Origin of the sequence: Pseudomonas sp. CFBP 8758, from assembly GCF_014841725.1 — a bacterium.
In the GTDB taxonomy this organism is placed as follows: Bacteria; Pseudomonadota; Gammaproteobacteria; order Pseudomonadales; family Pseudomonadaceae; genus Aquipseudomonas; species Aquipseudomonas baltica.
Genome location: NZ_JACYUK010000012.1, coordinates 1 through 57,671 on the forward strand (window position 1 = coordinate 1; position 57,671 = coordinate 57,671).

45 protein-coding genes, 1 tRNA gene and 3 pseudogenes (1 of these 49 running past the window's edge) are annotated in these 57,671 nt (G+C 62.9%); 20 read left to right on the forward strand and 29 right to left on the reverse strand.

Features of this window, described 5'->3' with window-relative positions:
• Positions 1-130: 130 nt before the first annotated feature.
• Positions 131-1,558: an aldehyde dehydrogenase family protein gene (locus IFT75_RS20395; protein WP_192056496.1), complete on the forward strand. Its 1,428-nt coding sequence runs from the start codon at positions 131-133 to the stop codon at positions 1,556-1,558.
• Positions 1,559-1,673: 115 nt separating this feature from the next.
• Here the strand turns inward: IFT75_RS20395 and IFT75_RS20400 are convergent, their stop codons facing one another.
• From IFT75_RS20400 to IFT75_RS20410, 3 genes are all read right to left on the reverse strand, one after another.
• The gene (locus tag IFT75_RS20400) at positions 1,674-3,347 is read right to left on the reverse strand and encodes a GMC family oxidoreductase N-terminal domain-containing protein (protein WP_192056498.1); all 1,674 of its coding nucleotides are present in this window, start codon (positions 3,345-3,347) and stop codon (positions 1,674-1,676) included.
• Positions 3,348-3,360: 13 nt separating this feature from the next.
• Positions 3,361-4,398 carry an ABC transporter substrate-binding protein gene (locus IFT75_RS20405; protein ID WP_192056500.1) on the reverse strand — a complete coding sequence of 346 codons (1,038 nt, stop codon included), beginning with the start codon at positions 4,396-4,398 and terminating at the stop codon, positions 3,361-3,363.
• A gap of 283 nt (positions 4,399-4,681) precedes the next feature.
• Positions 4,682-5,596 carry a LysR substrate-binding domain-containing protein gene (locus IFT75_RS20410; protein WP_192056502.1) on the reverse strand — a complete coding sequence of 305 codons (915 nt, stop codon included), beginning with the start codon at positions 5,594-5,596 and terminating at the stop codon, positions 4,682-4,684.
• A 107-nt stretch (positions 5,597-5,703) separates the two neighbouring features.
• Between IFT75_RS20410 and IFT75_RS20415 the strand changes: the two genes are divergently transcribed.
• Both IFT75_RS20415 and IFT75_RS20420 read left to right on the forward strand, forming a co-directional pair.
• Positions 5,704-6,783, forward strand: a complete 1,080-nt coding sequence (locus IFT75_RS20415; RefSeq protein WP_122480614.1) for a tartrate dehydrogenase — start codon at positions 5,704-5,706, stop codon at positions 6,781-6,783.
• Between the two features lie 277 nt (positions 6,784-7,060).
• Entirely contained in the window at positions 7,061-7,987 is a 927-nt protein-coding gene (locus tag IFT75_RS20420) for a 2-hydroxyacid dehydrogenase (RefSeq protein ID WP_192056557.1), read from the forward strand.
• 120 nt (positions 7,988-8,107) lie between these two features.
• On the opposite strand, the gene ptsP is transcribed toward IFT75_RS20420, so the two are convergent.
• Positions 8,108-10,387, reverse strand: coding sequence for a phosphoenolpyruvate--protein phosphotransferase (ptsP, locus tag IFT75_RS20425; RefSeq protein ID WP_043191774.1), 2,280 nt, complete (start codon positions 10,385-10,387; stop codon positions 8,108-8,110).
• Between the two features lie 22 nt (positions 10,388-10,409).
• Positions 10,410-10,889 (reverse strand): RNA pyrophosphohydrolase, encoded by a 480-nt coding sequence (locus tag IFT75_RS20430; protein ID WP_043191776.1) that lies wholly within the window; start codon positions 10,887-10,889, stop codon positions 10,410-10,412.
• Positions 10,890-11,029: 140 nt separating this feature from the next.
• Here IFT75_RS20430 and IFT75_RS20435 point away from each other — a divergent pair, with 140 nt between their 5' ends.
• On the forward strand, positions 11,030-11,683 hold the full coding sequence (locus IFT75_RS20435) for a histidinol-phosphatase (RefSeq protein ID WP_192056504.1): 654 nt from the start codon (positions 11,030-11,032) through the stop codon (positions 11,681-11,683).
• Positions 11,684-11,842: 159 nt separating this feature from the next.
• Here IFT75_RS20435 and IFT75_RS20440 read toward each other — a convergent pair whose 3' ends face one another.
• Both IFT75_RS20440 and ilvA read right to left on the reverse strand, forming a co-directional pair.
• Positions 11,843-12,289, reverse strand: coding sequence for a DUF2269 family protein (locus IFT75_RS20440; protein WP_192056506.1), 447 nt, complete (start codon positions 12,287-12,289; stop codon positions 11,843-11,845).
• 171 nt (positions 12,290-12,460) lie between these two features.
• Positions 12,461-13,975, reverse strand: coding sequence for a threonine ammonia-lyase, biosynthetic (gene ilvA, locus IFT75_RS20445; protein WP_192056507.1), 1,515 nt, complete (start codon positions 13,973-13,975; stop codon positions 12,461-12,463).
• Between the two features lie 137 nt (positions 13,976-14,112).
• On the opposite strand from ilvA, the gene rpiA reads away from it, so the two are divergent.
• The 7 genes from rpiA (at position 14,113) to IFT75_RS20480 (ending at position 21,775) form a co-directional block, all read left to right on the forward strand.
• Positions 14,113-14,790 (forward strand): ribose-5-phosphate isomerase RpiA, encoded by a 678-nt coding sequence (rpiA, locus tag IFT75_RS20450; protein ID WP_192056508.1) that lies wholly within the window; start codon positions 14,113-14,115, stop codon positions 14,788-14,790.
• Positions 14,791-15,257: 467 nt separating this feature from the next.
• Positions 15,258-16,508: an SfnB family sulfur acquisition oxidoreductase gene (locus tag IFT75_RS20455; protein ID WP_192056510.1), complete on the forward strand. Its 1,251-nt coding sequence runs from the start codon at positions 15,258-15,260 to the stop codon at positions 16,506-16,508.
• A 20-nt stretch (positions 16,509-16,528) separates the two neighbouring features.
• On the forward strand, positions 16,529-17,734 hold the full coding sequence (locus IFT75_RS20460; RefSeq protein WP_192056513.1) for an SfnB family sulfur acquisition oxidoreductase: 1,206 nt from the start codon (positions 16,529-16,531) through the stop codon (positions 17,732-17,734).
• Positions 17,734-19,092 carry an LLM class flavin-dependent oxidoreductase gene (locus tag IFT75_RS20465; protein ID WP_192056514.1) on the forward strand — a complete coding sequence of 453 codons (1,359 nt, stop codon included), beginning with the start codon at positions 17,734-17,736 and terminating at the stop codon, positions 19,090-19,092. The genes IFT75_RS20460 and IFT75_RS20465 overlap by 1 nt, the downstream gene beginning before the upstream one ends.
• Before the next feature lie 118 nt (positions 19,093-19,210).
• The gene (locus IFT75_RS20470; RefSeq protein ID WP_192056515.1) at positions 19,211-20,008 is read left to right on the forward strand and encodes a MetQ/NlpA family ABC transporter substrate-binding protein; all 798 of its coding nucleotides are present in this window, start codon (positions 19,211-19,213) and stop codon (positions 20,006-20,008) included.
• A 2-nt stretch (positions 20,009-20,010) separates the two neighbouring features.
• Entirely contained in the window at positions 20,011-21,141 is a 1,131-nt protein-coding gene (locus tag IFT75_RS20475; RefSeq protein ID WP_192056520.1) for a methionine ABC transporter ATP-binding protein, read from the forward strand.
• On the forward strand, positions 21,131-21,775 hold the full coding sequence (locus IFT75_RS20480) for a methionine ABC transporter permease (protein WP_122480625.1): 645 nt from the start codon (positions 21,131-21,133) through the stop codon (positions 21,773-21,775). The genes IFT75_RS20475 and IFT75_RS20480 overlap by 11 nt, the downstream gene beginning before the upstream one ends.
• Positions 21,776-21,959: 184 nt before the next feature.
• Here the strand turns inward: IFT75_RS20480 and IFT75_RS20485 are convergent, their stop codons facing one another.
• The 12 genes from IFT75_RS20485 to dibA form a co-directional block, all read right to left on the reverse strand.
• Positions 21,960-25,019 carry an efflux RND transporter permease subunit gene (locus tag IFT75_RS20485; RefSeq protein ID WP_192056521.1) on the reverse strand — a complete coding sequence of 1,020 codons (3,060 nt, stop codon included), beginning with the start codon at positions 25,017-25,019 and terminating at the stop codon, positions 21,960-21,962.
• Positions 25,016-26,086: an efflux RND transporter periplasmic adaptor subunit gene (locus IFT75_RS20490; protein ID WP_192056522.1), complete on the reverse strand. Its 1,071-nt coding sequence runs from the start codon at positions 26,084-26,086 to the stop codon at positions 25,016-25,018. Before IFT75_RS20490 ends, IFT75_RS20485 begins: the two co-directional genes overlap by 4 nt.
• Positions 26,083-27,162 carry an efflux RND transporter periplasmic adaptor subunit gene (locus tag IFT75_RS20495; RefSeq protein ID WP_122480628.1) on the reverse strand — a complete coding sequence of 360 codons (1,080 nt, stop codon included), beginning with the start codon at positions 27,160-27,162 and terminating at the stop codon, positions 26,083-26,085. Before IFT75_RS20495 ends, IFT75_RS20490 begins: the two co-directional genes overlap by 4 nt.
• 156 nt (positions 27,163-27,318) lie before the next feature.
• Entirely contained in the window at positions 27,319-28,101 is a 783-nt protein-coding gene (locus IFT75_RS20500; protein WP_122480629.1) for a MetQ/NlpA family ABC transporter substrate-binding protein, read from the reverse strand.
• Positions 28,102-28,201: 100 nt separating this feature from the next.
• A complete protein-coding gene (locus IFT75_RS20505; protein ID WP_122480630.1) occupies positions 28,202-29,149 on the reverse strand; it encodes a sigma 54-interacting transcriptional regulator in 948 nt (315 codons plus the stop codon).
• A gap of 53 nt (positions 29,150-29,202) precedes the next feature.
• Positions 29,203-29,784 carry an alpha/beta hydrolase gene (locus tag IFT75_RS20510; RefSeq protein WP_192056523.1) on the reverse strand — a complete coding sequence of 194 codons (582 nt, stop codon included), beginning with the start codon at positions 29,782-29,784 and terminating at the stop codon, positions 29,203-29,205.
• A 302-nt stretch (positions 29,785-30,086) separates the two neighbouring features.
• Positions 30,087-31,076: a sulfate/molybdate ABC transporter ATP-binding protein gene (locus IFT75_RS20515; protein WP_122480632.1), complete on the reverse strand. Its 990-nt coding sequence runs from the start codon at positions 31,074-31,076 to the stop codon at positions 30,087-30,089.
• 3 nt (positions 31,077-31,079) lie between these two features.
• Positions 31,080-31,946, reverse strand: a complete 867-nt coding sequence (cysW, locus tag IFT75_RS20520; protein WP_122480633.1) for a sulfate ABC transporter permease subunit CysW — start codon at positions 31,944-31,946, stop codon at positions 31,080-31,082.
• 14 nt (positions 31,947-31,960) lie between these two features.
• Positions 31,961-32,779, reverse strand: coding sequence for a sulfate ABC transporter permease subunit CysT (gene cysT, locus IFT75_RS20525; RefSeq protein ID WP_056844570.1), 819 nt, complete (start codon positions 32,777-32,779; stop codon positions 31,961-31,963).
• Between the two features lie 128 nt (positions 32,780-32,907).
• Positions 32,908-33,918 (reverse strand): sulfate ABC transporter substrate-binding protein, encoded by a 1,011-nt coding sequence (locus tag IFT75_RS20530; protein ID WP_192056525.1) that lies wholly within the window; start codon positions 33,916-33,918, stop codon positions 32,908-32,910.
• Positions 33,919-33,976: 58 nt separating this feature from the next.
• On the reverse strand, positions 33,977-34,159 hold the full coding sequence (oscA, locus tag IFT75_RS20535) for a sulfur starvation response protein OscA (protein WP_043191814.1): 183 nt from the start codon (positions 34,157-34,159) through the stop codon (positions 33,977-33,979).
• A 117-nt stretch (positions 34,160-34,276) separates the two neighbouring features.
• The gene (gene dibA, locus IFT75_RS20540; protein WP_192056526.1) at positions 34,277-36,142 is read right to left on the reverse strand and encodes a phosphodiesterase DibA; all 1,866 of its coding nucleotides are present in this window, start codon (positions 36,140-36,142) and stop codon (positions 34,277-34,279) included.
• Positions 36,143-36,288: 146 nt separating this feature from the next.
• Between dibA and desA the strand changes: the two genes are divergently transcribed.
• The 3 genes from desA (at position 36,289) to IFT75_RS20555 (ending at position 39,299) form a co-directional block, all read left to right on the forward strand.
• The gene (gene desA, locus IFT75_RS20545; RefSeq protein ID WP_122480636.1) at positions 36,289-37,473 is read left to right on the forward strand and encodes a delta-9 fatty acid desaturase DesA; all 1,185 of its coding nucleotides are present in this window, start codon (positions 36,289-36,291) and stop codon (positions 37,471-37,473) included.
• Positions 37,474-37,634: 161 nt separating this feature from the next.
• Entirely contained in the window at positions 37,635-38,624 is a 990-nt protein-coding gene (locus tag IFT75_RS20550; RefSeq protein WP_240998864.1) for a GGDEF domain-containing protein, read from the forward strand.
• 279 nt (positions 38,625-38,903) lie between these two features.
• Positions 38,904-39,299: a hypothetical protein gene (locus IFT75_RS20555; protein ID WP_192056528.1), complete on the forward strand. Its 396-nt coding sequence runs from the start codon at positions 38,904-38,906 to the stop codon at positions 39,297-39,299.
• 78 nt (positions 39,300-39,377) lie between these two features.
• On the opposite strand, the gene IFT75_RS20560 is transcribed toward IFT75_RS20555, so the two are convergent.
• The 3 genes from IFT75_RS20560 to gabD form a co-directional block, all read right to left on the reverse strand.
• Positions 39,378-40,595 (reverse strand): HDOD domain-containing protein, encoded by a 1,218-nt coding sequence (locus tag IFT75_RS20560; RefSeq protein ID WP_192056530.1) that lies wholly within the window; start codon positions 40,593-40,595, stop codon positions 39,378-39,380.
• Positions 40,596-40,782: 187 nt separating this feature from the next.
• Positions 40,783-42,063 (reverse strand): 4-aminobutyrate--2-oxoglutarate transaminase, encoded by a 1,281-nt coding sequence (gene gabT / locus IFT75_RS20565; protein ID WP_122714248.1) that lies wholly within the window; start codon positions 42,061-42,063, stop codon positions 40,783-40,785.
• Positions 42,064-42,187: 124 nt separating this feature from the next.
• Positions 42,188-43,630, reverse strand: a complete 1,443-nt coding sequence (gene gabD / locus IFT75_RS20570) for an NADP-dependent succinate-semialdehyde dehydrogenase (RefSeq protein ID WP_122795954.1) — start codon at positions 43,628-43,630, stop codon at positions 42,188-42,190.
• Positions 43,631-43,938: 308 nt separating this feature from the next.
• Between gabD and IFT75_RS20575 the strand changes: the two genes are divergently transcribed.
• From IFT75_RS20575 to IFT75_RS20595, 6 genes and pseudogenes are all read left to right on the forward strand, one after another.
• Positions 43,939-44,015, forward strand: a tRNA-Arg gene (locus IFT75_RS20575).
• A gap of 392 nt (positions 44,016-44,407) precedes the next feature.
• A pseudogene (locus tag IFT75_RS21705) lies at positions 44,408-45,457 on the forward strand (methyl-accepting chemotaxis protein); the annotation flags it as partial.
• Between the two features lie 255 nt (positions 45,458-45,712).
• A pseudogene (locus IFT75_RS21710) lies at positions 45,713-46,312 on the forward strand (methyl-accepting chemotaxis protein); the annotation flags it as partial.
• Between the two features lie 221 nt (positions 46,313-46,533).
• Positions 46,534-47,163: a LysE family translocator gene (locus IFT75_RS20585; RefSeq protein ID WP_192056538.1), complete on the forward strand. Its 630-nt coding sequence runs from the start codon at positions 46,534-46,536 to the stop codon at positions 47,161-47,163.
• 111 nt (positions 47,164-47,274) lie between these two features.
• Positions 47,275-48,162 carry a bestrophin family protein gene (locus tag IFT75_RS20590; protein WP_122714236.1) on the forward strand — a complete coding sequence of 296 codons (888 nt, stop codon included), beginning with the start codon at positions 47,275-47,277 and terminating at the stop codon, positions 48,160-48,162.
• Positions 48,163-48,240: 78 nt separating this feature from the next.
• A complete protein-coding gene (locus tag IFT75_RS20595) occupies positions 48,241-49,236 on the forward strand; it encodes a zinc-binding alcohol dehydrogenase family protein (RefSeq protein ID WP_122714235.1) in 996 nt (331 codons plus the stop codon).
• 47 nt (positions 49,237-49,283) lie between these two features.
• Here the strand turns inward: IFT75_RS20595 and IFT75_RS20600 are convergent, their stop codons facing one another.
• The 7 genes and pseudogenes from IFT75_RS20600 to IFT75_RS20630 form a co-directional block, all read right to left on the reverse strand.
• Positions 49,284-50,723, reverse strand: a complete 1,440-nt coding sequence (locus IFT75_RS20600) for an efflux transporter outer membrane subunit (protein WP_192056540.1) — start codon at positions 50,721-50,723, stop codon at positions 49,284-49,286.
• A pseudogene (locus tag IFT75_RS20605) lies at positions 50,720-51,679 on the reverse strand (efflux RND transporter periplasmic adaptor subunit); the annotation flags it as partial. The pseudogene IFT75_RS20605 and the gene IFT75_RS20600, both read right to left, overlap by 4 nt.
• Entirely contained in the window at positions 51,607-51,816 is a 210-nt protein-coding gene (locus IFT75_RS20610; RefSeq protein WP_043191852.1) for a DUF1656 domain-containing protein, read from the reverse strand. The pseudogene IFT75_RS20605 and the gene IFT75_RS20610, both read right to left, overlap by 73 nt.
• On the reverse strand, positions 51,813-53,903 hold the full coding sequence (locus IFT75_RS20615) for an FUSC family protein (protein ID WP_192056543.1): 2,091 nt from the start codon (positions 53,901-53,903) through the stop codon (positions 51,813-51,815). Before IFT75_RS20615 ends, IFT75_RS20610 begins: the two co-directional genes overlap by 4 nt.
• On the reverse strand, positions 53,900-54,352 hold the full coding sequence (locus tag IFT75_RS20620; RefSeq protein ID WP_192056559.1) for a MarR family winged helix-turn-helix transcriptional regulator: 453 nt from the start codon (positions 54,350-54,352) through the stop codon (positions 53,900-53,902). Before IFT75_RS20620 ends, IFT75_RS20615 begins: the two co-directional genes overlap by 4 nt.
• A gap of 212 nt (positions 54,353-54,564) precedes the next feature.
• Positions 54,565-55,941 carry an HlyD family type I secretion periplasmic adaptor subunit gene (locus IFT75_RS20625; protein ID WP_122480648.1) on the reverse strand — a complete coding sequence of 459 codons (1,377 nt, stop codon included), beginning with the start codon at positions 55,939-55,941 and terminating at the stop codon, positions 54,565-54,567.
• Positions 55,931-57,671: the 3' portion of a type I secretion system permease/ATPase gene (locus IFT75_RS20630; RefSeq protein WP_122480649.1), read on the reverse strand. The gene runs 413 nt beyond the window's last position; only the last 1,741 of its 2,154 coding nucleotides appear in the window; the start codon falls outside the window, past its right edge; the stop codon is at positions 55,931-55,933. The genes IFT75_RS20625 and IFT75_RS20630 overlap by 11 nt, the downstream gene beginning before the upstream one ends.

A 57,671-nucleotide genomic window follows, 5' to 3' on the forward strand; every position in this document is an offset into this window, starting at 1 on the left:
TGCGGCGCAAGCCGCGTCGGCGGCATATGCGGTACGCCTGACCGACCGCAGCGAACCCGGACGCGGCTTGCGCCGCTGCTACAGGAACGCAGGCGCATCGGCCTTTTTTATCACTGATGGAGAGCGAATTTTGGACAACGCGTTGAAGTTCTATATAGACGGCCGGTGGGTCGAGCCTTCAGGCGCGCGGCGTCTGGCGGTGATCAATCCGGCCAGCGAGCAGGCGTTTACCGAAATCGCCCTGGGTGAACAGGCCGACGTCGATGCGGCGGTCGCGGCGGCGCGACGCGCCTTTACCGACTTTGCGTTTACCACTCCGGCCGAGCGCAAGGCGCTGCTCGGACGGATCCTCGAGTCGTTCATGGCCCGCTACGACGATATTGCCGCTGCCATCATGCAGGAGGTCGGCGCACCGCGAGCCTTGGCCCATGACTGGCAGGCCGGCATCGGCAAGCGTCACCTGGAGCAGATGCTGCGCACCTTGGACAGCTTCGAGTTCCGCACCCGGCGCGGCACCACGCTGATCAACCAGGAGCCAGTCGGCGTGGTGGCCTTGATCACGCCCTGGAACTGGCCGATCAATCAGATCGCCTGCAAGGTGGCACCGGCACTGGCCGCCGGCTGCACCTTGGTGCTCAAGCCCAGCGAGATCGCGCCGATCAACGCCATCATTTTTGCCGAAGTGCTGCACAGCGCCGGAGTGCCGGCGGGCGTGTTCAACCTGATCAATGGTGACGGGCCTGGCGTGGGCGCAGCGCTGGCCAGTCACCCCGACGTGGACATGGTGTCGTTCACCGGCTCCACCCGGGCCGGCGTGGAGGTGGCGCGGCTGGCCGCACCGACGGTCAAGCGGGTGCACCAGGAACTGGGCGGCAAGTCGGCCAATATCCTGCTCGACGATGTAGACCTGCACGCAGCGGTGACGGCAGGGGTCAACGGGTGCTTCGGCAACAGTGGCCAGTCCTGCAACGCGCCCACGCGGATGCTGGTGCCTGCCGCGCTGCACGACCAGGCAGTGGCGATCGCTCGCGTGGCGGCATCGGCCCATCGAGTCGGCGCGCCCGACGACCCGTCCACGACCCTGGGCCCGGTGATCAGTGACCGGCAATACCAGGCGATCCAGCGGATGATCGCCATCGGTATCGAGGAAGGCGCGCAGTTGGTGTGTGGCGGTCTGGGTCGGCCGGCCGGGTTGGACCTCGGGTATTACGTGCAGCCAACGATCTTCGCCGGGGTGGATGCACAGATGACGATTGCCCGCGAAGAGATCTTCGGCCCGGTGCTGGTGATCCAGCCCTATACCGATGAGCAGGACGCGGTACGTATGGCCAACGACAGTGTGTTCGGCCTGGCCGCGTACGTGCAGTCGGCCAGCCTTGCGCGGGCACGCCAGGTGGCTCTGCAGATGCGCGCCGGCAGCGTCTACATCAACTATCCCAGCTGGGACGCAGCGGCGCCGTTCGGTGGCTACAAGCAATCGGGCAATGGCCGCGAATATGCCGAATGGGGGTTGGAGGCGTTTCTAGAGGTGAAGGGTATCGTGGGTTGGGGTACCTGACACACCACAGCGCGCCCTTCGCGGCCGATGACCGCTCCTACCGTTGACCGGCCACCCGTAGGAGCGGTCATTGGCCGCGAACCAGGCGCCGCGGTCTGCCTGGAGGAACGCGGCCTCAACCCGCCTTGATCAGATCGGCGATACGCTCGGCCATCATGATGGTCGGCACATTGGTGTTGGCGCATGGAATCGACGGCATCAACGACGCATCGCACACCCGCAATCCCGTTACCCCGATCACCCGCCCGTTACTCGAGGTCACCGCCTGGGGATCCTCCGCGCGGCCCATGCGGCATGTGCCTGACGGATGCCAGGTGCCGCCCACATTGGCGCGCACGAACGCCGTCAGTGCCTTGTCGTCGGCCAGCAACTTTTCCAGGGTCACACCTTGGGTCACCAGGGTTCGCACCAACAGCCCGCGCAAGGGGCCGGCGATGTCCAGCAGCACGCTCAACAGCCCACGCTGCAGGGCATTGAAACGGCCAGGCATCGCCACCTTGGCCACCCGCGGCGAGTAGCTGGATGGAAACACCACACTGCGCAGACCGCCCAGCCCCGGTGCCGACAGCGTCTCGGCACCCATGCGCAGGGCCTGCTTCAACCGCTGCAGGTCACGGGCTTCGGACAGCATCGAGAAACTGACCTCGGGCTCCTGCAACGGATCCAGCGACGTCACCTGCACCCGCCCTCGCGAGTAGGACTTGTTGACCCAGAAAAACATCGTGCCCAGCCGGTAGCCCACCGAGTGCCAGCCGGAACGCGACAGGATCGCACCGTGCATGTCACCCGGCACCGTGCCCGGCAACCCGGATGAAAAGCGCACGATGGCCTGCTCGTGATGCTCGTCGACGTGAGGTGTTCGTCCCTGCGCCGTCAGCAGCGCCGACACGGCAATCGACGGATGCTCCATGAGATTGCCACCCACGCCCGGCCGGTCGGCCACCAGCGGCACGCCCAGATCGAGCAATTGGTCCAGCGGGCCAACGCCACTGCGGATCAACAACGCAGGGCTGTGAATCGCCCCGGCGCAGACGATCACCTCCCCGGCAAACACTTCCTCGGCCACGCCGGCCTGGCCCAGCAGACGCGCGCCCACCGCCTGGGTGCCGCGGAACAGCACGCGGTCCACCACACACTCGGTGCGCAGGGTCAGGTTGGGGCGGGCACGCACCTCGTCGGTGAGATAGCACACCGACACCGGAATCCGTTCACCCTGCTCGCTGACACCGATGGCACCCACGTAGACGCCATCCTGCCACTGCCCATTCTGGTCCGGGCGGGTGGGCAGGCCACGAGTCGCCAATACGCCCATGACCGCTTTCACGAAGGGCGACAGAAAGGCCGGCGCCGTACGCCGGATCCGTATCGGTCCGTCGCTGCCATGCAGCGGCCCGCTGAAATCGCAGTCGGTTTCGAGTTTGCGAAAGTACGGCAGGCAGTTTTCCCAGCTCCAGCCTTCGGCACCGAGCCGCCCCCACTCGTCGTAGTCATCCGGCGCCCCGCGGTTGGTCATCAGCGCATTGATCGCCGATCCGCCGCCGAGCAGGCGCGCCTGCTCATAGCGACGGCTGCCCTGGGTGGACATGCGGGCGGTCAGGCGCTGCCAGATGTTGCGCCCATCCAGATAGGCACGTCCGGGGTAGCGACTGGCGATGGCCGCGGGCATCTTGCCCGGCGCAATGTCACGCCCGGCTTCCACCAGGCACACCTGCTTGCTGGGGTCTTCGGACAGCCGCGCGGCGAGCACGCACCCCGCGCTGCCGCCGCCGAGAATCAGATAGTCGATCACGCTTGCGGCCGCCTTACTGGACGAATTTCAACCAGCGGTCCTTGGCGGCAATACCTTCAGCCGACGACCACCACTCTTCGGACATCAGCGCCTGCTTGGCGGCGTTCTCCGGCGAGCTTGGGAGTTCCTTGCCCCGTTCGGCGCTGAGCTTGCCAGTAGCGAACGCGGCGGGGTTGCCAGGGCCGTAATCGATGTACTTGGGCAGGTCGGCCTGCAGATCGGGCGACACTGCGGTGTCGACGAACTTGACCGCCTGGGCCAGGTTCGGCGCGTTCTTGAGAATGCACAGCTGGGTGTTCTGCAAGATGCCGTCGTTGTAGGTGAAGTCGACATCGGCGTTGTCTTTCTTCACCGCGCCTACGCGGCCATTCCAGATCATCAGCATGTCCACTTCACCGTCGTTGAGCAGCTGCGCCGATTGCCCGCCCGAACTCCACCACACGGCGATGTCCGGCTTGATCTGGGCTAGGCGCTTGTAGGCGCGGTCGACGTCCAGCGGGTAGAGCTTGTCGCGCGGCACGCCGTCGGAAATCAGCGCCGCTTCCAGGGTGCCCATGGGGTCGTTGCGCAATGCGCGGGTGCCGGGGAAGTCCTTGACGTTCCAGAAGTCGGCCCAGCTTTGCGGTACTTTCTTCAGGCTCTTGGTGTTGTAGCCCAGTACCGAGGAATAGAACTCGTAGGCCACCGAGTAAGGCGTGCGATAGGCCTCGGGCATGCCCTTGACGTTAGGCATTTTCGCCAGGTCCAGCGGCTCGATCAGGCCTTCGCGGCCGCCACGGATACAGTTCGAAGGCGGGGTGTCGATCACGTCCCATACCGGCTTGCCGGTTTCGCCCTGGGCCTTGACCATGGGCCAGGCGTCCGGAACGCTGTCCTGCTTGATGGTGATGCCAAGCAACTTGGCGGCGGGGTCGAGGATGGCCTTGGTCTGCGCCTCCTGATACACGCCACCTTGGGACACGAAGGTAATCTGCTCGGCCTGGGCGCTGGTGGAACACGCCATGGCCACGTACAACAGGGATAGGACAGAACCGAAAGACAAGGTTTTCATGGCAAATCATCCTGGGGGTAGATTAATTCGGCAGCGACAAAAACCTCGACGGGTAGCCCATGTTTGCACCGGTTCTGTATTTTTGTTTGACCGAGCGGGACCGCTGGAAGGTACAAGAGGCGAAGCCTGCGCGACAATGCACCATTAGTCAGTACCACCATGATTTCAGGTTATCTATACCCACCCCGGCACGCTTACCCTGTAGCAGCAGCGCGAGCCGCGTCACCAACGCCGCGGTACATCTGCCCCACCGCGTCGAGGCCGGACGCGGCTCGCGCCGCTGCTACAGGTCACCGACCGCAAACGGCAATCGTTGGCTCAGCGCCTCGCGCAGGTAATGCACGAATGCCGTGATGCGCTGGGGCGTATGGCGCCGTTGCTGGTACATCGCAAACACGTCGGCCTGCGGTGCCTGATGATCGGTCAGCAGCGCCTGCAGCCGGCCACTCTGCAGATGGGCCTGCACGTCCCAGCGCGACCTCAGGATCAAACCGTGGCCGTCCAGCGCCCACCCCAGCGCCACCTCGCCATCATTGCTCGACAGCGTCCCGGTCACCTTGTGCGCGTAGTCCTGGCCATCCTTGCGGAAGCGCCAGATGGCGTAATCGCTGCCGAACTGACGCAGCACGATGCAGTTGTGGGCGGCCAGATCGGCCACCCGGAGGGGTGCAGGCATGTTCTCAAGGTATCCCGGTGCTGCACACAGCACGCGCGGATTCTCCAGCAGGCGCACGGCGATGAGCCGCGAATCGGGCGGCTCGCCCATGAACACGCCGAGGTCGAACTGATCATCGAGCAGGCTCATGGGCTGGCTGCTCAGTTCCAGGGATACTTCCAGCTCGGGATGCAGGCGCGCGAATGCCGAGACTACCTGAGCCAGATGCCTGCGACCGAAGCCCAGGGTGGCGTTGATCCGCAGTCGCCCGTGCAGGGTCGGTTGACGCGTGCCCAGCGCGCTTTCCAGTTCATCGAGCTGACGCAGGATCGGCCGCCCGCCCTCCAGATACAGCACACCTTCGGGCGTCAGCGACAAGCGTCGCGTGGTGCGTTGCAGCAACTGCACGCCCAGGCGCTGTTCCAGTTGGCTCAGCCGTTTGCTCACCGCTGGCAGCGACAGGCCAAGATGCCGGGCTACATCGGTCAGGCTGGCGCGGGTGGCCACCTGCTGAAAGAAGCTCAGGTCATCGATCATGCTCATGGATTGTTTACCTGAATCTAAGAATGGCTTAACCACCAGGCCAATTATTAATCCGCACACTCTGATTACACTGAGTCGGCAAGTTCATCAACCCGTGGAGTGGCACCATGAGCAAGTCCAATTACAAGATTGCAGTGATTCCCGGTGACGGCATCGGCAAGGAAGTCATGCCCGAAGGGGTCCGTGTGCTGGATACCGTGGCGGCCCGCTACGACCTGAACTTGCAGTGGGACTGGTTCGACTTCGCCAGCGCCGATTACTACCTGGCTCACGGCAAGATGATGCCGGACGACTGGTTCGAAACGCTCAAGGGCTACGACGCCATCTACTTCGGCGCCGTGGGCTGGCCCGACGTGGTGCCCGACCATGTGTCGCTGTGGGATTCGCTGTTGCAGTTCCGCCGCGAGTTCGACCAGTACGTCAACCTGCGCCCTTGCCGGCTGATGCCTGGGGTGAAGGCACCGCTGGCCAACCGTAAGCCTGGTGACATCGATTTCTGGGTCGTGCGCGAGAACACCGAAGGCGAATATTCCAGCGTGGGCGGCAAGATGTTTCCCGGCACCGACCGCGAGATCGTCCTGCAGGAAACGGTGATGACCCGGGTCGGCGTCGACCGCATTCTCAAGTTTGCCTACGAGCTGGCGCAGAGCCGACCCAAGAAGCACCTGACCTCGGCGACCAAGTCCAATGGCATTGCCATCACCATGCCGTACTGGGACGAGCGCGTGGTCGAGATGGGCAAGAAGTACCCGGAAGTGAACGTCGACAAGTACCACATCGACATTCTTACGGCCAACTTCGTGCTGCATCCGGACTGGTTCGACGTGGTGGTGGCGAGCAACCTGTTCGGCGACATCCTCTCCGACCTTGGCCCGGCCTGTACTGGCACCATCGGCATCGCGCCGTCGGCCAACATCAACCCGGAACGCAACTTCCCCAGCCTGTTCGAACCGGTACACGGCTCGGCGCCGGACATCGCCGGCAAGGGCGTGGCCAACCCCATCGGGCAGATCTGGTGCGGCGCCATGATGCTCGAACACCTGGGCCATCCTGAGGCTGGCGCGGCGGTTCTGGCGGCCATTGAAAAGGTCCTGGCCATGGGCCCGGAACACGCACCACTGACCGCCGACATCGGCGGCACCGGCACCACCCGCGCCCTGGGCGAAGCCATCGCTGCCGCCTGTTGAGGCCGCGGCACCCCTGACACACCGCACCGCGCCTTTCGCGGCCACGGACCGCTCCTACATGGATCGCGCAGCTCGTAGGAGCGGTCATCGGCCGCGAACCAGACGCCGCGGTACCCCTGACACACCGCACCGGCCCGTTCGCGGGCAGAGCCCTGCTTCCACACAGCACCGCTGCTACGGTCAACTTGTTCTGTTTCACCCGCTCGATTCGGAAGAATGTTGCGTAGCGATCTGTCATCGTTGGTGTAAACCCCGATGGTCCATGAGAACCCACCTTATGACGCTGCTGTTCAAAGTCCCCGACGAGCGTGCGTCGGCCTGGAAGGCACTGTTCGCCCAGCATGCAGCGGATATTCCCCTGCGCTTCTGGCCGGACATCGGCGACCCGGCGCAGGTACGCTATTTCGCCGCCTGGCAGCCGCCAGCGGACCTGTATGACCGATTCCCCCAACTGCAGGTGGTTTTCGCCACGTCGGCGGGGGTGGATCAGTTCGACCTTGCGCACGTTCCCGAAGCGGTCAGCGTGGTACGCATGCTCGACCCCGGCATTGCCCAGGGCATCATCGAGTACGCCGGCTTTGCCGTGCTTGCCCTGCATCGCCAGATGCCGACCTATCTGCAGCAACAGCGCGAGGGCAAGTGGGCGATCCATCCGCTGCTGGAGGCCGGCAAGCGCCGCGTCGGTGTGATGGGCCTGGGCAATCTGGGCCAGGCGGCATTGAATGCGCTGCGGCCGTTCGGCTTTGCCTTGAGTGGCTGGTCGCGCACGCTCAAGACACTGCCCGGCGTGCACTGCTATGGCGGCCGCGAGCAATTGCCGGACTTTCTCGGCAGCTGTGACATCCTGCTGTGCCTGTTGCCCTTGACCGCCGACACCGCTGGCATTCTCGATGCGCAGACTTTCGCCGCGCTGCCGGCCGGCGCCAGCCTGATCAATCTGGGCCGCGGCGGCCATCTGGTGGAAAGCGACCTGCTGGCCGCGCTGGATTCAGGCCATCTGGCCCATGCGATCGTCGATGTGCTGGAAGAAGAGCCGCCGCGCAGCGATCACCCCTTCCTCAGCCACCCGAAAATCTGGCTCACGCCACATATCGGCGCCATGACCGATCCGCATTCGGCATTCCAGGTGCTACTGGACAACATCCGCCGGCATCAACGGGGTGAACCTATGGCAGGTCTGGTGGAGCCTGGGACAGGCTACTAGTGGCAAGCGTAGGGATACAGAATCTACTGTAGGAGCGGCCTTCGGCCGCGAAACGAGCACTGCGGTGCTTCATTTGATCTGCAGGGATGCCATTGCCGCCTTCACCGCTTGCAGCACGCCTCAGTGCTTCTTCGGCGTGCTCGGATTGATCATCCGCGACAGGCCCAGGTTCTTCAGGGCCAGTTGCAGCGAGCTGTGGATAACTTGCGGGTTGTCAATCTTGCTCAACTGCGCCAGCAGCTCCTTGGCCTTGCTCAGGTTCACCTGGCGCAGCATCCACTTCACCTTGGGCAGGTTGGTGGCGTTCATCGACAGGCTGTCGAACCCCATGGCCATCAACAAGATCGCCGCCGCCGGATCGCCCGCCATCTCGCCGCAGATACTCACCGGCTTGCCTTCGGCATGCGCCTCGGTGACCACGTGCTGCAAGGCCTGCAGCACAGCCGGGTGCAGGTAGTCGTAGAGATCGGCCACGCGCGGGTTGTTGCGGTCCACGGCCAGCAGGTACTGGGTCAGGTCGTTGGAGCCGACCGAGAGGAAATCGACCTGCCGCGCCAGTTCCTTGGTCAGGTACACCGCTGCGGGAATCTCGATCATCACCCCCACCGGCGGCATCGGAACGTCGGTGCCTTCGTCGCGCACCTCGCCCCAGGCCCGGTGGATCAGGTGCAGGGCTTCTTCCAGCTCATGGGTGCCGGAGATCATCGGCAGCAGGATACGCAGGTTGTTCAGGCCCTCGCTGGCCTTGAGCATGGCGCGGGTCTGCACCAGGAAGATTTCCGGGTGGTCGAGGGTGACGCGGATCCCGCGCCAGCCCAGAAACGGGTTTTCCTCCTTGATGGGGAAGTACGACAGCGACTTGTCACCACCGATGTCCAGGCTGCGCATGGTCACCGGCAGGGGGTGGAAGGCCGCCAGCTGCTCACGGTAGATCGCCAGTTGTTCCTTCTCGCTGGGAAAGCGCTGGTTGATCATGAATGGCACTTCGGTGCGGTACAGCCCCACACCCTCGGCGCCGCGTTGCTGGGCACGGGCCACATCGGCCAGCAGGCCGGTGTTGACCCAAAGCGGCATGCGGTGGCCGTCCAGGGTCACGCAGGGCAGCTCGCGCAAGGCATCTAGGCCCAGCGCCAGTTGCCGCTCTTCCTCGACCACATCGGCAAATTGCTTGCTGAGAATGTCGCTGGGGTTGGTGTAGACCTCGCCATGGTAGCCATCGACGATCATCTTGATGCCGTCGACCTTGGAATACGGCAGGTCGACCAGGCCCATGACCGTGGGGATGCCCATGGCGCGCGCCAGAATGGCGACGTGGGAGTTGCCCGAGCCCAATACCGACACCAGGCCCACCAGCTTGCCTTCCGGCACCTCGCCGAGCATTGCCGGCGACAGTTCTTCGCTGATCAGGATGGTGTTATCGGGGTAGACTAGGGTTTGCTGACGCGCTTCCTGCAGGTAGGCCAGCAGGCGCCGCCCCAGGTCCTTGACGTCCGAGGCGCGCTCGCGCAGATACGCGTCGTCCATCAATTCGAAGCGGTTGACGTGCTCGGTGACGACGTGGCGCAGCGCACCCTGGGCCCACTGCCCGGTCTTGATCACGTTGGTCACTTCGCTGCCCAGCGAAGCGTCGTCGAGCATCATCAGGTAGACGTCGAACAGGGCCCGCTCTTCGGGGCGCAGCTGCGTGGCCAGTTTCGCCGACAGGGTGCGCATGTCGTTGCGCACGCCTTCCAGGGCGTTCTGGAACAACGCCAGCTCGGCATCGATGTCGCTGACGCTCTTGTCGGGCACCACGTCCAGATCGGCCGGCGGCAGCATCACCACCGCGGTCCCGACCGCCGCGCCGGGCGAGCCGGGCACGCCGACGAAGCGCGCTTCCTGGATACCCTTGCCCTGGCGCCCCAGGCCGCGGATCGAACCGGTGGCTTCGGCGTGGGCGATGACGCCCGCCAGTTGCGCGCTCATGGTGACCAGGAAGGCTTCTTCGCCTTCGTCGAACTGACGCCGCTCCTTTTGCTGGATCACCAGCACCCCCACCACACGCCGGTGGTGGATGATCGGCGTGCCGAGGAACGAGGCGTAGCGTTCTTCGCCGGTTTCGGCGAAGTAGCGATAACGCGGGTGGCCGGCGGCATTTTCCAGGTTGAGCGGTTCTTCACGCGTGCCCACCAGGCCCACCAGGCCTTCGTTGGGGGCCATGCTGACCTTGCCGATGGAACGCTTGTTGAGGCCTTCGGTGGCCATGAGGACGAAGCGGTTGGTTTCCAGATCCAGCAGGTACACCGAGCAGACCTGGCTGCCCATGGCTTCCTTGACGCGTTGCACGATGATCCCCAGCGCCGACTTGAGATCCTTGGCGGAGTTGACTTCCTGGACGATCTTGCGCAGCGTATTGAGCATGGCTCGGGGTCGAACTCCGTCGTCAGTCGCGCGAGAGAAGGCGCGGGGCTAGCTCTTTGAGCGCGCGTCTGTAGACCTCGCGCTTGAATGTCACCACCTGGCCCAGCGGATACCAATAGCTGACCCAGCGCCAGCCATCGAACTCGGGCTTGCCGGTCAGGTCCATGCGCACACGCTGTTCGTTGGACACCAGGCGCAGCAGAAACCACTTCTGTTTCTGGCCGATGCACAACGGTTGGCTGTGCGTACGCACCAGGCGTTGGGGTAGACGATAACGCAACCAGCCGCGGGTGCAGGCAAGTATTTCAACATCCTGGCGTTCCAGCCCGACTTCTTCATTCAGCTCGCGGTACAAGGCCTCTTCCGGCGTTTCCTGAGGGTTGATACCCCCTTGCGGGAATTGCCAGGCGTCCTGATTGATACGCCGAGCCCATAGCACCTGACCGGCGTCATTGGTAAGAATGATGCCAACGTTAGGGCGAAAACCATCGGGGTCGATCACGGCAACAACCTCGTAAACGCATGTTCTGGCATTGTTCCACAAAGCCTGTGAAGGCAGCAACGACGCCGCGTAGCTTATGTGCACGCATGTGAAAAGTCCGTATTCTGTGGGCCTTTTCCTTACTTCATGCGAGTCATTTCATGCGCCTGGCCCTCTTCGACCTCGACAACACGCTGCTCGGCGGCGACAGCGACCATGCCTGGGGCGACTATCTGTGCACACGCGGCATTCTCGATGCCGACACGTACAAGGCACGCAACGATGAGTTCTACGAGGATTACCTGGCCGGCCGCCTGGACCTGAATGCGTACCTGGATTTCACCCTGGAGATCCTCGCGGCGACCGACGTGGCGCAACTGGATGAATGGCATCGCGAATTCATGCGCGATTGCATCGAGCCCATCATGCTGCCCAAGGCCGCGGCCTTGCTGCAACAGCATCGCGATGCGGGTGACAAGCTGGTGATCATCACTGCTACCAACCGCTTCGTCACCGGACCGATCGCTGCGCGGCTTGGGGTGGAGACCTTGCTGGCAACCGAAGTCGAAATGGTTGACGGCCGCTACACCGGGCACAGCTTCGACGTGCCTTGCTTCAAGGAAGGCAAGGTGACGCGTTTGAATCGCTGGATGGAGGAAAACGGCTACGACTTGCAGGACAGTTATTTCTACAGTGACTCGATGAATGACCTGCCTCTTCTGGAGCAGGTCACCCACCCGGTGGTGGTGGACCCGGACCCACGCCTGCATGAAGAAGCCAAACGCCGCGGCTGGAAAGAACTCTCGCTGCGCTGATAGCTGCTAACTGTGGGAGGGGGCTCTGCCCGCGAAGAATGCGCTGCGGTTTGTCTGATACACCGCGGCGCTCTTTTCGCGGGCAGAGCCCGCTCCCACAGGGATCGGGACCAACCGTAGGAGCGGTCATCGGCCGCGAAGAATGCGCTGCGGTTTGCCTCAGGCAGGCTTGGTCATCATCAAGCCGATGATCGACAGCAACACCACTACGGCCACCGCTGCGATGATCAACACATTGCGGCGCTTGGCCGCGATTACGCCTTCGTTCAACCCAGTCGCGAAGCGCAGGCGGTTCACCCGGTTGATCAGCAGCAACCAGACCCCACCGCCGATCACATACAGCACCGCAGCGGTGAGAATCCAGGTTTGCCCCAAAGGCCAACCGACCCTGTGGACCAGCCACCATCCCGTGACGGGAAAGCTCACCAGGCTCAGGGCCATGACCAGCCAGGCATACACCCAGGGCCGTTGCAGGGTGCTGGCGAACGGTAGCCGGTCGCCGCCCTTCCAGCTGCGCCAGGCTCGGTAGATGACGGCCGCCACACTGCCCAGCAGCACAACAGTGGCAGCGACGTGGAATATTTTCAGAACCGCCAGGCTTTCCATGACGCGTGATCCCCGTGGGCCATTACGATGCATCATCGACAAGCGTAGCAGCCATCGAGTTCAGCGCAGCGAGACCTACCCCTGTAACAACTGGCACACCCCATTGCCCCTGTGGGAGCGGGCTCTGCCCGCGAATGGCACACCGCGGACCCAAGCCAGTGCACCGCATCACTAACCCAGGAACAACTTGTACGCCGGATTATCCGTTTCATCCCAGAACGGGTAGCCGATCTCGGCCAGCGCGCCGGCTACCAGATGGCGTTCATCCTCGGGCACCTGCAACCCAGCCACCACACGCCCATCGGCGGCGCCATGGTTGCGGTAGTGGAACATCGAGATGTTCCAGCGCCCGCCCAGCTTGTCGAGAAAGTTGAACAGTGCCCCCGGACGCTCGGGGAACTCGAAGCGCAGCACCATCTCGTCACTGACCCTGGCCGCATGGCCACCGACCATATGGCGAATGTGCAGCTTTGCCAGCTCGTTGTCGGTCAGGTCCAGCACCGGGAAGCCATGCGCCTCGAGAGTCTGCAGCAGCACCGCGCGCGGGTCCCGCTCGGGATGGGTCTGCACCCCGACGAAAATGTGCGCTTCATGGCCGGTGTGGTAGCGGTAGTTGAACTCGGTGATCTGGCGTTTGCCGATGGCCTCGCAGAACGCCTTGAAGCTGCCCGGACGCTCGGGGATGGTCACCGCGATGATGGCCTCACGGCCCTCGCCCAGCTCGGCTCGCTCGGCCACGTGGCGCAACCGATCGAAGTTGACGTTGGCGCCCGAATCGATCGCCACCAGGGTCTGCCCCGACACGCCTCGGGCCTCGACGTACTTCTTGATCCCGGCGACCCCGAGCGCGCCCGCAGGCTCGGTGATGGAACGGGTGTCGTCGTAGATGTCCTTGATCGCCGCGCAGATCTCGTCGGTGCTGACGGTGATCACCTCGTCCACGTGGTCCTTGCAGATCTCGAAGGTGTAGTGACCGATCTGCGCCACCGCCACGCCATCGGCGAACAGCCCGACCTGCGGCAGCACCACGCGCTCCCCAGCGTGCATGGCCTGCTGCAGGCAGTTGGAATCGTCCGGCTCGACGCCGATGATCTTGATGCCCGGCCGCAGGTATTTGACGTACGCGGCAATGCCGGCGATCAACCCGCCGCCGCCCACCGGTACGAAGATCGCATCGAGATCGCCCGGATGCTGGCGCAGGATTTCCATGGCCACGGTGCCCTGCCCGGCAATGGTGTAGGGGTCGTCGTAGGGATGGATGTACACCATGCCCTGCTCGTCCACCAGCTTGAGCGAGTGGGCCAGGGCTTCGGCAAACGAATCGCCATGCAGCACCACGATGCCGCCGCGCGAGCGCACACCTGCGATCTTGATTTCGGGGGTGGTGTTGGGCATCACGATGGTGGCCTTGATGCCCAGCTCGCGCGCCGCCAGCGCCAGGCCCTGGGCATGATTGCCGGCCGACGCGGTGACCACGCCGCATGCTGCTTCCTGCGCGGTGAGCTGCGACAGCTTGTTGTAAGCGCCGCGAATCTTGAACGAGAACACCGGCTGCAGGTCTTCGCGCTTGAGCAGAATCTTGTTGTTCAGACGCTCGGACAGCTGCCCGGCGGGCTGCAAAGGGGTTTCCACCGCGACGTCGTAGACGCGCGAGGTGAGGATCATCTTTACGTACTGTTCGAGCATGGCAGACATCACTGACGATAACGGGCGGGGCCGATGAGTCTAAGCCAACGACCACCGCAAAACCAAGGTTTTGCCCTTATAATGCGTGGCTTCGGGGCCGCAACCACTAGAGCCCCAACTGCCGCTGCGGAGCTTGCATGACCCAGGACCAACTCAAACAGGCCGTCGCCCAGGCTGCCGTGGATTTCATTCTGCCCAAGCTGGGCGAAAAGAGCGTTGTCGGTGTCGGCACCGGTTCCACCGCCAATTGCTTCATCGATGCGCTGGCCCAGCACAAGAGCGCCTTCGACGGCGCCGTGGCCAGCTCCGAGGCGACCGCTGCACGGCTCAAGGGCCATGGCATCCCGGTGTACGAACTCAACGGCGTCGGTGACCTGGAGTTCTATGTCGACGGCGCCGATGAAAGCGACGAGCACCTGAACCTGATCAAGGGCGGCGGCGCTGCGCTGACCCGCGAGAAGATCGTCGCTGCCGTGGCCACCACCTTCATCTGCATCGCCGATGGCAGCAAGCTGGTGCCGGTGCTGGGCGAGTTTCCACTGCCGGTGGAAGTCATTCCCATGGCCCGCAGCCACGTCGCGCGCCAGCTGGTGAAGCTGGGCGGCGACCCGGTCTATCGCGAAGGCGTGGTGACCGACAACGGCAACATCATCATCGATGTGTACAACATGCAGATCACCGACCCGGTGGCGCTGGAAACGCAGATCAATGCCATCGTCGGCGTGGTCACCAACGGCCTGTTCGCCGCTCGCCCAGCCGATGTGCTGCTGCTGGGCACTGCCGAAGGCGTAAAGACCCTCACCCGCTTCGCCTGACCTTCTATTGTGGGAGCGGGACGGGCGGCGAGCCCTCTGCCCGCGAAAAACACACTGCGGTGTACCTAATACACCGCAGCGCCCCCTTCGCGGCCACGGCCCGCTCCTACGGGAACCACCACATGCCCCCCCGTAGGAGCGGTCATCGGCCGCGAAAAATACACTGCGGTGTGCCTGATACACCGCAGCGCCCCCTTCGCGGCCACGGACCGCTCCTACGGGAATCACCGGATGCCCCCCGTAGGAGCGGTCATCGGCCGCGAAAAACACACTGCGGTGTACCTGGTATAACGCAGAAGCTGCTCCCGCAAGGGTCACTATACGGCTCCAAGGAAAAACCCATCTATCCATATTCCCAATCGTTAGTTCATTTAAATTTAACAAACGATTAGGGTATATACACCGGACCACCGGACCTGCGTACACCCAAGCAAGGCGACATACGCCGTGCATGACGTGAGGACGGTATGGTCACCCACTCGATTTCCCGCGAACACTCCCAAACCTTGCCGGCCGACGACGGCCCGGCGCTCGTGCCCGCGCATATACTGCGCAATGACCTCGACGCGCTCGACGCCGCGCAAACCCTCGCCGCCAGCGCCCGCACCCATGCCGCCCGGCGCGACCAGCACCGCGAGCTGCCCTGGCAACTGATCGAGCAGTTCACCGCGAGCGGCCTGGGCAGTATCACCGTGCCACGTGCCTTCGGCGGCCCGGACGTCAGTTTCGAAACCCTGGCCGAGGTGTTCCGTCTGATCAGCGCCGCCGATCCGGCCCTGGGGCAGATTCCGCAAAACCATTTCGGCATCCTGCAGATGCTTCGCGGCACCGCCACCGCGCACCAGCAGCAGACGCTGTTCAGCGCCGTGCTGCAAGGCGCGCGCATCGGCAATGGCGGCCCCGAACGCGGCACCCGCAACACCCTGGAGATCAAGACTCGCATCGTCCGCGACGGAGACGACTGGCAGATCAGCGGACAGAAGTTCTACTCCACCGGCGCACTGTTCGCCCACTGGGTGGCGGTCAAGGCCGTGGATGAGCACCAGCGCCTGGTAATGGCCTTCGTGCGGCGCGGCACCCCCGGCCTGCAAATCATCGACGACTGGTCCGGCTTCGGCCAGCGCACCACCGCCAGCGGCACTGTGGTGCTGGAACACGTGCAGGTGCCCAAGACCCATGTCGTGGAGATCTGGCGCCAGGCGCAGCAACCGAACATTCAGGGCGCCGTATCGCAATTGATGCAAGCGGCCATCGACGCCGGCATTGCCGCTGCGGCCATCGACGACACCATCGCCTTCGTCCGCGAGAAATCCCGCCCGTGGATCGACGCCGGGGTCGAGCGCGCCAGCGACGACCCTTTCGTGATCGCCGATATCGGTCGCCTGAAGCTGGAACTGCACGCGGCCCAGGCACTGCTGCGCAAGGCCGCGCGCGTGCTCGACCAGACTCGCCACGCGCCCGTGGACGCCACCTTGGCAGGCCAGGCGTCGATCGCCGTGGCCGAGGCCAAGGTGATCACCACCGAAATCGCCCTGCACGCCAGCGAAAAGCTCTTCGAGCTGGCCGGCAGCCGCGCCAGCCTCGCCGAGTTCAACCTCGACCGTCACTGGCGCAATGCCCGCGTGCACACCCTGCACGATCCCGTGCGCTGGAAATACCACGCTATCGGCGCCTACCACTTGAACGGCAGCCTGCCTGCGCGCCATTCCTGGATTTGACCAGACCGCTGGAGATCAGCATGAGCTCATTGCCCCACCCCCTCGACGGCGTCGCATTGATCGCCAACGACCAACAGGCCCTGGACGTTGCCCGCCAACTGGCTCCCCTGTTGCAACGCGACAGCGCCCTGCGCGACCGCGAACGGCTGCTGCCCCATGGCGAACTGACGCTGTTCTCTCGCTCTGGCCTGGGCGGCATCAGCGTGCCCAAGGCATTCGGCGGAGCGGCTGTGTCCAACGTCACCCTGGCCCAGGTCATTGCCTTGCTGGCCGCCGCCGACGGCTCGCTGGGCCAGATCCCACAGAATCATTTCTATGCCCTGGAAGTGCTGCGCATCAACGGCAGCGCGGCGCAGCAAAAGCGCCTGTACGCCGACGTGCTGGCAGGCCAGCGGCTGGGTAACGCCCTGGCGGAACTGGGCACGCGAACCGCCCATGACCGCACCACGCGCCTGACCCGCGACGGCGACGGTTTGCGCATCAATGGTCGCAAGTTCTACGCCACCGGCGCGCTGTATGCCCAGTGCATTCCTACCTCGGTGGTCGATGAACAGGGCGTGCAACAACTGGCTTTCGTACCCGCCGACAGTGCCGGTGTACAGGTCATCGACGATTGGAGCGGCTTCGGCCAGCGCACCACGGGCAGCGGCTCGGTGGTGTTCGACAATGTCTGGGTCAGCGCCGACGCCATCGTGCCGTTTCAAAGCGCGTTCGAACGGCCCACCACGGTCGGCCCGTTCGCGCAGATCCTGCATGCCGCGATCGACACCGGCATTGCCCGCGGTGCGTTCGAGGACGCCTTGCAGTTCGTCCGCACCCACACTCGGCCATGGATCGACGCCACCAGCGACAAAGCCGTGGAAGACCCGCTGTCACTCAAGAGCTTCGGTCATCTGGCAGTCCGTCTGCATGCCGCCGAAGCCCTGCTCGAGCGTGCCGGCGAGGTGCTCGACAAGGCGCAGGCCGAGCCCAGCGCGGAAAACGTCGGCGCCGCCTCGATTGCCGTGGCCGAGGCTCGGGCGCTGAGCACCGAAATCTCCCTGGCCGCCGGCAGCACCCTGTTCGAGCTGGCGGGCAGCCAGGCCACGCTGGCCGAGCACGGCCTCGACCGGCATTGGCGCAACGCCCGCGTACACACCCTGCACGACCCGGTGCGCTGGAAGTACCACGCCATCGGCAACTACTACCTCAACGACCAGCTGCCACCACGCCGGGGGACGATCTGATGAGCAAGAAACAGATCCTGCTCAACGCCTTCAACATGAACTGCGTGGGCCACATCAACCACGGCCTCTGGACCCATCCGCGCGATACCTCCAGCCAGTACAAGACGCTGGAATACTGGACCGAACTGGCCCAGTTGCTGGAGCGCGGCCTGTTCGACGGCCTGTTCATCGCCGACATCGTCGGGGTCTACGACATCTATCAGGACTCGGTCGACGTGACGCTCAAGGAGTCGATCCAGCTGCCGGTCAACGACCCGTTGCTGCTGGTCTCGGCCATGGCCGCGGTTACCCGCCACCTGGGTTTCGGCCTGACCGCCAACCTCACCTACGAGGCGCCGTACCTGTTCGCCCGGCGCCTGTCCACGCTCGATCACCTGACCCGTGGCCGGGTGGGCTGGAACATCGTCACCGGGTACCTGGACAGCGCCGCCAAGGCCATGGGCCTGACCCACCAGGTGGAGCACGACCGTCGCTACGATCAGGCCGAGGAATACCTGCAGGTGCTGTACAAACTCTGGGAAGGCAGCTGGGAAGACGATGCCGTGATCGAGGACCGCGAACGGCGCATCTACGCCCAGCCGGAAAAGGTCCACAAGGTAGAGCATGAAGGCGAGTTCTACCGCGTCCAGGGTTACCACCTGTGCGAACCCTCACCGCAGCGCACGCCGCTATTGTTCCAGGCGGGCAGTTCGGCACGCGGCCTGCAGTTCGCCGGTCAGCACGCCGAGTGCGTGTTCATCAGCGGGCAGAACAAGCAGGCCACCCGCGAGCAGGTGGACAAGGTCCGCAACGCCGCCCGCGCAGCCGGTCGCGACCCGCAGGCGGTGAAAGTCTTCATGGGCCTGACGGTCATCGTCGCCGCCACCGAGGCGCAGGCCCGGGCCAAGCATGACGAATACCGCAGCTACGCCAGCGCCGAGGCCGGTGTCGCCCACTTCGCCGCCTCCACGGCAATCGACTTCGCCCGCTACGAACTCGACGAGCCCATTGAGTACGTCAAGGGCAATGCCATCGAGTCGGCCACCAAGACCTTGCAGAACAACGACTGGACCCGGCGCAAGCTGCTCGATCAGCACGCCTTGGGCGGGCGCTACATCACCTTGGTCGGTGACCCGGAACAGGTCGCCGACGACCTTGAAGCCTGGATCGCCGAGACCGGCCTGGACGGTTTCAACCTGACCCGCACGGTGACCCCGGAAAGCTACGCCGACTTCATCGACCTGGTGATTCCCGTGCTGCAGGCACGCGGTTCGTACAAGACCGCCTATGCCCAGGGCACGCTGCGCGAAAAGGTCTTCGGCCAGGGCCCGGGGCTGCCTGAAGGGCATGCTGGCTTCAGTTACAAGCGCGGTGCCTGATCGGACCTCATCGCGGGCAGCCCGCTTCCACAATCAACGAGCGCACGCTCATGTGGGAGCGGGTTCTACCCGCGAAGAGGCCACCCCAAACAACACAAGAAATCACTGGAAACCCAACATGCTCAAACCCACCTTGCTCCTCGCCCTCGCCCTCACCCTCCTCGCCGGCCTGGCCCATGCCGCCGATGACAAGCCGCTGATCGTCGGTACCACCGCCGCGTTCGCCATCCCCCTGGAAAGCGCCGTGGAGGAAGCCAAGAAACAGGGCCTGCCCGTCAAGCTGGTGGAATTCACCGACTGGATCGCACCCAACGTCAGCCTGGCCGCCGGCGACATCGACGTGAACTACTTCCAGCACATGCCGTTCCTGGAAAACGCCAATACCCAGGCTGGCACCGATCTGGTGCCGTATGCGCCGGGCATCATCAACAACGTCGGCCTGTATGCCAAACGCTACAAAAGCTTCGACGAACTGCCAAAGGGCGCGACCGTCGCCATTGCCAATGACCCGATCAACAGCGGCCGAGGCCTGCAACTGCTGGCCAAGGCTGGCTTGATCACCCTCAAGCCGGGGGTTGGCTACAAGGCCACCGAAGAGGACATTCTCACCAACCCCAAAAACCTGAAGATTCTCCAGGTCGAGGCGGTGCAGTTGGTGCGCGCCTACGATGACGCCGATCTGGTGCAGGGCTACCCGGCCTACATTCGCCTGTCCAAAACCTTCGATGCAGGCTCGGCGCTGCTGTTCGACGGCCTCGACCATCCCGAGTACGTGATCCAGTTCGTGATCAAGCCCGAGCGCAAGGACGATCCGCGCCTGGCCAAGTTCATCGATATCTACCAGCATTCGCCGGTGGTGCGCGCCTCGCTCGACAAGGTCAACGGCAAACTCTACCAAGTCGGCTGGAAGGAGTGAGCATGCCCACCACCAATGTGCAACGCAGGCTGGCCGCTACCGCCGGCCTTGCCCGGCCTGCCGAGCCGCTGGAACTGCATCCACAACTGGCCAATGCGCTGGTGCGTTTCATCGGCGTCGGCAAGACCTATGAGGGCGCCCAGGGCCCCGTGCAGGCGCTGCAGGGCATCGACCTGAACATCGAGCGTGGCGAAGTGTTCGGCATCATCGGCCGCAGCGGCGCTGGCAAGTCGTCGCTGATCCGCACCATCAACCGGCTTGAGCAGCCCAGCAGCGGGCGCGTGCTGGTCGATCAGGTGGACATCGGCGAGTTCGACGAGGACCGCCTGGTGGCCCTGCGACGGCGCATCGGCATGATCTTTCAGCACTTCAACCTGATGTCGGCGAAAACCGTGTGGCAGAACGTCGAGTTGCCGCTCAAGGTCGCCGGTGTGCCCCAGGCCGAGCGCTGGCGCAAGGTCGGTGAACTGCTCGAACTGGTTGGCCTGCAAGGCAAGCGCGACGCCTATCCGGCGCAGTTGTCCGGCGGGCAGAAGCAGCGTGTCGGCATCGCCCGGGCGCTGGTGCACGACCCGCAGATTCTGCTCTGCGACGAAGCCACCTCGGCGCTGGACCCGGAGACTACCGAGTCGATCCTCGCCCTGTTGCGCGATATCAACCAGCGGCTGGGGCTGACGATCATCCTGATCACCCACGAAATGGCCGTTATCCGCGCCATCTGCGACCGCGTGGTGGTGCTCGAAGGCGGCCAGGTGGTTGAGCAGGGCCCGGTGTGGCAGGTGTTCGGCAACCCTCAGCATGAGGTCAGTCGGACCTTGCTGGCCCCGCTGCAACACGGCCTGCCCGAGGAACTGCGCGCCCGTCTGCGCAGCACGCCTGCAACGCCTGGCGCAGCGCTGGTATTGCGACTGCGCGTGACCGGGGCACAGGCCGGCGAGGCGGACCTGTCGTCGTTGTTCAACCTGCTGGGTGGCCAGGTCAGCCTGCTGCAGGGCGGTATCGAACGGATTCAAGGTCGCGCACTGGGCAATCTGGTCGTGGCGGTAAGCAATTCGCCCCACGACCGCGAGCATCTGCTGCAACGCGCCGGGCAATGGGCACAACGGGTAGAGGAGCTGGGCTATGTGGTTTGATCGTCTGTTGCAGGGCGCCCTGGACACCTTGCTGATGGTGGGCGTTTCCTCGTTGATCGCGCTGCCCGTGGGCGTGGTGATGGCCGTGGTGCTGGTCACCAGCGACCGTGGCGGTATCTACCAGGCGCCCGCGCTGAACCGCGTGCTGGGCGCGTTCGTCAACCTGTTCAGGTCGGTGCCGTTTCTCATTCTGATGGTGGCGCTGATCCCGTTTACCCGGTTGATCGTCGGTACCACCTATGGCGTGTGGGCGGCCGTGGTGCCGTTGACCATCGCAGCGACGCCGTTCTTTGCACGGATTGCCGAGGTCAGCCTGCGCGAGGTCGACCATGGCCTGGTCGAAGCCGCGCAAGCCATGGGCTGCCGACGCTGGCACATCGTCTGGCACGTGCTGCTGCCCGAAGCGCGACCGGGCATCGTGGCCGGCTTTACCATCACCGTGGTGACCATGATCAATTCATCGGCGATGGCTGGTGCGATCGGTGCCGGCGGGCTGGGCGACATCGCCTACCGCTATGGCTACCAGCGATTCGACAGCCAGATCATGCTCACGGTCATCGTGTTGCTGGTGGCCCTGGTGACCCTGATCCAGTTCGGCGGCGACCGATTGGCGCGGGTGCTCAACAAGCGCTAGTCGCGGAACCGAGATGCGCCCTTCGCGGCCGCTGACCGCTCCTACGGGGGGTTCGTGGCGGGCCTTCGCGGCCAACGACCGCTCCTACAGGGGATAATGTCCTGCGTAGGAGCGGTCCGTGGCCGCGAACGCCACGCTGCGGTATCTCAGACGGAGCACCCTACTTTCTTTTGCCCAACCTGAATCAAGCCTCCTTCCCCTCGCGCTCGTCTTCCTTGATCCGGTACCAGGCCACATACAGCGCCGGCAGGAACAACAGGGTGAGCAAGGTCGCCACCACGATCCCGCCGATCATCGCGTACGCCATCGGGCCCCAGAACACCTCGCGGGCAATCGGGATCATGCCCAGACTGGCGGCTGCCGCCGTGAGCAGGATCGGCCGGCGGCGATGCTCGGTTGCTTCCAGCACGGCATCCCACGGCTTGTAGCCATCGCGCTCGTAGGCGTCGATCTGGGTCACCAGAATCACCGAGTTGCGGATGATGATGCCGATCAGCGCCAGTATCCCGAGAATCGCCACGAAGCCCATGGGCGTTCCGGTCGGCACCAGCGCCAACACCACACCGATGATGCCCAGCGGCGCCACACTGGCCACCAGGAACATCTTCTGCACACTGTGCAGCTGGATCATCAGGAAGGTCGCCATGAGGAACAGCATCAACGGCACCACCTTGGCGATGGGTCCCTGCGCCTTGCCGCTTTCCTCGACCGTACCACCGGTGGCCACCTTGTAACCCACCGGCAGGCCTTCGGCGAATTTCTCGATCTCGGGCTTCAGCTGGGCCACCAGATCGGTCGGCTGGATATCGTCGCTGACCGCCGCCTTCAAGGTGATGGTCGGCAAGCGATCACGCCGCCACACCAGCGGCTGCTCCAGCTCGTAGCGCACGGTGGCGAAGGCCAGCAGCGGAATCGAGGTGCCGCTGGGCGTGACGATCTGCAGGTTCTGCAAGGTTTCCGGCGAACCGCGCTCGGCGTCGTTGGCACGGCCGACCACGTTGACCAGATAGATATCGTCATTGACCTGGGTCACCGCCGAGCCGCTGACGATGGTGTTCATCAGCTTGGCCACGTCTTCGGACGACAAGCCCAACTGCCGCGCCTTGTCCTGGGCGATGTCGATGCGCAGCACTTTGCCCGGCTCGTTCCAGTCGTAGATCATCTCGCCGACGTGCGCGTTCTGGTCCAGCAAGGTTGCCAACTCGATGGCGTGCTTGCGCACCTGGTCGATGTCCTTGCCGCTGACCCGATACTGGATCGGCCGGCCCACCGGCGGCCCCATTTCCAACGCCTGGACGTAGGTGCCGATGCCGACGAAGTCTTCGCGCAGGCGCTTCTTCAAACGCTCGGTCAGCGCGCCACGCTGCTCAAGGCCTTTGCTGACGATCACCAACTGGGCGTAGTAAGGGTTCTCCAACTGCTGGTCCAGCGGCAGATAGAAACGGATCGCGCCCTGACCGATGTAAGTGCTCCAGCGCGCGATGTCCGGATCATCCTTGAGCGTAGCCTCGAGGCGGTCGACTGCCTTGCGCGTTTCGTTGATCGAAGCGTTTTGCGGCAGGTTCAGGTCCACCAGGATTTCCGGGCGGTCGGACGAAGGAAAGAACTGGTTCTGCACGAAACGCATGCAGAACAGCGCCGCAGCGAACAGCAGCAACGTGCCGATGATCGTCAGCCAACGATGACGCATGCAGCCCAGCAGCCCACTGTGGAACCAGCGCGCGACACGCCCCGGCTGCTCCGGCTTGGGTTTGACGTTCTTGCTCAGGATGTGCACGCCGATGACCGGTGCGAACAGCACCGCCACCACCCAGGACACCAGCATGGCCACCGCGATAACGGCAAACAGGGTGAAGGTGTACTCACCGGCCGAGCTGGCGTTCAAGCCGATCGGTACGAAGCCGGCCACTGTGACCAAAGTGCCCGTGAGCATCGGGAATGCGGTAGAGGTGTAAGCGAAGGTAGCCGCCTCCTCCTTGCTGTCGCCCGCTTCCAGGCGAGTGACCATCATTTCCACGGTGATCATTGCATCGTCCACCAGCAGGCCCAGGGCGATGATCAACGCCCCCAGGGAAATACGCTGCATGGTGATGCCGCTGTACTCCATGAACACGAAGACCATGGCCAGCACCAGCGGAATCGAGCAGGCCACCACCAGGCCAGCGCGCACGCCCAGGCTGATGAAGCTGACGATCAGCACGATGACCACAGCCTCGAACAACGCGCTGGTGAACCCGCCGACGGCCTTCTCGACCACCTCGGCCTGGTCCGAAACCTTGTGCACGCCCACGCCCACCGGCAACTGCGCGGTCAACGCGTTCATGCGCGCATGCAGCGCGGTACCGAATTCCTGAATGTTGCCGCCGTCTTTCATGGCGATGGCCAGGCCGATGGCGGGCTGGCCGTTGTAGCGGAACATCGGCGCGGCCGGGTCTTTGTAGCCACGTTCGATGTCGGCGATATCGGTCAGCCGGTAGAAGCGGTCGTTGAGCCTGAGGTTGACCGTTTCCAGGTCTTTTTCCGACTTGAACTGGCCCGAGGTGCGCACCGAGATGCGTTCCGGCCCAGCCTCGATCACGCCCGCCGGCGTCACCGCATTCTGTGCCTGCAGCGCGCCGACCACCTGTTGCTGGTCCAGGCCCAGCGCGGCCAGTTTGCGCGTGGAAAAATTCAGGTAGATCACTTCGTCCTGCTGGCCCACCAACTGAACCTTGCCCAGGTTGTCGACCTGACGGATCTCGGCGCGCACCTGCTCCACGTAGTCGCGCAGCTGCCGCATGCTCAGGCCGTCGGCAGTGAAGGCGTAGATCGAACCGAACACGTCACCGAATTCATCGTTGAACGAAGGCCCCTGCAGGCCCTGGGGGAAGGTGCCGCGAATATCGTCGACCTTCTTGCGCACCTGATACCAGATCTCTGGAATCGCCTTGGCATTGGTGGTGTCGCGCAGGTACACGAACACCGTCGACTCGCCAGGCCGCGTGTAGCTTTTCACGTAGTCCAGGGAGTCCAGCTCTTCGAGCTTCTTTTCGATGCGGTCGGTGACCTGCTTGAGCGTTTCATCCTGGGTCGCGCCCGGCCAGCGGCTCTGGATGACCATGGTCTTGATGGCGAACGCCGGGTCTTCTTCACGGCCCAGGTTGAAATAGGAAAACACGCCCATCAGCAGGCCGACGAACATCAGGTACCAGACGAAGGACTGGTGCTTGAGCGCCCAGTCGGACAGGTTGAAACTTCCCTTCATTGCCGGCTCGCCTCGTCCAGTTTGATTTTCTGCCCGGGTTTCAGGCTGTTGACGCCAGCGCTGACCACGCGCTCACCCGCCTGCACACCGCTGCCCAGCACTACAACGCCACGGTCGCGGCTGAGCACGGTGACCGGGCGCGGGTTGACGGTCTTGTTCTGGACGTCCACCAGCCACACCTGGGTCTTGCCATCGACTTCCTGCACTGCGGTCTCCGGCAATTCCAGGCGCTGCGCGATGCTTGAACTCAAGGTCACGCTGATCGCCGTGCCCAGGCGCAGGCCGGCGGGGCTTTCGCGCAGGGTCAGGCGTGCGCGCCGGGTGCGCGTGGCACTGTCGGGCCGCGGCTCCAGCTCACGCAGGGTGCCAGTGGTGGCAACGCTCGGGTCGAGCTGGGACTGCACACGAAACTCCACGCCCTCGGGCAGGGTTTCGGCCAGCCCGTCGGGCAGGTCGATGACCGCCTCCTTGATATCGGGACGGGCCAATACCACCACCTCTTCACCGGCGCTCACCACTTGCCCGACTTCCACTTTCCATTGATTGACCACGGCGGCGTGGTCGGCGCGCAGCTCGCTATAGCCCAGTTGATCCCTGGCTTGGCTGACGGCGGCCTTGGCCTGGTCGAGCGAGGCCTGGGCGGTCTTCAGGTCGGTCTGGGCGATGTCCAGGCCAGCCTGCGCACCGACGCCACGGTCGAACAACTCCTGCTGGCGGCGAGCATTGGCCTGGGCATTGATGAACTGCGCCTGCACGCGGGCCAGATCACCCTGGCTCGAGCGCAACTGGTTCTGCTGGTCGGTCGGATCGAGGGTGGCCAGCAGCTGGTTCTTCTCCACCTGGCTGCCGACATCCACCGCACGCCGGGCGATACGCCCCGATACGCGAAAGCCCAACGTGCTTTCGTAGCGCGCCTGGATATTGCCCGCGAAGCGACCCAGGCTCTGCTGGTCCAGGCCCTTGACCTCGACCGACAGCACCGGGCGGATCGGCTCGGGAGCTTGCTCTTCCTTCGAACAGCCTGCCAGCAACAGCACGGCCGCAGACAACGCGATCACCGCCTTCATGGCTGGCGCTCCTCGGCAATTTCCACCTGCATGTCCGGGTGCAGCAACTGCCCGCCGGCGACGACCACGCGGTCGCCGTTCTTCAAGCCATCGGCGATCACCACCTTGCCGGTCAGGTAACGGCCCACGTCGACCTTGCGCAGATTGACCTTGTCGCCTTCCCCCACCACCCACACGGCAGGCTCGGCGATGTCCTTGGTCAACGCCGACCAGGGCAGCTCGACGCTGGTCTTGCCCGGACCGTTGAGCGATGCGTTGACCACCGAGCCGAGGTCCATGCCCTTGGGCAGGCCTTGCAGGGCGATCTTCACGCGCACAGTACCGGTCTGCGCGGACACCGCTGGGGTGACTTCGCGCACCGTGCCGGTGGTCTTGATCGCCGGCTCGTCGAGCAGGCTGACGGTGATCGGCTGCTGGCCGGCCGGTTGGGCAAACAGCGACTCGTACACGTCGAATACCGCATCGCGGTCGCCATCGCGGGCCAGGCCGAAGATCGGCGCAGTGGCCTGTACCACCTGGCCAACCTCGGCCTGGCGGGCAGTGATCACGCCTGGGGCGTCGGCCACCAGGTCGGTGTAGCTCAGTTGTTCACGGGCATTGGCCAACTGGGCGCTCGCCGCCGCCAACGAACTCTGCGCACCGCGCAGCGCCGCCTGGGCCGAGTCGTATTCACTCTGGCTGGTGTAGCCCTTGGGCAGCAGCTTCTGCTGGCGCACGAAGGCCGCCGATGTCTGTTTCACACGTGCCTGTTCGGCGGCCACTGCAGCCTTGGCCGAATCGACGTTGGTCTGCAGGTCCTTGGGGTCCAGGCGCGCCAGCACCTGCCGTGCGCTGACATGATCGCCCACGTCCACCAACCGCTGGATGATCTTGCCACCGACGCGGAACGACAACTGGGTCTGGATGCGCGCCTGCACATCGCCGGTGAGATTGACCGCAGCGGCGAACTCGCCGCTCTGTACATTCTCCACGCGCACGCGCGGATGCGTCGGCTCGATGGGCTTGTCTTCACCACACCCCGCCAGCGCAACCAACAAAAGGGAAACCCCTACAACCTTCCAACGAGGACCAGCCATGCAGGCTCCTTTGCGTGCGCTGTGATGCCAGGTGTGTATGCGACTGTGGCCGTGATGCGAGGTTCATTTGCCGGGAATGGCCCTGCCCGGACAAAGCAAAACGCCGACACTGTACAAGCTGTCGGCGCTCAGGTGAACCGTTGTCACACTCGGGAATCAGAACGCCGGCAATACCGCGCCGCTGTACTTCTTCTCGATGAAGGCTTTGACTTCGGGGCTGGTCAGCGCCTTGGCCAGTTTCTGCATGGCCGGGCTGTCCTTGTTGTCCGGACGGGCCACCAGGAAATTCACGTAAGGCGAATCCGATCCTTCGATCACCAAGGCATCCTTGGCCGGGTTCAGGCCGGCTTCAAGTGCGTAGTTGGTGTTGATCATGTCCAGGTCGACCTGGTCCAGCACGCGCGGCAGCATGGCCGATTCCAGCTCCTTGAACTTGAGGTTCTTGGGGTTGCTGGCGATGTCCTTGGGGGTGGCCAGGGCGTTGCTCGGGTCCTTCAGGGTGATCAGGCCGGCTTTCTGCAGCAGGATCAACGCACGGCCGCTGTTGCTACCCTCGTTGGGGATGGCGACGGTCGCGCCGTCCTTGAGCTCGCTCAGCGACTTGACCTTCTTCGAGTAACCGCCGAAGGGCTCGACGTGCACGCCGATCACGGTGACCAGGTTGGTGCCCTTGCCCTTGTTGAAGCTTTCCAGGTACGGCAGGGTCTGGAAGTAGTTGGCGTCCAGACGCTTTTCGTTCACCTGTACGTTGGGTTGCACGTAGTCGGTGAACACCTTGATGTCCAGCTCGACGCCTTCCTTGGCCAGGGTCGGCTTGATCAGCTCGAGGATCTCGGCGTGGGGAACCGGCGTGGCGGCGATCACGAGTTTTTCTGCCGCGTTGGCCAGGCCGAAAGACAGGGAGGCCGCCAGAGCGGTGAACAGCAAAGCCTTTTTCATGCTAAGTCCTTGAAATTGGGTGGCGGCGGCAGCAATCGGCCAGCCTTGCGCGGACAATACCGGGAATTAATATTCCTACAAATACCTTTTAGTTTGCTGCTTATGCCTTTTTACGCAAGCGCTCGACGCTGCGGTTCAGCAGTGCTGCCAAAGCAACCGGCTCGGCGTGCTCGGCGGCCTGCGTCAACAGCTGCTCGATATGCACGAGCAGGTCCGTGTTCGCGGCCGCTGGCAGATTGAGATGCTCGGGCAGGATCTCGTCGCCGCGACTGACCAGCAAGGCAAAATGGATGACGTTTTCCAGCTCGCGGGTATTGCCGGGCCAATCGTGGCGCTCCAGCGCTCGCTGCGCATCGGCGCTGATCAGCGGCACCGCCAGGTTCAGACGGTGGCTGTAGATGCCCAGGAAATACTCGGCCAGGGCGAGGATATCGCCGGTCCGCTCGCGCAACGGCGGCAAGGTCAGGCGGCCTTCGCCCAGATAGGCGTGCAACCGTTCGTTGAATTTCCCCGCGGCCACGGCCTGGCCCAGATCGATGCTCGACGCCGCCACCAGGCGCACGTCCACGGGATTGGGCTGGGCCGCGCCGACGCGGGTCACTTCACGGGTTTCCAACGCCGCGAGCAGCTTGGTCTGGATCGCCAGCGGCAGGTCGGCGATCTCGTCCAGGTACAGCGTGCCGCCGTTGGCCGAGCCGAACCATCCGGCCCGGCTGCTGGCCGTGCCGCTGTGGGCGCCTGCGCTGTAGCCGAACAGCTCGGCATCGGCGTAGGTCGGGCTGATCGCGCCGCAATTGACCGAGACGAAAAGGCCGCCACGATCACTGCCGCGATGAATGTGGCGGGCAAGCAGTTCCTTGCCGGTGCCGCTTTCACCCTGAATCAGCACCGGCAGTGCCTTGGGCGCGAGCCGCTCGAGCTCCTCGCGCAAGCGTCGCGAGCGCGGATCGACGAACACCAGCGCCTTGGCGCGGATGCTCAGCGGGCTCTTGTCGGCGTCGGGAAAGGTCAGCAGCGGCTGGCCGAAGGTGTCGTTGTATGCGGTCATGGGCAAGGCTCCCACCGGCCTGGCTGCAGGCGGCGTACTCGGTTGTCGGGCATTCAGGCGCGCAGCTGGATGTGCTGGTCCATGCGACTCTGCAGGCGATAGAGGTAGGCAAACCCCTGTTCCCAGCGTCGATGCCCGGACTTGACGTTGATATGCCCGGCACCGGCCAGAATGCCGGCTTCGGCGCCCCAGTCGCGGGCCAGTTGCAAGGCTCGCGGAGCACTGGCCGCAGGGTCGTTGTCCGAGCCCACCACTTGGCTGGGGAATGGCAGCAGATGTTTGGGGATAGGTGCGAAGTTGCGCAGGGCCGGCGAGCAGGCCGGGCGCTCTACGTCTGCGGGCGCCACCAATAGGGCTCCGCGAACCTTGCGCAACGAGACCAGCGAGGCGGCGACCGACCAGTGGGCGACGGTCACGCATCCCAGGCTGTGAGCAATGAGAATCACCGGATCGGCGCTGGCATTCACCGCGCGGTCCAGCGCCGCGACCCAGTCTTCACGCCGTGGCGTGAGCCAGTCGTCCTGCTCGACCCGCGCGCTGTTGGGCAGGGTTTGTTGCCAATGGCTTTGCCAATGGTCGTCGGACGAGCCCTGCCAGCCTGGCACGATCAGATAGCGGATCGACTCATTGCGCATGGGATGCGCCTCCTGCAAACGTTGCGTTGGAGGCCAGTATAGGGAAAGGAGTTATATCCGTTAAGGAATAAGAAGCTATTTATTAATAACCAAAATAAAGGTCAGTCAGCCCCGTAGCAGCGCCGCAAGCCGCGTCGGCGGCACGCGCGGTCTGCCTGCTGCCACCGCATAACCCCGGACGCGGCTTGCGCCGCTGCTACAAGGTGCGCGTGATTTTCTGTAGCAGCGGCGCAAGCCGCGTCGGCGGCACGTACAGTCTGCCTGCTGCACCGCATCGACCCCGGACGCGGCTTGCGCCGCTGCTACAGACCTGACGCCTTCTGCCAGACCTTGGGCTTGAAGAACAACGTCTCGCCCCGCGCCAGGCCACTCAGGCTGTCATGGTCCTTGACCACTTCGGCCTCGATCAGCTCGCTCTGCCCCTCGACCTTGAGCGTCACCCGCGTGGTCGCGCCCAACGGACGAATGTCACGCACCTCGGCGGCGTGATGGTCGTCCAGCTCGTGGCGCGACAGCGACACTTCGTGCGGACGAAACAGCACATGCTCCTCACCACCCAACTGCAAGCGGTTGGAGTCGCCCAGAAAGTGATAGACGAAGTCGCTGGCCGGGTTCTCGTACACCTCGCCTGGCGAACCGATCTGCTCGATGACACCCTTGTTCATCACCACGATGCGATCCGCCACTTCCATGGCTTCTTCCTGGTCGTGGGTCACGAAGACCGAAGTCAGGTTGATGTCCTCGTGCAAGCGCGCCAGCCAGCGACGCAGCTCCTTGCGCACCTTGGCGTCGAGCGCGCCGAAAGGTTCGTCGAGCAGCAACACCTTGGGCTCGACCGCCAGGGCACGGGCCAGGGCAATACGCTGGCGCTGGCCACCGGACAACTGCTCGGGGTAGCGATCGTGCAACCAGTCCAGCTGCACCATGTTCAACAGCTCATGCACCTTCTGCGCAATCACCGTTTCGGTGGGCCGCTCGCGCTTGGGTTTCATGCGCAAGCCAAAGGCGACGTTGTCGAACACTGTCATGTGTCGGAACAGCGCGTAGTGCTGGAACACGAAACCGACGTTGCGATCCCGCACATCGTGGCCGGAAACGTCCTCGCCGTGGAACACGATGCTGCCCTGGTCGGGCGTTTCCAGGCCGGCGATGATGCGCAGCAAGGTGGTCTTGCCGCACCCGGATGGGCCCAGCAGAGCCACCAGCTCGCCACTCTGGATGTCCAGATTGATGGAGTCCAGGGCCTGGAAGGCATTGAAGCGCTTGCTGACGTTACGAACTTCGATCGACATTAATCATTCCTCCGCGGCGCTGTTGCGCAGGCGGTCAATACGGGACTCGCTCCACTGCTTGAGCAGCAGGATGAAGAGCGCCAGGATCAGCAACAGGCTCGCAACGGCAAAGGCGGCGACATGGTTGTATTCGTTGTAGAGAATTTCCACGTGCAGCGGCAGGGTATTGGTCACGCCGCGAATGTGCCCGGACACCACCGAGACGGCACCGAACTCGCCCATGGCCCGCGCGGTACACAGCACCACGCCGTAGATCAGCCCCCACTTGATGTTCGGCACGGTGACGTACCAGAACATCTGCCAGCCATTCGCGCCCAGCAGACGCGCCGCTTCCTCTTCCTGCGTGCCTTGTTCCTGCATCAGCGGGATCAGCTCGCGGGCCACGAACGGCACGGTCACGAAGATGGTGGCCAGCACGATACCTGGCAAGGCGAACACGATCTGGATGTCGTGGTCCTGCAGCCACGGCCCGAACAGGCCCTGAGCGCCGAACATCAGCACATAAACCAGACCGGCAATCACCGGCGACACCGAGAACGGCAGGTCGATCAACGTGACCAGAATGCTCTTGCCGCGAAACGAATACTTGCTCACGCACCACGCGGCGCTGACGCCGAACACCAGGTTCAGCGGCACCGAAATGAGCACGGCGAACACCGTCAGCTTCAGCGCCGACAGCGCATCGGGCTCGAAGATCGCCGCGAAAAAGGTCCCCAGGCCCTGCTTCAAGCCCTGGGACACGACGATCAGCAACGGCAACAACAGAAACACGGCGAACACCAGCCAGCCCAGGGCGATCAACACCCGCCGCGAGGTTGCGCTGCCACGTCGGGCCGCATTGGTGGAGGCAGCAATGGAAGATGCAGACATGTGCGGAGCCTCCTTCAAGGGGTTTCGATGCGCCGCTGCAACAAGTTGATCAGCAGCAGCAGAATGAAGGAAACCACCAGCATCATCACGCCGATGGCCGTGGCGCCGGTGTAGTCGTATTGGTCCAGCTTGACCATGATCAGCAGCGGCAGGATTTCGGTCTTCATCGGCATGTTGCCGGCAATGAAAATGACCGATCCGTACTCACCCACGCCGCGGGCGAACGCCAGCGCGAAACCGGTGAGCCAGGCAGGCAACAGCGCCGGCGCGAGGATGAAGCGGAACACCTGCAACGGCTTGGCACCCAGGCAGGCTGCGGCTTCCTCGACCTCGCGCGGGATGTCGGCCAGCACCGGCTGCACCGTGCGCACCACGAACGGCAGGGTGACAAAGGTCAGGGCCAGGGTGATGCCCAAGGGGGTGTAGGCGATCTTGAAACCCAGGTCGGCGGCGAACTGCCCAACCAGGCCGTTGGGTGCATACAGCGCCGTCAGGGCAATGCCTGCCACGGCCGTGGGCAGGGCGAACGGCAGGTCGATCATCGCATCGATGATCTTGCGTCCGGGAAAGGTGTAGCGCACCAGCACCCAGGCCAGCAGGGTGCCGATCACTCCATTGATGATCGCCGCACACAACGCCGTGCCGAAACTGAGTTTCAGTGCGGCGAGTACGCGAGGTGCGGTAACGATGGTCCAGAACTGTTCCCAGGTCAGCTGCGCAGCATGCACGAACATGGCGGCCAGGGGGATCAGCACGATCAGGCTGAGGTACACGACGGTGTAGCCCAGCGTCAGCCCGAAGCCGGGTATGACGGGGGAGATACGACGCGACATAGAAGTCCTTGATGAATACGGTTTACGCAATCGGGCCTCTTCGCGGGCAGAGCCCACTTCCACAGGCTTTACGGTGACCTGTGGGAGCGGGGCTCTGCCCGCGAAGAGGCCAGTCGCCTCAACGAATCTTATTGAGCCTGATAAATCTGATCGAACACCCCACCATCATTGAAGAATTTAGGCTGTGCGGTTTTCCACCCGCCGAAATCCTTGTCGATAGTAACCAGATTCAGCGCTGGAAATTGCTTCGCATACTTGGCTGCCACATCCTTGTCGCGCGGACGATAGAAGTTCTTCGCAGCGATTTCCTGGCCAGCCGGGCTGTACAGGTGCTTGAGGTAGGCTTCGGCGATTTCCTCGTTGCCTTTCTTCTTCACGTTCTTGTCGACCACGGCCACTGGCGGCTCAGCCAAAATCGACAGCGAAGGCACGACAATGTCGAACTTGTCCGCGCCACCGTCTTCCTTCAATGCCAGGAACGCCTCGTTCTCCCAGGCCAGCAACACATCACCCTGACCATTGTTGACGAAGGTGATGGTCGAGCCACGGGCACCGGTGTCCAGGATCGGCACGTGCTTGAACAGCGTCTGTACGTACTCTTTGGCTTTGCCTTCGTCGCCACCGCCGGCTTTCAGGCCGTAGGCCCAGGCTGCCAGGAAATTCCAGCGGGCGCCGCCGGACGTCTTCGGATTCGGCGTGATCACCGAGACATCATTCTTGATCAGGTCGCCCCAGTCCTTGATGCCCTTGGGGTTGCCCTTGCGCACCAGAAACACGATGGTCGAGGTGTAGGGCGTGCTGGCGTCCGGCAGACGGGTCTGCCAGTTCTCCGGGATGGACTTGCCCAAGCGGCTGATCTCGTCGATGTCACCGGCCAGCGCCAGGGTCACCACATCGGCGGGCAGGCCGTCGATCACCGCGCGGCCCTGTTTGCCCGAACCACCGTGGGATTGCTTGATCGACACGGTGTCGCCCGCGTGTTCCTTTTTCCAGAAGTTAACGAACTCGGCGTTGTATTCCTGGTACAGCTCGCGGGTCGGATCGTAGGACACGTTGAGCAGCTCGTAGTCCTTGGCGACGGCGGAGCCGGCAAATACGGCGCTGGCGAGGGCTGCCAAGGCATAACGGCGGATAGACATGGACGAAGCTCCTGGAATGGCGGGTATTTTTCTTATGGCTGCTACGCAGGACGCGTACTCAGCTGGGCTTGTTGCCCGGGTTCTGCAAACGGAATTTTTCCTTGCGTTCGATCTGCACGACTTGAGCGTTGTGTACGGTGATCTCCACCGCACCGAAACGCAGGTCGCGCAGCGCACTCTGAATTTCCCGCAGAATGGTGGCTTCGTCCTGTCCTTCGACGCTGCGTAGCGATGCGCTCATGATCATGCTCCTGGGTAAGGGGTGCCAAGGTGGCGTGAGCGCGATAGTAGAGCGGTCTTATTATTCTTAAAAATACTGTTTAAGAATTTTCATATAACCAGAAGTTTTTATCTGCACCTACTCGACCTGCCATTGCAGCGCAGCGGCTTGCACCGGACGACCGAACCAATAGCCCTGGCCCAGTCCGCAACCGTGCTCCAGCAGGAACTGCGCCTGATTCGCCTGCTCGATGCCCTCGGCGTGCACCTGCATGCCCATGCTGTGCGCCAGCGCGATGATCGCCGTGGTGATCGCCACATCGTCTTCGTCGCCGGGCAGGCCGGCGACGAAACCCTGGTCGATCTTGAGCTTGTGGACCGGCAGGCGCTTGAGCCTGAGCAGGGATGAATAACCGGTGCCGAAGTCGTCGATCGCCAGTTGCAAACCCAGATCGCGCAGGTGATGCAATTGCTCCAGTGCGCGGTCCGGATCATCCATCACCGCACTTTCGGTCACTTCCAGTTCCAGATGCGCAGGCGCCAGCTCTGTCTCGGCCAGGACCCTTTCGACCTGCCGGTAGAGATCATGGTGGCTGAACAGACGGCTAGAGATGTTCACCGCGACGAAATCCAGTGCCTTGCCCTCGACCTGCCACTGCCGCATCTGGCGGCACGCGGTGGCCAGCACCCAGGTGTCGATCTCGGCGATCAAGCCACTGCGCTCGGCGATCGGTATGAACTGCCCCGGCGGTACCAGGCCGCGCTCCGGGTGCTGCCAGCGCACCAGCGCCTCCACCCCGACCATGGCCTTGTCGCGCAGGGCATGCACCGGTTGGTAGTGCACCCGCAACTGCCCGTCGGCCAGGGCCTGGCGCAGTTCTGCGGTCACTTCGATCTGCTGCTGGGCGCGGGTGGTCAGCTCTTGGGTATACAGGGCATAGCTCGAACGGCCCCGTGCCTTGGCCTGGAACAGCGCCGAGTCGGCGTTGCGCAACAGCTGCTCGGCACCCTGCGCGTCGTCGGGAAACAGACTGATGCCCATGCTGGCGCTGATGAACAAGGTGTGCCCGTCGATGGCGAAGGGCGCGCGCAGGCCTTCGAGCAACCCCTGCCCCAGCGCCGTCGCCTGCCCTGTGCGCAACTCGCCTTCCATCAGCACCGCAAACTCGTCGCCGCCCAGCCGAGCCAGGGTCACCTCCTCGCCCAACCCGCACTGCAAACGCTCGACCACGGCCATCAGCAACCGATCGCCCACGCCATGACCGAAGCTGTCGTTGACGTTCTGGAAGTGGTCGAGGTCGATGAGCAACAACGCGCAGCAGCGTTGCGCAAGCCGGGCCGTACTCAAGGCGTGCTCGGTGCGGTGGCTGAACAGCAGGCGGTTGGGCAACCCGGTCAGCGGATCATGGTGTGCCAGATGGGCCAGCTCGCGCTGCGAATGCCTGATCGCGCTGATGTCGGAGAACACCGCCACATAGTGGCTCTGCTTGCCCCGATCATCGCGGATCGCGCGGATGGTCTGCCACTGCGGGTAGCTGTCGCCGCCCTTGCGCCGGTTCCAGATCTCGCCGCTCCACTGGTCGTGCTCGGCCAGCGTGCGAAACATCTGTTGATAGAAGGCCGGCGGATGCTGCCCGGATTTGAACGTGTTCGGGTTCTGCCCGAGCACTTCGTCCTCGGCATACCCGGTGATCGCCATGAAGGCCCGGTTGACCTGCAGGATGCGCCCTGCAGTGTCGGTCACCAGCACGCCGTCGGCGGTGCAGTCGAAAACCGCTGCCGACAAACGTCGGCTTTCGCGGTTGGCCTGCCGCGCGCGCAGCCAGCCAAAGGCGAACGCACTGCCCAGCAACCACACACCGCAACCGGCCAGATGAACCCCCCATCCGGCCGACGACGCTCCGAAAAGGCCGTTTGCCACACGACCGCACAACAGAAACCACACCACACAGACAATCAGGTAAATCACAACGCCGCGCGCTGTAACCCGAGATAAAACAGACATAGGGTCAATCGGCCACACAAAATGTGTACCAATTATAGAATAGAAACATTCAGCGACTCTTATCTAAAAGAGCGACTGGCTTTATCTGATAGCTAGTCGATAATGCGCTGCACGCATTACCCACCCAACCGAGGGCCTTCCCGCCTATGTGGTACAACGGTTTTCTCGATCTGTCCGCCTGGCAAGTGGTGGCAGTCACGTTGTTGCTGACCCATGTGACCATCATCAGCGTCACTGTCTACCTGCACCGCTATTCCGCCCACCGCTCGCTGGAACTCAACGCCGGGCTCAAGCACTTCTTCCGTTTCTGGCTCTGGCTCACCACTGCCCAGAACACCCGCGAGTGGACCGCCATCCACCGCAAGCACCACGCCAAATGCGAAACCGTCGACGATCCGCACAGCCCCGTGATCAAGGGCCTGGGCACCGTGATGCGTACCGGCGCCGAGCTCTATCGCAAAGAGGCGGAAAACCCCGACACCTTGCGCATCTATGGCAAGAACTGCCCCGAAGACTGGATCGAGCGCAACCTGTACTCGCGCTTCCGCCACACTGGCGTGGTCCTGATGCTGGTCATCGACCTGCTGCTGTTCGGCGCCCTCGGCCTGACCGTGTGGGCCGTGCAGATGATGTGGATTCCCTTCTGGGCAGCCGGTGTCATCAATGGCCTCGGCCACGCCGTGGGCTACCGCAACTTCGAATGCCGCGACGCGGCCACCAACCTGGTGCCGTGGGGCATCATCGTCGGCGGCGAAGAACTGCACAACAACCACCACACCTACCCCAATTCGGCCAAGCTGTCGGTCAAGAAATGGGAGTTCGACATGGGGTGGGCCTGGATCAAGCTGTTTACCTGGCTGCGCCTGGCCAAGGTCCAGCGCGTGGCACCGATTGCCCACCGCGTGGAAGGCAAGGGCCAGCTCGACATGGACACCGCCATGGCGATCCTCAACAATCGCTTCCAGATCATGGCGCAGTACCGCAAGCTGGTGATCGCGCCGCTGGTGCAACAGGAGCTGAGCAGGGTCGACGAATCGGTACGTCACCAGTTCCGCCGGGCCAAGCGCCTGCTGTCGCGTGAAACCAGCCTGCTGGACGAAGGGCATCACCTGCACATCCAGACGATGCTCGAACACAGCCACGCATTGCGCGTCATCTATGAAAAGCGCCTGGCCCTGCAACAGATCTGGGCGCGCACCAGCTCCAACGGTCATGATATGCTCGCCGCCATCAAGGATTGGATCCAAGAGGCCGAAGCCAGTGGCATTCACTCGCTGCGCGACTTCGCGACCCAGCTCAAGACGTACTCGCTGAGGCCTGCTGCAGCCTGAGCCGTTTATCGGTGCGCCTTGGCCCCAGGGCGCGCCGTTCGGAACTTCGTTACAATTTTCCGCTCTCAGACTCATAGCGCTACCGCCTGGGATCATGCCTTGGCCGCGCCTTTTCGCGCATCCGTTCGCAGTAATCCCAACGCCTCTGAGATGCCGTGATGATGGTCAATAAAAAATTACCTTCTACACCCGTCAAACCTCTACCCGAAGCCGCTGAAACCCTATTGGCCTTGATGCATGCCCAGGGTGAGGTCGCGCGGCTCAAGGAGCGCGAGCAGCTGTTCAGCTCGCTGTTGGTCAGCGTCAACGCGGTACTCTGGGCGTTCGATTGGGAAACCCAGCAGATGATCTACGTCAGCCCCGCCTACGAACGGATTTTCGGCCGCTCGGTGGGTTTGCTGCTGGCCGACTACAACGAATGGCGCGACAGCATCTATCCGGATGACCTGGACTACGCCGATCGCAGCCTGGCTGAAGTCCTCGACAAAGGCGCTGTCGAAGACCGCGAATACCGCATCATCAGCGCCGACGGCCAGATCCGCTGGCTCAGCGACAAATGCTTCGTCAGCCATCAGGTGGATGCAGGCCAGCGCGTGATCGTGGTGGGTATCGCCGAGGACATTACCGAAAAGAAGCACCTTGAAGGCGAGCTTCAGCGCCTCGCCACCACCGACGTCCTGACCCAGAGCAGCAACCGTCGACACTTCTTCGAATGCGCCCACCGCGAGTTCGAGCAGTCCCGCCTCAACGACACGCCCATGGCCTTCCTGCTGCTGGACATCGACGATTTCAAGATGATCAACGATACCTATGGCCACCAGGAAGGTGACCACGTGCTGCAACGCATCGCCGAAACCGGCCGTGCGGTACTGCGCCGTGGCGACTTGTTCGGGCGTATTGGCGGTGAAGAATTCGCCGCCGTGTTCCCGGGCTGCGCGCCGGACATGGCCATGCAGATCGCCGAGCGCCTGCAGCGCGAAATCCAGCGCCTGAGCTTCCACCACAATGGCAAGAACTACGGCGTGACGGTAAGCCAGGGCCTGACCAGTATTCAGCCGCAAGACGAAATGCTCGACTCCCTCTTCTCGCGCTCCGACGCCGCCATGTACCAGGCCAAGCGCCAGGGCAAGAACCAGATCGTGCCGGCCTAGTCAGCGAACCATTGGTGTCCCCGGCCACTCGTTCAATTGCGACACGCCTATTATATGCAACCGTGCTGAATTGATCGCGTCTGGCCCATTAGGGAATTCAACCATGTTGTATCAATTTGCAGAATTATCTACCTAGATCAAAGCCCATTGGGTGAAGGTTGTGCTAGCCAACTTCATTGTTCTCTATCAAAAAGACATATTCGTTTCCTTGAGCCATACGTTAGGTCATGGTTTACTTTTCCATGAAGCTACGGAGAATAACTAATCAAGGAGTTACACATGAAACAATTATTTATGATTGCCACGCTTGTCCCGCTATCGGTTGCTGCTAATTATGACAGCAAAGATCACCTAAGCTTTCCGCCTGCTTACTCCACGTTAACTAAAGTTGATTGGGAGGACTGGGAGTCTGTGACGAAAGAATTCAGAGACAACGCCCTCTGGAATCAAAACACCACTGAAATCCAGTCATGCGAAAGCCTCTATAGTTTGCCGGTGACCACATCCCGCGAAGGCAATGTCAGCTTTGGCGCAATCTGCACCATCGCAGGCTCTGGCCAAAAAGTATTCATATGCACCGACCGCATGCTCGGCCGCTTCGAGGTATTTCCAGAATTTCAGCGTGACCTGCCGTGGATCGCACAGAAGATTTTCGACAATTGCTGGGGTGGGTGATCCCCACCTCTCTCGATCACCCCCAAGGCCAGTGATCAGATAGAGGCCTTTATTCATGTCCCGGCATAGCCCAGCACGTCAGCGAATCATTGGCGCGCCCCGCCACCAGTTCAGCTGCGACACGCCTATCTTGAGCAACCGTGCTGGTTTGCCTTGGGCTATCTGGGTGACGTCTTCGTCGGCGCCCAGCGATGCCATCTGCGCAGCAATATTCACGATCAGTTTTTCCCTTGAGTACACCCCGCCGCCCAACTGGTAGGCCGCGGCGATCATCTCGCGCAGCTCGAGCGGCAATCGCCAGCGTCGGCGCAATTCCGAGCCATAAGGCGCACCAAACGTTCGTAGCGCGTAAGTCAGCTTCGTCTCGTCAAGCTCACCGCCTGCCAGACGCCATTCCTGCAAAACGCGCAGCAGCGCCAGATCGCCCAGGCAGTGCAACACGCCTGCGCAATAGCAGCGCCACTCGTCCACATTCTGTTGGCGGGCAATGTTGCGAGCGAATTCGGCTGTGTGGGTCGAGCGGTTCCAGCAGATTTCGGCTTGTTCGAGCAGCAGCGGGTCACTCAGGTAGGCACTGGGCCGGGTGGTCATGCCCAACAGCAGATTCATGCTCTGCGTAGGGCCCAGCGCTTGCAAGGCCTGCATCAGCGTCAACACCGGCGCCGCGCCCTGTTTCGCCGCACTGTTGGCGGCGCTTACCAGCACCCCGGTGACTTGCGGGTCGCTACGCACGTTGGCTTCCAGCACCTTCAGGTTCAAGCCCTCTGGCCCCAGCGCCCGCTGCACCGCCGCCTGCACGTCGCACAGCAGCGGCCCACCGTCGCAGTCCGCGCGGCGACGCGTCAGATACTGTTCCAAAGTGGTACCGGCAGCGATCTGCGGAATCCGGCAAACCACCACCTCTGCGGAGCCAGACAACAGCGTCTGCAGGCGCGCCTTCAAACTGGTCATATTCAAGGGTTTGGTCAGATAGGCCGTCGGCGCTAGGGGCAGCACTTCGCGCACGCTCGCGCTGTCGCTGCGCTCGCTCAACAAGATGAACGGCAAGGCCGACAGACGAGGGCTCTTGCGCACTCCGCGCAGCAAGTCCAGACCGCTGATGCCCAGCAACTGGCGCGCTGCAATCACCAAGTCCGGTGGCTCGCGCAGATGCTCCAGCGCCTCAGGTCCCGTGGCGCACGCCTGCAGGCGCGCATCGCAACGTACATCGAGCAGCATCTGCGACAACAGATCACGCATCCAAGGGTCGGATTCGGCGATCAACACACGAGGAGGCATGCTGGTAGCGGTATTCATAGGCGCACTCCATGGGCCAGGGATGACAGCATGACTCTCGATGGTGAGTATGAACGGTACTGCAAAAAAACGGATTCAGCAGAGGGTTTTAGCGCATGACGCGCCTGGCTGCAAACGAGGTGCAAACTAAAACCACCCCATAAAAAACCCGCCGAAGCGGGTTTTTCCTACCAAGCATTCACATCACTCACGCCAGCTCAGCGAAGCACTCTTCGATGATGGCCAAGCCTTGGTCCAACAGCTCGTCAGGCGCCGTCAGTGGAACCAGGATGCGCAGGACGTTTCCGTAAGTACCGCACGACAGCAGAATCAAACCCTTGTCGCGCGCCTTGGCAACGACCTGGGCCACTGCTGCGGCGTTCGGCTTGTGGGTGTCGCCGCCTTCGAACAGCTCGATGGCAATCATCGCGCCCAGTGCGCGCACATCACCGATCACGGGGTACTTGGCCTGGATGGCGCGCAGGCCCGCCACCAGGTGCTCGCCGACTGCCTTGCTGCGATCGAGCAGGTTCTCTTCCTCGAACACTTCCATCACGGCCAGTGCCGCCGCGCAGGCGATCGGGCTGCCCGCGTAGGTGCCGCCCAGGCCACCTGGAGCGATGGCGTCCATGTACTCGGCTTTGCCGCACACGCCGGCCAAAGGGAAACCGCCAGCGATGGATTTGGCGAAGGTGGTCAGGTCGGGCGCAACACCCATTTGCTCCATGGCGAAGAAGGTACCGGTACGGCCTGCGCCGGTCTGCACCTCATCGGCGATCAGCAGGATGCCGTGCTGGTCGCACAGGGCGCGCAGACGCTGCATGAAGGCTTTCGGCGCGACATAGAAGCCGCCCTCACCCTGCACCGGCTCGAGAATGATCGCTGCGATGTCACGCGGCTCGGCGTCGTTCTTGAAGATGCGCTCGATGCTGGCAATCGAATCGTCGACGCTGACGCCATGCAGTTCGCAGGGGTACAGCGCGCGGAACACACCGCCGGGCATCAGGCCCATGCCAGCCGAGTACGGCACGACCTTGCCGGTCAGGCCCAGGGTCATCATGGTGCGGCCGTGGTAGGCGCCGGTGAAGGCGATCACCCCGGCACGGCCGGTGGCAGCGCGGGCGATCTTGATGGCGTTTTCGACGGCCTCGGAGCCGGTGGTGACCAGCAAGGTCTTCTTGTCGAAGTCACCGGGCACCTTGGCGTTGATCTTCTCGCAGACTTCAACGTACGGCTCGTATGCCAGCACCTGGAAGCAGGTGTGAGTCAGCTTGTGCAGTTGCGCTTGCACAGCGGCGATCACCTTCGGATGAACGTGACCGGTGTTGAGCACCGCGATGCCACCGGCAAAGTCGATGAACTCGCGGCCTTCGACGTCGGTAACCGTGGCGTTCTGCGCCGACTCGGCAAAGATCGGGTGAATCTGGCCCACGCCGCGTGGCACGGCAGCCTGGCGGCGTTGCATCAGGGATTCGTTGGTCTTGCTCATGACATTCCTCATTCGCCGCTCATCGGTCGGCGTGATTCAAGGATAAAGCGGCCGGTAAGTACCGCAGCAGCATACGATGATCGACTGCTGCGGCCGCCGGCCGCCAAGGGGTCTGCGCGGTGGGTTACACCGAAATGCAGAGGTATTTTATTTCCAGGTAATCTTCGATGCCGTACTTGGAGCCTTCGCGGCCCAGGCCCGAGGCCTTGATGCCGCCGAACGGCGCCACTTCGTTGCTGATCAGGCCGGTGTTGATACCGACCATGCCGTATTCCAGGGCCTCGGCAACACGGAACACGCGGCTCATGTCGCGGGCATAGAAGTACGAAGCCAGGCCGAACTCGGTGTCGTTGGACATGGCAATCACTTCGGCCTCGTCCTGGAAGCGGAACAGCGGCGCCAGCGGGCCAAAGGTTTCTTCCTTGGCCACCGCGGCATCCTTGGAGACGTTGACCAGCACGGTCGGCTCGAAGAAGTTGCCCTGCAGCGCGTTGCCACCGGTGAGTACGGTCGCGCCCTTGCTGACCGCGTCGGCGATGTGTTCCTTGACCTTGGCCACGGCCTTGTCGTCGATCAGTGGCCCGGTAGTGGTGCCTTCCTCCAGACCGTTGCCGATCTTGAGCTTGCTCACCGCAACCTTCAGCTTCTCGGCGAACGCGTCGTAAACGCCGTCCTGCACATAGATACGGTTGGCGCAGACGCAGGTCTGGCCGTTGTTGCGGTACTTGGAAATGATCGCGCCTTCGACCGCCTTGTCCAGGTCGGCATCGTCGAACACGATGAAAGGCGCGTTGCCACCCAACTCCAGCGAGACTTTCTTGATGTCCTTGGCGCACTCGGCCATCAACTGGCGACCGATCTCGGTCGAGCCAGTGAAGCTCAGCTTGCGCACGATCGGGTTGCTGGTCAGCTCACTGCCGATGTCGCCAGCGCTGCCGGTCACGACGCTGAACACACCCTTGGGAATGCCTGCGCGTTCGGCCAGCTCAGCCAGCGCCAATGCCGAGAACGGCGTCTGCGAGGCAGGCTTGAGCACCATGGTGCAGCCTGCGGCCAGCGCCGGGCCCGCTTTGCGGGTGATCATCGCGGCCGGGAAGTTCCACGGGGTGATGGCGGCGGTCACGCCGATTGGCTGCTTGATCACGATCAGACGCTTGTCCGGCTGGTGGCCGGGAATGGTGTCGCCGTAGACGCGCTTGGCTTCTTCGGCAAACCACTCGATGAACGAAGCGGCATAGACGATCTCGCCCTTGGCTTCGGCCAATGGCTTGCCCTGCTCCAGCGTCATCAAGCGCGCGAGGTCATCCTGGTTTTCGATCATCAGTTCGAACCAACGGCGCAGCTTGTTCGAGCGCTCCTTCGCGGTCAGCGCACGCCAGGCGGGCAGTGCCTTGTCGGCAGCCTCGATGGCGCGGCGAGTTTCGGCGGCGCCCATTTTCGGCACGGTGCCGAGGATTTCGTTGGTGGCCGGGTTGCTGACCTTGATGGCCTGCCCACTGTCGGCGCCCAGCCACGCACCATCTATATAGGCTTGCTGGCGGAACAACGAGGTGTCTTTGAGCTGCATGTCGGCTTCCTTGATGGCGCCGTACGTGACGGCACGAATGGAGGGATGAAAAGGCGCCCGGGCTGAGGTGAAATACCGCATGGATGAACGCATGCGCATCAGCAACCAGACAAGAGCGTTTGAAATCTCAAACGAATCCTAGGATCTATGGCGGTAAAGGACAATAGCCGTTCGAAAAAAAGAACGACACGCCTTGCAAGCCTGGGTATGGTCGGCTTGCGCGAGTGTCACCGTAGCAGATTACAAACGATGTGCCGGTTATCGCAATGGACGACCACCCCCGACATGGGTATCATGGCGCCCGCGTCGCACCAGTAGCTCAGCTGGATAGAGTACTGCCCTCCGAAGGCAGGGGTCATGGGTTCGAATCCCGTCTGGTGCACCATCTTCTCCTTTTCGTCCAGCACCTCCTTGTGCTGCACGATCTCAGCTTGATCGCTTCAACCCCTCGCACCCTTTCAAATCATTTTCGCATCCAAAAATGGCGCACGCACGTCGGGTACAAACGTCAGTGTTCGTGTCTATGGCGTCAGGCCCACCCCAACGTGACGCTGTTGCTGCCATTCTGCGAACGAGCAGTAGCGTCCTGGCGCTTCGACCCGCTACATTTAATATTAAAAAAATTGAACTTTTTATGCTTCAAGCAGCATGTAAGAAAACCTCATTTTCGTGAAAGTCTTCGCTAAAGATTCCCTGTGCGCTGCCGATTGGATGAACGCAGCACTGGCATGGAGGAGCCGACCGGAGAAACTAAAACAGCGATTTCGAGAGGCTCACATGTTGAAAAGTGCTTTAACCAACTTAACGGTCAGATCGAAGTTAATACTTGGCTTCACACTAGTTATCATACTTACCGTATTGATCGCCTTGACGGGCTGGAGAGGCATCGCCTCCATGAGTGAGCGCAGCGAGCGCATCACGGACATTGCCAAGCTCAGCACACTGACGCGAGACATGCGCATAGCACGGCTGGTCTATGGCCAGACCTCTGACGACGCCAATGCCACGACCTGGCTGAAAGCCTACGAAAATCTCGATAACCATCTCGCCTACCTCAACAGCGTATTGAATTCCGAGCTTAATATTCCTCACGTGAAAGCGGCCATGGCGGCCATGAAGGAATACAAGGATCATTACAACAGCATCATTGCTGCCACCCACACGCGTGAAGCCAGCAGAGATGTCTTCGGCACTGCGGCCGACACCGCAGACGCCAAGTTGCGACAGCTGAATGGGCGGGCCAATTCTATGGATGGCGACGCCGCGCAACGCGATGCAGTGCTCCGGGCAATCATGCTGTTTCAAAAGATGCGCTTCGATGTTCGTGGGTACACCTACACCCTTAAACCCGAGGCTCAACAGCTGGCCGTCGCCTCGATTGCCGCAGCCTCCGACTACATGAAAAACCTGACAAGTTCCGGCCTGGATACCTCCGCTGTCGCCAGCCTGGTGGACTCGATGAACGCCTATGGATCCGCCATCAATGGATTCTCGTCTTCGCAAGCCACCATCAACCAGGGCCAGGCTGGGATCTCGAAGAACATCGAAGTCCTGCTCGGTTCGGCCAACCAACTGGCGCAGAACCAGGTCGACCTGCGTCTTGCAGACGTCAATCAGGCCAACCGGATGTTGGTTTTGTGGCTCACCGCAGCACTCGTCATGAGCGCCCTGGCGGCGTGGATCATCACTCGTCTCATAGTCGTTCCACTGCGCGAGACACTGCAGTTGGCTGACCGTGTGGCCCGCGGTGATCTGACCCACAATGAGCCGAGCACGCGCAAGGACGAAATCGGCATGCTGCAGACCAGCATGTCCCAGATGACCCTGAACCTGCGCCAGTTGATAGGCGGCTTGCGTGATGGCGTCACTCAGATCGCAGGCGCGGCCGAACAGCTCTCAGCCGTCACCGAGCAAACCAGCGCCGGGGTCAATAGCCAGCGCAGTGAAACCGATCAGGTAGCGACTGCCATGAATCAAATGGCGGCGACCGTTCAGGAAGTAGCGAAAAATGCAGAGCAGGCTTCGGATGCGGCAGTCAGCGCTTCCAAGGAAGTGCGCGAAGGCGATGCAGTGGTGTCCAAGGCGGTGCTTCAAATCGAAACGCTTGCGGCTGAAGTCGGTAGATCCAAAGTGGCCATGGATGAGTTGAAACAAGAGAGCAACAAGATCGGTGGCGTGCTCGACGTGATCAAGGCGGTTGCCGAGCAGACCAACTTGCTGGCACTCAACGCCGCCATCGAAGCCGCCCGCGCGGGCGAAGCCGGACGTGGGTTTGCCGTGGTCGCCGATGAAGTCCGAAGTCTCGCCCAACGTACTCAGACTTCCACCGAAGAAATTGCCACCCTGATCGACGGCCTGCACAGCCGAACTGCCCAAGTGGCGACCACCCTGGAGAACAGCCGCCTGCTGACCGATGACAGCGTGGCGCTGACCCGCGATGCAGGCACTTCGATAGGCAACATCAGCCGCTCCATTGCAACCATCGAATCAATGAACCAGCAGATAGCCGCCTCTGCCGAAGAGCAGAGCGCAGTGGCTGAAGAAATCAACCGCAGCGTGATCAATGTCCGGGACATCTCCGAGCAGACAGCGTCGGCAAGTGAAGAAACGGCATCGTCCAGTGTTGAACTGGCACGACTGGGTGTGCATTTGCAGGGGCTGATGAGTAAGTTCGTGCTTTAACTAAGTCAGCATCAAGGACCGCAGACTCAAGATCAAAGCCTCAAGTGAAAGCTCGGGGCTTTTTTGTGGGTGGCAAATAATGAGTCAGGTCAAGAACTGGTGGACCATTTTCTATTTTTTCGGCAACTTTATAGAGAACGTCGACTACTTTGACTACCTATAAGCCAATGCGAGCGGCTTGGCCGGCTCATTCGTTCCAATCACTGTCAATGGAAAGCCCCATGGACCTCACCACCCTCCTGCTTTTCATCCCCGCCTGCTTTGCCCTGAACATGGCCCCAGGGCCGAACAACCTGTTGTCCATCAACAACGCCGCCCACCACGGCTACAGGGCCGCGTGCCTGGCCGGGTTCGGGCGGCTGGTAGCATTCAGCGCGATGATCGCGCTGGCGGCCATGGGGCTGGCAGCGGTGTTGTTTGCATCCGAATGGTTGTTTCTGGCCATCAAGACGGTGGGCGCGCTCTACCTGCTGTGGCTGGCGTGGAGCCTGTGGACCAGCGAGCCCGTCGACATGGCAGGGGACTCTACAGCCGGTGGTACCAACCTGTGGCGGATGCTGCGCCGCGAGTTCCTGATCGCCGCGGGTAACCCCAAGGCGATCCTGATATTTACCGCGTTCCTGCCGCAGTTCGTTGATCCGCAACAACCCGTTGGGGCCCAGTTTGCGGTGCTCGGCGCGCTGTTTCTGGTTTTGGAATGGGTGGCGGTTGGGCTGTATGCGTACCTGGGCGTAAACCTCAAGCGCTGGCTGAATACGGTGCAAGCCAAACGTCGCTTCAATCGCGCCTGTGGTGGCTTGCTGGGGCTGGCAGGCGCTGGCCCGCTGTTCGCCCGCCGCGGACATACCTAAAACGCCACCATGACCCTGTAGCAACTGGTAACGGCCATTCGTTAGCGTGCAACGAACCTTGTCGCAAAGCCGGCGTCCGACCTAGGCACGCTCATCGCCTAGGGTCCGCTTATGAAAGAAGCCATCGCCAAGAAATACCGTCTGATCATCAAGACCATGGGCTATGTCGGTTGGTCGCTGTTCTGGCTGCTGCTGTGGGATATCGCGGTGACCGTCGACTTCATGCTGTTTCTCAACACCAAGCTGAGCCTGCCGATCATGCCGCTGACGCTGCTGGGTTCGGCGCTGATCGTGCTGATCAGCTTTCGCAACAGCAGTGCGTACAACCGTTGGTGGGAAGCGCGAACGCTGTGGGGGTTGCTGGTCAATGCGTCGCGCAGTTATGCGCGCCAGGTGCTGACCTTGATCGACGACGCGGGCGATGACGTGAATCCGGTCAAGGCCACCTTGCTGCGGCGCCATGTGGCCTATGTAAACTGCCTGGCAGCGCACGTACGGCACATACCCTGCCCACCGGAAGTGGCAGCCTTCATCAGCGCCGAAGAATTCGAACGACGCGACAGCACCAATAACTTTTCCAACGACCTGCTGACCGGCTCGGCGACTCTGCTCGCCCGCGAGTACAAGGCGGGGCGCCTGGACAGCATCCGCCTGGCACGCCTGGAGTCGACGCTGGTGGACATCTCCAACTGCCAGGGCGGCATGGAGCGTATCGCCAACACCCCGCTGCCCTACCCGTATGTCTATTTTCCGCGCCTGTTCATCACCGTATTCTGCCTGATCGTACCGATCGGCCTGGTGGATTCGCTGGAATGGTTCACACCGCTGGCGTCTACCGTGGTCGGTTTCATGCTGCTGGCCATCGAGCGGATCGGCACCGACTTGCAGAGTCCGTTCAAGGTCAGCGAACATCAGATCCAGATGGATTCGCTGTGTGAGAACATCGAACGCAACCTGCAGTCGATGCAGCGAGATACTCAGGAAATGCGCTCCGCCTAGTCCTCTGCCCTTTTCGTGACCCGCGAGCGCCCTTTGCGAAGGGCGCGCCGGCCCATAGCACCCACTTGGGAACCCCTTATGAAAGCCATTGCGTATACCCAGAACGGCACGGCGTCCGTGCTCACCGACCTGCAACTGCCCGCGCCCACCCCGGGCCCGCGTGATCTGCTGGTGCAGGTCCAGGCTATTTCGGTCAACCCCGTCGACACCAAGGTGCGCAGCGGCGCCGCCGTCACCGAGCCGCGCGTGCTGGGCTGGGACGCGGTCGGCGTGGTGCAGCAGGTCGGTGATCAGGTCAGCCTGTTCAAGGTCGGCGACAGCGTGTTCTACGCCGGCGCCATCGACCGCCCGGGCAGCAACAGCGAGCTGCATCTGGTGGACGAACGTATCGTCGGGCACAAGCCGCAAAGCCTGGACAACGCCCATGCCGCCGCCCTGCCGCTGACTTCGATCACCGCGTGGGAGTTGCTGTTCGATCGCCTGGGCGTGCCCGAGGGCGGTGGCGAAGGCCAGAGCCTGCTGATCATCGGCGCAGCCGGTGGCGTCGGCTCGATCCTCACCCAGCTGGCGCGCAAGCTGACCAGGCTGACCGTGATCGGCACCGCCTCGCGGGACGAAACACGCCAGTGGGTGACCGACCTGGGCGCCCACCATGTCATCGATCACAGCAAGCCGCTGGTGGCGCAGCTGGAAGCCATCGGCGTCGGCCAGGTCGACCATGTCGCCAGCCTGACCCACACCGACAAGCACTTTGAGCAGTTGATCGAAGCCCTGCGTCCTCAAGGTCAATTGGCCCTGATCGACGATCCGAAGAGCCTCGACGTGATGCCGATGAAGCGCAAGGCGCTGTCGCTGCACTGGGAGCTGATGTTCACTCGCTCACTGTTCCAGACCCCGGACATGATCAAGCAGCACGAGCTGCTCGAGCGTGTGGCCGAACTGATCGACAGCGGCGTGCTGCGTACCACCCTGGGTGAGCACTACGGCGCGATCAATGCCGCCAACCTGATCCGCGCTCACGAGCTCATCGAAAGCGGCACGGCCAAGGGCAAGATCGTTCTGGAAGGCTTCTAAGCTCCTCAACCAGCCCGGTCAATGTGGCCCGACCAACGTGGCCCGACTCAACGCGCGCCCGGCGCCTGCCGGGCGCTTTCCCAACCGCCGCCCAAGGCCAGGAACAGGTTGATCTGTTCCATGGCCACCTGGGTGTTGGCCGCCGCCAGTTGGCCACGCACGTCGGTGTAGGTGCGCGTTGCCTGCAGATCCGCCAGGAACGATGCACGGCCGGCTGTGAAGAACTGATGCGTCTGATCCGCTGCCTGCTTCGCTGACTGCTCGGCGTCGGCCAGGGCATCGCGACGTTGCAACAAGGCGGCGTATTGCGCCAGACCCGTTTGGGTTTCGCGAATGGCGTTGAGTACCACACCGTCGAAATTGGCCAAGGCGGCCTGGGTCGACGCTTCGGTTTCGCGAATCCGCGCACGCGCCCCGTTGGTGGGAACGTTCCAGTTGATCAACGGGCCGATGCCCCAGCGGTTGGTGGCCGGGTGCCCAAGATCGTCGAGAATACCGACCGTGCCAACCGTGGCGCCAATGCTGATGTCTGGATACAACTGCCCGGTCGCCACACCGATGTTGGCGGTGGCTGCCGCCAGCCGGCGTTCGGCCTGGCGGATGTCGGGACGGCGCTTGAGCAATGCGGCACCGTCGCCGACCGGCATCAGTTGGTTGATGTGGGGCAGTTCCGCACACCCGACCACATCGGCCGGAAGCTGTGCCACCGGTGTCGCCAGCAGCATCGACAGTTTGTACAGGCCCGCCTGGCGTGATGCCTGATAGCGCGGCAGCTCTGCACCCAAAGACTTGTACTGGGTTTCAGAGCGGGTGACCTGCGTCTCGTCGCCACGGCCGGCATCGCGCAGGCGCTGGGTCAGCTGCACGCCTTCCTGCTGCAACTGCAGCGAGTGCCGGGCGATCTCGTATTCCTCGTTGGCCGCGCACACCTGGGTATAGGCACGCACCACATCCGCCACCACGGTGATGCGCGCCGTGTCGGCAGCCGCCTGGGTGGCATCGGCATTGGCGCGCGCCGCTTCGATGCCGCGCTTGAGCGTGCCCCACAGGTCGAACTGATAGGACAGGTTGATGGACGCGCTGCCCAGGTTATCTACAGGCAACTTTTCCGTCATCAGGAACGCCTCGCCCGACTCCTGCAACCGCTGCGCCTCGGCCTTGGCGTTGAAGTCAAAACCGCCTTCGGCCTGGGCCTGCTCGATCTGCGCGCGCGAACGGGCAATGTTGGCGGCGGCCACGCGCAGGTCGGTGTTGGAGGCCATGGCCTGGCGCACCAGCGCATCCAGGCGCGGGTCGTGGTACAGCTTCCACCAGTCCTGCGGCACCGGTGCCGAGACCACGTTGCTGTCACCTTCGACCAGCGCACCCTGCAGGTCACTGCGGTTGAGCGCGGCCTCCGACGGGGTGTGGTAGTCGGGCCCGACCATCTGGCAGGCCGACAGCAACAGCGCGGCAGCGAGGCTGGACAGACGCAGGGCCTTGCTCATGGTGTCGCTCCCGCCACCGCACCGTCTTCGATGATGGACACCGTGGCGGTGCGGCCGGCAATCAGGCGATAGCCATCGGGCAGGTTTTCGAAGGCGATGCGCACGGGGATTCGCTGCGCCAGGCGCACCCAGCTGAAGGCGGGGTTGACGTTGGGCAGCAGGTTGCTGCCACTGCTGCGATCGCGGTCCTCGATGCCCGCCGAGATGCTCTGCACCCGGCCCTGCAAACGGGTGTTGTCGCCCATCATGCGAATGTCCACCGCCTGGCCAACATGGATAACGCCCAGTTTGGTCTCTTCGAAATAGCCATCGATATGGAACGAGGTGCCATCCACCACGGCCATTACGGCGCGGCCTGCGGTGACAAATTCGTGTGGACGGGGTGCGCGGTCATTGATGAAGCCATCCACCGGGCTGCGGATCACCGAACGATCGAGGTTCAGTTGCCCGGCGTCCACCGCGACCTGGGCCTCGGACAAGGCGGCCTGGGCACGCAGCTGGCGCGACTGGCTCTCTTCGAGCTGCTCGCGGGCCACCAGGTTGCCGAGGCTACGGTTGCGCCGCAGTTCGCGCTCGGCCTGGGCCAGGGTTTCCTTGCGCTCGGCCATGCTCGCCTGGGCCTGGCGCAGGGCCAGACGAAAGCGGTCCTGGTCGATGGTGAACAGCACGTCACCGGCCTTGATCGATTGGTTGTCGTGCACGTTGACGTGTTCGATCAGGCCGGACACATCCGGCGCGATCTGGATGATGTCGGCGCGCACGTGCCCGTCACGGGTCCAGGGCGCGTACATGTAGTACATCACCATGCGCCAGACGATGAACGCGGCCAAGCACACGAACAGCAGGGTCAGGACCAGGCGGCCAAAGGTGAGGATCGGTTTTTTCATAGCATCAGGCTTCGACAGATGGCGTCTACCGCGCCGAGCAGCACAGCGTAGAGAGCGACGTTGAAAAGAGCCCGGTGCCAGACCAGGCGGTAGAAATGCAGGCGGTTGAGCACGCCATGCAGCAACAGAAACAGGCCGTAGGTGAACACCATCATCACCAGCACGGTGGGCAGGAAGATCCCGCTGATATCCAGTTCACCAATCACAGCGGTGCTCCATCGATGCCATGCGGCAGGTGTTCGGCGGCATCGCCCGCCTCGGTGACCACTTCGGCACCTGGCAGCAGCGCCAGGCGCAGGCCGCTCAGCGCGTGCAGCAAATGCTCGCGGGCTTCTTCGGCCTCGCCCATGGCTTGCACGGTCAGGCCACGGCGCGCGCGGTCCATGGTCATGAGCAGACCCATGGGGGCAGGCAGGCGTTCACTGGCCTTGCGACAGGCCTGGAAATACCCGCCCACCTCTTCTATCACGTGATGCAGCAACGGCCGTACGGCAGCGGGCACCCGCGGGCTGTAGGCCTGCATGTCGAGCAGGTTCAGCGCCACGCGCACATCGCGCAGCGCGGCACTGGTGTCCTGGCCGGTCATGGTCAGGCGCGGCAGGTGCTGCATCAACCGGTCGAGCATCTGCACACCCATCGCCCGCTGTTCCGCCAGGCTCGCCGGACGGGTGATATGCACCACGTCGCGCCAACTGAAACGGGTCAGGCGCTTGGCCGCCAGCTCCACGCCGAAGGGGCGCACCACCAGGGTCCAGATGAACGCGAACAGCAGCCCGACAGGACCTGCCAGGTTGCTGTTGGCAAAATTCATGAAGTCCGCGTCGTAGGCGCCCTGGATGCTGATGAACGACGACGTGTTGACGATGGTCAGCAAGGTGCCGAGGAAGAAACGTGGCTGCACGGTCAGCGTGCCGACGACGATGAAAGGTACCGAGAAGGCCAGCACCAGCATCGGGAAGTCATGCAGGTTGGGCAGCACTAGAAACAGATAGAGGCTGGCAAACACCACCGACATCACGGTCCAGAAGAAAAATCGGTAGATCTGTGGCGCCGGGTCGTCCATGGCCGCGAAGAAACTGCACGCCACCGCCGCCAGAATCACCGCGCTGGCACCGTCGGTCCAGCCCAGCAGAATCCACAGTACCGAAGCGACGATGATCGCCGTGACCGTGGAAAACACCGAATACAACATCAGGCCGCGATCCAGGAAGGGCTTGAGTCGGCCAAGGCGCCAGTGCCGGTAGACCGCCCGCCAAGGCACGCGGCTATCGGTCTTGATCGCCCGTTCGAGGCTGCGCAGGTCCTGCCACAGATCGATCCATTCGCCCAGTCGATACACCGCGTTGGAAAACAGCAGCTCGCGACGGTCGTCCAGTTGCGCAGGGCTCGGGCGGATGGCCTGCAGCTCATCGCGCAGGGCTTGCCAGCGGGCCTGGCTGGGGTCGTCGACGCTGTCCTTGAGCCACTGCCGCGCCAGGGCCATGACCGGCGCCAGGCGTGCCACCAGTTCAGGGGTGCGGCGTTCGATGGCAAACAGCGCATCGTCCAGCGCATCGATGACCGGCAGCAGATGGATCATGCGCCCGCGCAGCTCCCCCGCGTTACGCACCAACTGCGGCCGCGCGCCTTCGTGGGGAAGCTGGCCGATCATCATTTCCAGCGAGTTGAACGTGCCGACCATGGCCGAACGCAGCGGGCCTACCTCGTCGGCTTTCACGTCGCGCGCCAGAAAGTGGTCGCTGTAGCCGGCGGCATCTTCGAACCATTTGCCGGCGGCGCCGATGAACACCGGCGTGAGCCGGCGCGGCCAGAACATTGCGCCCACCACAGCGGCGCAGACGATGCCCAGGCAGATCTCCTGGAAACGCGAGCTGGCGATGTCGAACACGGCGGTAGGGTTGTCCACCACCGGCAGGGCGATCAGCGGCAGGGTGTAGCCCGACAGCATGAAGGCGTAGCTGTTGGCCGTGCGCAGGTGCAACGACAGGTACAGCAGCGTGCCGGTCCACAGGGCGATGACCGTGGCCAGCAGGAAGGGCGTCTGCACGAACAGCGGCACGAACAGCACCGCAGCGGCAGCGCCGGTGAAAGTGCCTACCGCACGGTACACCGCCTTGGAACTGGTGGGCCCGACGAAGGGGCTGGAGACGATGTAGACGGTGGCCATCGCCCAGTAGGGCCGTGGCATCTGCAGGAGCATGGCGATGTACAGCGCGATCATCGACGCGGCGAAGGTTCGCACGCCGTAGAACCAGTCCCGGGCCGGGGGTACGTCGCTGAAGAAACCTTTCACGGGTAGCCATCCGGCGTGCCCTGGCCCGCTTCCTCGAAGGCACGCACCACACGCAATGCCGCTTCCAGATCCGCCGGGGCGATGTCCTTGAGCACTTCGCGGCGCAGGCGCACCAACTCACCTTCGATGGACTCGGCAAGATCGCGACCGCTGGTGGTCAAACTCAGTGCCTTGGCGCGGCGGTCGGTCGGGTCTTCGGTGCGGACCACGAAGCCGGCCGTGCAGAGCTGGTCGAGCAGCCGCACCAGCGAGGGGCTTTCCAGGCCGGCCGCCTGGGCAACCGTAACCTGCCGGACGCCGTCGCCCAGGCGCACGATGAGCAACAGCGGCACAGCGCAGGCTTCGGACACGCCGTAATTGGCCAGGGTGGCCTGACAGATACGGCGCCAGTGCCGCGAAGCGACCACCATGCCGCTGCTGATGTTCAGCTGGAGCTTGTCGATATTCATCGGGAGAGTGCGAATATTCATAGTTTGCTAACTATCTATATTCGCGGAACGGAAACATTTCGTCAAGAATTGGCGACCGAATGCAATCCCTTGCAGGGGCGGTCATCGGCCGCGAAGAACACACCGCACGGTGTCAGACACACCCTACAAGCCCTTCGCGGGCGCAGACCGCTCCTACAGCAGAGCGTAAGCGGCCGCGAACGGGTGAATCCTTACCGCTCGTGCAACGCTTCGGCGCGGGACTTGATGATGGGCTTGAGCAGATAGCTCAGCACGCTCTTCTTGCCGGTAATGATGTCAACCGACGCTACCATCCCCGGGATGATCAGCAACGGCTTCTCATCGGAGCCCAGGTGGCTCTTGTTGGTCCGCAGCTTGATCAGATAGAAGGTGTTCTTCTTCTCTTCATCCTGCACCGTGTCGGCACCGATCTGTTCGAGGGTGCCTTCCAGCCCGCCATAGATGGTGTAGTCATAGGCCGTGAACTTGATCATCGCTTTCTGCCCTGGGTGCAGGAACGCGATGTCCTGCGGACGAATGCGCGCCTCCACCAGCAAGCTGTCATCCAGCGGCACGATCTCGGCCATGTCGCTGCCGGGCTGGATGACCCCACCTACGGTGTTGACCAGCACCTGCTTGACGATGCCTCGCACCGGCGAGGTCACCATGGTACGGCTCACCCGATCTTCCAGGCCCTTGGCCGTGGCCTGGGTCTTGGCCAGATCGGTACGCGCCTCGTTCAACTGGGTCAGCGCCTCGCTGCGGAACTTGCCGCGCGTTTCGTCGATCTTGCGCTGCACCTCGCCAATGGCCGCCTGGGCCCGCGGCACTGCCAGCGTGGTACCGTCGAGCATGCCGCGGGTTTCCACTTCCGAGCGCCGCAGACGCAGCACTTCGACCGGCGAAATCGCACCCCTGGCCACCAACGGCTCCGACATGCTGATTTCCTGGCGCAGCAGGTTCAGGCTGCTGCGGTACTGTTCGGCCTTGGAGCTGAACTCACGCAATTCCTGCTGACGCTGCACCAGCTGTTGCTGCAAGCCACCGATTTCATCGGCCAACTGCTGCCGACGGCTCATGTACAGCGACTCTTCGTTGGCCGCCTGGTTGGGCACCGACTTGCGTGCCTGGGCGGTAATGTTCAACGGTCGGTTCTCGACCTCGGCACTCAGGCGCTCCACGCGCAGCTCCATGGCCACACGATCGGCTTCGGTTTCACCGACGTTGGAAGCGAAGCGTGTGTCGTCCAGACGAATCAGCGGTGCGCCCGCCTCCACGATCTGCCCTTCCTTGACATAGATCTGGGCAACGATGCCGCCCTCCAGGTTCTGGATCTTCTGGATCCGCGACGAAGGGATTGCCTTGCCGTCGCCCTTGGTCACCTCGTCGATCACCGCGAAGTGCGCCCAGGTGAGGAGGAACACGAAGAATGCGATCACCCCCCAGATAGTCAGGCGCACGATGCGCGGCGCATCGTCGATCAGCGCCTTCTCGACCTCGGGCAAGGGCTGGCCTTCCAAGGAATCGGAGCCCTTGAAATAACGTACGAGGGAATTCTTGAAGCCGCCGGAAGAGGATTTAAGCAACACTGATCTGCCCCTTCTTCAACGCTTCCATGACAGCAGCCTTCGGCCCGTCAGCCAGAATCTGCCCACGGTCGATCACCAACAGGCGGTCGACCAGGCTCAGCAGCGAAGCACGGTGGGTAACCAGAATCACGGTCTTGTTCTCGATGACGGCTTGCAGACGCGCCTTGAGGCGCTCCTCGCCGGTGTTGTCCATGGCGCTGGTCGGTTCGTCCAGCAAGAGAATCGGTGGGTTGAGCAACAATGCCCGCGCCAGCGCCACGTTCTGCCGCTGGCCGCCGGACAGGTTCTGTCCGCGCTCGCCGACCTGCAGTTCATAACCCTGCGGATGCAGGCGGGCAAATTCGTGCACACCGGCCAGTTCGGCGGCCTGCAGGACCATTTCATCATCGACGTAGCGGGCCCCGGACACCAGGTTGTCACGCAGCGTGCCGGACAGCAGCTGAATGTCCTGCGGCACATAACCGATGTTGTGGCGCAGTTCGCTGACGTCGATCTGGCGAATGTCCACGCCATCGACCAGCAACGAGCCGGCATCGGGCTGGTACAGCCCCACCAGCAACTTGGCCAGCGAACTCTTGCCTGAGCCACTGCGGCCGATGATGCCGATCTTCTCGCCGGGGCGCACGGTCAGGTTGATCCCGTGCAAGGCCTGGTTCTGCTGGTTGGGGTAGGTGAAGTCGACGTTGCGAAATTCCATTGCGCCCTGCAGCACCTGACGGCTCAGCGGACGCTCGTCGAAATTGCGCTCCTGCGGCAGCTCCATCATCTGGTCGACCGAGACCATGGTGACCTTGGCCTGCTGGTAGCGAGTCAGCAGACCGGACAACTGTGCCAATGGCGCCAGCGCGCGACCGCTCAACATGTAGCAGGCCACCAGGCCGCCCATGCTCAGGTTGCCTTCGATGATCTGGTACACACCGAAAATGATGATCGCCACACCGGCCAGTTGCTGGATCAGCAAGGTGATGTTCATGGCCAGGCTGGACAGGGTCTTGACCCGCAATTCCAGGCGGCTGAGCGTACCGATGGTCTGTTCCCACTGGTACTGGCGCTCGCTTTCGGCGTTGTTGACCTTGACCGCATCGAGGCCGCCCAGGGTCTCGATCAGGCTCGACTGACGCTCGGCGGCCAGGGCCATGGTCCGCTCCAGAGTCTTGGTCAGCGGTTTCTGCAGGAAATGACCGATGCCCAGCGCCAGCGGGAACGCGATGATCGGAATCCATACCAGGTGCCCACCCAGCAGGGCGATGACCAGCAAGATCAGAATGGTGAACGGCAGGTCGATCAGGCTGGTCAGGGTCAGCGACGTGAGAAAGTCGCGCATGCCCTGGAATTCGTGAATGTTCTGCGCGTAGCTGCCTACCCGAGCCGGGCGGCTTTTCATCGACATGCCGACGATGCGTTCGAACAGCGTGGCCGAGATGATCAGGTCGGTCTTCTTGCCGGCCAGATCCAGGCACAGGCTGCGCAGGCCCTTGAGCAACAGGTCGAACAGGTAGGCACCACAGATGCCCACCGCCAGCACCCACAAGGTCGCGGTGGCCTGGTTGGGCACGACTCGGTCGTACACGTTCATCACGAACAAGGGTGCAGCCAGGGCGATGATGTTGATCACCAGGCTGGCGGCAATGGCGTCGGCATACAGCCAACGCGAGCGCTTGAGGGTGTCACGGAACCAGGAATGAGCGCGGGGGATCAGCGAGCCGTTGGTCACGTCGAACTTGTGCTGC

Coding starts and splice junctions, on each gene's coding strand:
- IFT75_RS20405 (WP_192056500.1), bottom strand. CDS start 4,398: ATGAAAACCTTGTCTTTCGGTTCTGTCCTATCCCTGTTGTACGTGGCC.
- IFT75_RS20410 (WP_192056502.1), bottom strand. CDS start 5,596: ATGAGCATGATCGATGACCTGAGCTTCTTTCAGCAGGTGGCCACCCGC.
- IFT75_RS20415 (WP_122480614.1), top strand. CDS start 5,704: ATGAGCAAGTCCAATTACAAGATTGCAGTGATTCCCGGTGACGGCATC.
- IFT75_RS20420 (WP_192056557.1), top strand. CDS start 7,061: ATGACGCTGCTGTTCAAAGTCCCCGACGAGCGTGCGTCGGCCTGGAAG.
- ptsP (WP_043191774.1), bottom strand. CDS start 10,387: ATGCTCAATACGCTGCGCAAGATCGTCCAGGAAGTCAACTCCGCCAAG.
- IFT75_RS20435 (WP_192056504.1), top strand. CDS start 11,030: ATGCGCCTGGCCCTCTTCGACCTCGACAACACGCTGCTCGGCGGCGAC.
- IFT75_RS20440 (WP_192056506.1), bottom strand. CDS start 12,289: ATGGAAAGCCTGGCGGTTCTGAAAATATTCCACGTCGCTGCCACTGTT.
- ilvA (WP_192056507.1), bottom strand. CDS start 13,975: ATGCTCGAACAGTACGTAAAGATGATCCTCACCTCGCGCGTCTACGAC.
- rpiA (WP_192056508.1), top strand. CDS start 14,113: ATGACCCAGGACCAACTCAAACAGGCCGTCGCCCAGGCTGCCGTGGAT.
- IFT75_RS20455 (WP_192056510.1), top strand. CDS start 15,258: ATGGTCACCCACTCGATTTCCCGCGAACACTCCCAAACCTTGCCGGCC.
- IFT75_RS20460 (WP_192056513.1), top strand. CDS start 16,529: ATGAGCTCATTGCCCCACCCCCTCGACGGCGTCGCATTGATCGCCAAC.
- IFT75_RS20465 (WP_192056514.1), top strand. CDS start 17,734: ATGAGCAAGAAACAGATCCTGCTCAACGCCTTCAACATGAACTGCGTG.
- IFT75_RS20470 (WP_192056515.1), top strand. CDS start 19,211: ATGCTCAAACCCACCTTGCTCCTCGCCCTCGCCCTCACCCTCCTCGCC.
- IFT75_RS20475 (WP_192056520.1), top strand. CDS start 20,011: ATGCCCACCACCAATGTGCAACGCAGGCTGGCCGCTACCGCCGGCCTT.
- IFT75_RS20480 (WP_122480625.1), top strand. CDS start 21,131: ATGTGGTTTGATCGTCTGTTGCAGGGCGCCCTGGACACCTTGCTGATG.
- IFT75_RS20485 (WP_192056521.1), bottom strand. CDS start 25,019: ATGAAGGGAAGTTTCAACCTGTCCGACTGGGCGCTCAAGCACCAGTCC.
- IFT75_RS20490 (WP_192056522.1), bottom strand. CDS start 26,086: ATGAAGGCGGTGATCGCGTTGTCTGCGGCCGTGCTGTTGCTGGCAGGC.
- IFT75_RS20495 (WP_122480628.1), bottom strand. CDS start 27,162: ATGGCTGGTCCTCGTTGGAAGGTTGTAGGGGTTTCCCTTTTGTTGGTT.
- IFT75_RS20500 (WP_122480629.1), bottom strand. CDS start 28,101: ATGAAAAAGGCTTTGCTGTTCACCGCTCTGGCGGCCTCCCTGTCTTTC.
- IFT75_RS20505 (WP_122480630.1), bottom strand. CDS start 29,149: ATGACCGCATACAACGACACCTTCGGCCAGCCGCTGCTGACCTTTCCC.
- IFT75_RS20510 (WP_192056523.1), bottom strand. CDS start 29,784: ATGCGCAATGAGTCGATCCGCTATCTGATCGTGCCAGGCTGGCAGGGC.
- IFT75_RS20515 (WP_122480632.1), bottom strand. CDS start 31,076: ATGTCGATCGAAGTTCGTAACGTCAGCAAGCGCTTCAATGCCTTCCAG.
- cysW (WP_122480633.1), bottom strand. CDS start 31,946: ATGTCTGCATCTTCCATTGCTGCCTCCACCAATGCGGCCCGACGTGGC.
- cysT (WP_056844570.1), bottom strand. CDS start 32,779: ATGTCGCGTCGTATCTCCCCCGTCATACCCGGCTTCGGGCTGACGCTG.
- IFT75_RS20530 (WP_192056525.1), bottom strand. CDS start 33,918: ATGTCTATCCGCCGTTATGCCTTGGCAGCCCTCGCCAGCGCCGTATTT.
- oscA (WP_043191814.1), bottom strand. CDS start 34,159: ATGAGCGCATCGCTACGCAGCGTCGAAGGACAGGACGAAGCCACCATT.
- dibA (WP_192056526.1), bottom strand. CDS start 36,142: ATGTCTGTTTTATCTCGGGTTACAGCGCGCGGCGTTGTGATTTACCTG.
- desA (WP_122480636.1), top strand. CDS start 36,289: ATGTGGTACAACGGTTTTCTCGATCTGTCCGCCTGGCAAGTGGTGGCA.
- IFT75_RS20550 (WP_240998864.1), top strand. CDS start 37,635: ATGGTCAATAAAAAATTACCTTCTACACCCGTCAAACCTCTACCCGAA.
- IFT75_RS20555 (WP_192056528.1), top strand. CDS start 38,904: ATGAAACAATTATTTATGATTGCCACGCTTGTCCCGCTATCGGTTGCT.
- IFT75_RS20560 (WP_192056530.1), bottom strand. CDS start 40,595: ATGAATACCGCTACCAGCATGCCTCCTCGTGTGTTGATCGCCGAATCC.
- gabT (WP_122714248.1), bottom strand. CDS start 42,063: ATGAGCAAGACCAACGAATCCCTGATGCAACGCCGCCAGGCTGCCGTG.
- gabD (WP_122795954.1), bottom strand. CDS start 43,630: ATGCAGCTCAAAGACACCTCGTTGTTCCGCCAGCAAGCCTATATAGAT.
- IFT75_RS20585 (WP_192056538.1), top strand. CDS start 46,534: ATGGACCTCACCACCCTCCTGCTTTTCATCCCCGCCTGCTTTGCCCTG.
- IFT75_RS20590 (WP_122714236.1), top strand. CDS start 47,275: ATGAAAGAAGCCATCGCCAAGAAATACCGTCTGATCATCAAGACCATG.
- IFT75_RS20595 (WP_122714235.1), top strand. CDS start 48,241: ATGAAAGCCATTGCGTATACCCAGAACGGCACGGCGTCCGTGCTCACC.
- IFT75_RS20600 (WP_192056540.1), bottom strand. CDS start 50,723: ATGAGCAAGGCCCTGCGTCTGTCCAGCCTCGCTGCCGCGCTGTTGCTG.
- IFT75_RS20620 (WP_192056559.1), bottom strand. CDS start 54,352: ATGAATATCGACAAGCTCCAGCTGAACATCAGCAGCGGCATGGTGGTC.